58 protein-coding genes, 2 tRNA genes and 1 riboswitch (1 of these 61 only partly in view) are annotated in these 55,691 nt (G+C 46.7%); of the genes, 31 read left to right on the top strand and 29 right to left on the bottom strand.

What is annotated here, in order from left to right:
• Positions 1 to 1,123 carry the 3' portion of an HAD-IIA family hydrolase gene (locus K3G25_RS17850; protein WP_115940474.1) on the top strand. 116 nt of this gene lie to the left of the window's left edge, so only the last 1,123 of its 1,239 coding nucleotides appear in the window; the start codon falls outside the window, past its left edge; its stop codon occupies positions 1,121 to 1,123.
• A gap of 166 nt (positions 1,124 to 1,289) precedes the next feature.
• Entirely contained in the window at positions 1,290 to 2,252 is a 963-nt protein-coding gene (locus tag K3G25_RS17845; protein WP_128496475.1) for an arsenic resistance protein, read from the top strand.
• A 59-nt stretch (positions 2,253 to 2,311) separates the two neighbouring features.
• On the opposite strand, the gene K3G25_RS17840 is transcribed toward K3G25_RS17845, so the two are convergent.
• Positions 2,312 to 3,361 carry an NAD(P)-dependent alcohol dehydrogenase gene (locus tag K3G25_RS17840; RefSeq protein WP_021495045.1) on the bottom strand — a complete coding sequence of 350 codons (1,050 nt, stop codon included), beginning with the start codon at positions 3,359 to 3,361 and terminating at the stop codon, positions 2,312 to 2,314.
• A gap of 159 nt (positions 3,362 to 3,520) precedes the next feature.
• Here K3G25_RS17840 and K3G25_RS17835 point away from each other — a divergent pair, with 159 nt between their 5' ends.
• Complete coding sequence (locus K3G25_RS17835; RefSeq protein ID WP_022552661.1) at positions 3,521 to 3,925, top strand: MerR family transcriptional regulator; 405 nt, start codon at positions 3,521 to 3,523, stop codon at positions 3,923 to 3,925.
• 222 nt (positions 3,926 to 4,147) lie between these two features.
• Positions 4,148 to 5,437, top strand: a complete 1,290-nt coding sequence (locus K3G25_RS17830; protein WP_039062685.1) for a Na+/H+ antiporter NhaC family protein — start codon at positions 4,148 to 4,150, stop codon at positions 5,435 to 5,437.
• Positions 5,438 to 5,467: 30 nt separating this feature from the next.
• Here the strand turns inward: K3G25_RS17830 and K3G25_RS17825 are convergent, their stop codons facing one another.
• Entirely contained in the window at positions 5,468 to 6,850 is a 1,383-nt protein-coding gene (locus K3G25_RS17825) for a MocR-like pyridoxine biosynthesis transcription factor PdxR (RefSeq protein WP_017419188.1), read from the bottom strand.
• 117 nt (positions 6,851 to 6,967) lie between these two features.
• On the opposite strand from K3G25_RS17825, the gene K3G25_RS17820 reads away from it, so the two are divergent.
• Entirely contained in the window at positions 6,968 to 7,588 is a 621-nt protein-coding gene (locus K3G25_RS17820) for an FMN-binding negative transcriptional regulator (RefSeq protein WP_021495040.1), read from the top strand.
• 47 nt (positions 7,589 to 7,635) lie between these two features.
• Here K3G25_RS17820 and K3G25_RS17815 read toward each other — a convergent pair whose 3' ends face one another.
• Both K3G25_RS17815 and K3G25_RS17810 read right to left on the bottom strand, forming a co-directional pair.
• On the bottom strand, positions 7,636 to 7,998 hold the full coding sequence (locus K3G25_RS17815; protein ID WP_022552664.1) for a hypothetical protein: 363 nt from the start codon (positions 7,996 to 7,998) through the stop codon (positions 7,636 to 7,638).
• Positions 7,999 to 8,193: 195 nt separating this feature from the next.
• Positions 8,194 to 9,384: an MFS transporter gene (locus tag K3G25_RS17810; protein WP_021495038.1), complete on the bottom strand. Its 1,191-nt coding sequence runs from the start codon at positions 9,382 to 9,384 to the stop codon at positions 8,194 to 8,196.
• Positions 9,385 to 9,642: 258 nt separating this feature from the next.
• Between K3G25_RS17810 and K3G25_RS17805 the strand changes: the two genes are divergently transcribed.
• Positions 9,643 to 10,221, top strand: coding sequence for a TetR/AcrR family transcriptional regulator (locus K3G25_RS17805; RefSeq protein WP_021495037.1), 579 nt, complete (start codon positions 9,643 to 9,645; stop codon positions 10,219 to 10,221).
• Positions 10,222 to 10,297: 76 nt separating this feature from the next.
• On the opposite strand, the gene K3G25_RS17800 is transcribed toward K3G25_RS17805, so the two are convergent.
• On the bottom strand, positions 10,298 to 11,182 hold the full coding sequence (locus K3G25_RS17800; protein ID WP_053285502.1) for a DMT family transporter: 885 nt from the start codon (positions 11,180 to 11,182) through the stop codon (positions 10,298 to 10,300).
• 126 nt (positions 11,183 to 11,308) lie between these two features.
• Here K3G25_RS17800 and K3G25_RS17795 point away from each other — a divergent pair, with 126 nt between their 5' ends.
• Positions 11,309 to 12,697 (top strand): MocR-like pyridoxine biosynthesis transcription factor PdxR, encoded by a 1,389-nt coding sequence (locus K3G25_RS17795; protein WP_014417025.1) that lies wholly within the window; start codon positions 11,309 to 11,311, stop codon positions 12,695 to 12,697.
• 65 nt (positions 12,698 to 12,762) lie between these two features.
• Here K3G25_RS17795 and K3G25_RS17790 read toward each other — a convergent pair whose 3' ends face one another.
• From K3G25_RS17790 to K3G25_RS17760, 7 genes are all read right to left on the bottom strand, one after another.
• Positions 12,763 to 13,062 carry a spore coat protein gene (locus tag K3G25_RS17790; protein WP_014417026.1) on the bottom strand — a complete coding sequence of 100 codons (300 nt, stop codon included), beginning with the start codon at positions 13,060 to 13,062 and terminating at the stop codon, positions 12,763 to 12,765.
• Between the two features lie 7 nt (positions 13,063 to 13,069).
• On the bottom strand, positions 13,070 to 13,276 hold the full coding sequence (locus tag K3G25_RS17785) for a hypothetical protein (protein WP_014417027.1): 207 nt from the start codon (positions 13,274 to 13,276) through the stop codon (positions 13,070 to 13,072).
• A gap of 18 nt (positions 13,277 to 13,294) precedes the next feature.
• On the bottom strand, positions 13,295 to 14,431 hold the full coding sequence (locus K3G25_RS17780) for a zinc-dependent alcohol dehydrogenase (RefSeq protein WP_014417028.1): 1,137 nt from the start codon (positions 14,429 to 14,431) through the stop codon (positions 13,295 to 13,297).
• Between the two features lie 18 nt (positions 14,432 to 14,449).
• Positions 14,450 to 14,818: a spore coat protein gene (locus K3G25_RS17775; RefSeq protein WP_232489449.1), complete on the bottom strand. Its 369-nt coding sequence runs from the start codon at positions 14,816 to 14,818 to the stop codon at positions 14,450 to 14,452.
• 17 nt (positions 14,819 to 14,835) lie between these two features.
• Positions 14,836 to 15,081, bottom strand: a complete 246-nt coding sequence (locus tag K3G25_RS17770) for a hypothetical protein (RefSeq protein WP_007409324.1) — start codon at positions 15,079 to 15,081, stop codon at positions 14,836 to 14,838.
• A 150-nt stretch (positions 15,082 to 15,231) separates the two neighbouring features.
• Positions 15,232 to 16,446, bottom strand: coding sequence for an MFS transporter (locus K3G25_RS17765; RefSeq protein ID WP_109566733.1), 1,215 nt, complete (start codon positions 16,444 to 16,446; stop codon positions 15,232 to 15,234).
• Positions 16,443 to 17,480, bottom strand: a complete 1,038-nt coding sequence (locus K3G25_RS17760) for an ROK family protein (RefSeq protein WP_014417031.1) — start codon at positions 17,478 to 17,480, stop codon at positions 16,443 to 16,445. Before K3G25_RS17760 ends, K3G25_RS17765 begins: the two co-directional genes overlap by 4 nt.
• A gap of 146 nt (positions 17,481 to 17,626) precedes the next feature.
• On the opposite strand from K3G25_RS17760, the gene K3G25_RS17755 reads away from it, so the two are divergent.
• The 5 genes from K3G25_RS17755 (at position 17,627) to K3G25_RS17740 (ending at position 22,374) form a co-directional block, all read left to right on the top strand.
• Positions 17,627 to 17,881: a maltose acetyltransferase domain-containing protein gene (locus tag K3G25_RS17755; protein ID WP_014417032.1), complete on the top strand. Its 255-nt coding sequence runs from the start codon at positions 17,627 to 17,629 to the stop codon at positions 17,879 to 17,881.
• Between the two features lie 118 nt (positions 17,882 to 17,999).
• The gene (locus K3G25_RS20785) at positions 18,000 to 18,122 is read left to right on the top strand and encodes a maltose O-acetyltransferase (protein ID WP_014417033.1); all 123 of its coding nucleotides are present in this window, start codon (positions 18,000 to 18,002) and stop codon (positions 18,120 to 18,122) included.
• A gap of 154 nt (positions 18,123 to 18,276) precedes the next feature.
• Entirely contained in the window at positions 18,277 to 19,494 is a 1,218-nt protein-coding gene (locus tag K3G25_RS17750) for a sensor histidine kinase (protein ID WP_269770602.1), read from the top strand.
• Positions 19,487 to 20,122 (top strand): two-component system response regulator YdfI, encoded by a 636-nt coding sequence (locus tag K3G25_RS17745; RefSeq protein WP_014417035.1) that lies wholly within the window; start codon positions 19,487 to 19,489, stop codon positions 20,120 to 20,122. Before K3G25_RS17750 ends, K3G25_RS17745 begins: the two co-directional genes overlap by 8 nt.
• A gap of 98 nt (positions 20,123 to 20,220) precedes the next feature.
• The gene (locus tag K3G25_RS17740; RefSeq protein WP_232489448.1) at positions 20,221 to 22,374 is read left to right on the top strand and encodes an MMPL family transporter; all 2,154 of its coding nucleotides are present in this window, start codon (positions 20,221 to 20,223) and stop codon (positions 22,372 to 22,374) included.
• Between the two features lie 33 nt (positions 22,375 to 22,407).
• Here the strand turns inward: K3G25_RS17740 and K3G25_RS17735 are convergent, their stop codons facing one another.
• The 4 genes from K3G25_RS17735 to K3G25_RS17720 all read right to left on the bottom strand — a co-directional run bounded on the left by K3G25_RS17735 (position 22,408) and on the right by K3G25_RS17720 (position 26,621).
• The gene (locus tag K3G25_RS17735) at positions 22,408 to 23,130 is read right to left on the bottom strand and encodes a gamma-glutamyl-gamma-aminobutyrate hydrolase family protein (protein WP_232489447.1); all 723 of its coding nucleotides are present in this window, start codon (positions 23,128 to 23,130) and stop codon (positions 22,408 to 22,410) included.
• Positions 23,131 to 23,268: 138 nt separating this feature from the next.
• A complete protein-coding gene (gene abc-f / locus K3G25_RS17730) occupies positions 23,269 to 24,900 on the bottom strand; it encodes a ribosomal protection-like ABC-F family protein (RefSeq protein ID WP_022552673.1) in 1,632 nt (543 codons plus the stop codon).
• 219 nt (positions 24,901 to 25,119) lie between these two features.
• Positions 25,120 to 25,647 (bottom strand): GNAT family N-acetyltransferase, encoded by a 528-nt coding sequence (locus tag K3G25_RS17725; RefSeq protein ID WP_022552674.1) that lies wholly within the window; start codon positions 25,645 to 25,647, stop codon positions 25,120 to 25,122.
• A gap of 116 nt (positions 25,648 to 25,763) precedes the next feature.
• Complete coding sequence (locus K3G25_RS17720; RefSeq protein WP_003156057.1) at positions 25,764 to 26,621, bottom strand: YitT family protein; 858 nt, start codon at positions 26,619 to 26,621, stop codon at positions 25,764 to 25,766.
• 282 nt (positions 26,622 to 26,903) lie between these two features.
• On the opposite strand from K3G25_RS17720, the gene K3G25_RS17715 reads away from it, so the two are divergent.
• Positions 26,904 to 28,037, top strand: a complete 1,134-nt coding sequence (locus tag K3G25_RS17715; RefSeq protein WP_232489446.1) for a glycerol dehydrogenase — start codon at positions 26,904 to 26,906, stop codon at positions 28,035 to 28,037.
• Positions 28,038 to 28,183: 146 nt separating this feature from the next.
• Positions 28,184 to 29,395 carry a Bcr/CflA family efflux MFS transporter gene (locus K3G25_RS17710; protein WP_094296441.1) on the top strand — a complete coding sequence of 404 codons (1,212 nt, stop codon included), beginning with the start codon at positions 28,184 to 28,186 and terminating at the stop codon, positions 29,393 to 29,395.
• 28 nt (positions 29,396 to 29,423) lie between these two features.
• Here the strand turns inward: K3G25_RS17710 and fabF are convergent, their stop codons facing one another.
• Positions 29,424 to 30,659: a beta-ketoacyl-ACP synthase II gene (gene fabF, locus K3G25_RS17705; RefSeq protein ID WP_021495025.1), complete on the bottom strand. Its 1,236-nt coding sequence runs from the start codon at positions 30,657 to 30,659 to the stop codon at positions 29,424 to 29,426.
• A gap of 108 nt (positions 30,660 to 30,767) precedes the next feature.
• Between fabF and K3G25_RS17700 the strand changes: the two genes are divergently transcribed.
• A complete protein-coding gene (locus tag K3G25_RS17700) occupies positions 30,768 to 31,607 on the top strand; it encodes a helix-turn-helix transcriptional regulator (RefSeq protein WP_014417044.1) in 840 nt (279 codons plus the stop codon).
• A 42-nt stretch (positions 31,608 to 31,649) separates the two neighbouring features.
• Here K3G25_RS17700 and K3G25_RS17695 read toward each other — a convergent pair whose 3' ends face one another.
• Both K3G25_RS17695 and K3G25_RS17690 read right to left on the bottom strand, forming a co-directional pair.
• Positions 31,650 to 32,393: a sulfite exporter TauE/SafE family protein gene (locus K3G25_RS17695; RefSeq protein ID WP_021495024.1), complete on the bottom strand. Its 744-nt coding sequence runs from the start codon at positions 32,391 to 32,393 to the stop codon at positions 31,650 to 31,652.
• 157 nt (positions 32,394 to 32,550) lie between these two features.
• Positions 32,551 to 33,009, bottom strand: a complete 459-nt coding sequence (locus K3G25_RS17690) for a spermine/spermidine acetyltransferase (protein ID WP_021495023.1) — start codon at positions 33,007 to 33,009, stop codon at positions 32,551 to 32,553.
• Positions 33,010 to 33,140: 131 nt separating this feature from the next.
• Here K3G25_RS17690 and K3G25_RS17685 point away from each other — a divergent pair, with 131 nt between their 5' ends.
• The 4 genes from K3G25_RS17685 (at position 33,141) to K3G25_RS17670 (ending at position 36,661) form a co-directional block, all read left to right on the top strand.
• Positions 33,141 to 33,962 carry a MerR family transcriptional regulator gene (locus K3G25_RS17685; RefSeq protein ID WP_232489445.1) on the top strand — a complete coding sequence of 274 codons (822 nt, stop codon included), beginning with the start codon at positions 33,141 to 33,143 and terminating at the stop codon, positions 33,960 to 33,962.
• Between the two features lie 215 nt (positions 33,963 to 34,177).
• Positions 34,178 to 35,050, top strand: coding sequence for a DMT family transporter (locus K3G25_RS17680; protein ID WP_014417048.1), 873 nt, complete (start codon positions 34,178 to 34,180; stop codon positions 35,048 to 35,050).
• 175 nt (positions 35,051 to 35,225) lie between these two features.
• Positions 35,226 to 35,843, top strand: coding sequence for an NUDIX hydrolase (locus K3G25_RS17675; RefSeq protein ID WP_014417049.1), 618 nt, complete (start codon positions 35,226 to 35,228; stop codon positions 35,841 to 35,843).
• A gap of 35 nt (positions 35,844 to 35,878) precedes the next feature.
• The gene (locus tag K3G25_RS17670) at positions 35,879 to 36,661 is read left to right on the top strand and encodes a class I SAM-dependent methyltransferase (protein ID WP_014417050.1); all 783 of its coding nucleotides are present in this window, start codon (positions 35,879 to 35,881) and stop codon (positions 36,659 to 36,661) included.
• Positions 36,662 to 36,708: 47 nt separating this feature from the next.
• Here the strand turns inward: K3G25_RS17670 and K3G25_RS17665 are convergent, their stop codons facing one another.
• Entirely contained in the window at positions 36,709 to 37,767 is a 1,059-nt protein-coding gene (locus K3G25_RS17665) for a tartrate dehydrogenase (RefSeq protein ID WP_021495021.1), read from the bottom strand.
• A 182-nt stretch (positions 37,768 to 37,949) separates the two neighbouring features.
• Between K3G25_RS17665 and K3G25_RS17660 the strand changes: the two genes are divergently transcribed.
• Entirely contained in the window at positions 37,950 to 38,636 is a 687-nt protein-coding gene (locus tag K3G25_RS17660) for a GntR family transcriptional regulator (RefSeq protein ID WP_232489444.1), read from the top strand.
• A gap of 142 nt (positions 38,637 to 38,778) precedes the next feature.
• Positions 38,779 to 39,972 (top strand): macrolide family glycosyltransferase, encoded by a 1,194-nt coding sequence (locus tag K3G25_RS17655; RefSeq protein ID WP_232489443.1) that lies wholly within the window; start codon positions 38,779 to 38,781, stop codon positions 39,970 to 39,972.
• Positions 39,973 to 40,029: 57 nt separating this feature from the next.
• Here K3G25_RS17655 and K3G25_RS17650 read toward each other — a convergent pair whose 3' ends face one another.
• Positions 40,030 to 40,284, bottom strand: a complete 255-nt coding sequence (locus K3G25_RS17650; protein ID WP_232489442.1) for a hypothetical protein — start codon at positions 40,282 to 40,284, stop codon at positions 40,030 to 40,032.
• Between the two features lie 231 nt (positions 40,285 to 40,515).
• Here K3G25_RS17650 and K3G25_RS17645 point away from each other — a divergent pair, with 231 nt between their 5' ends.
• Both K3G25_RS17645 and K3G25_RS17640 read left to right on the top strand, forming a co-directional pair.
• Entirely contained in the window at positions 40,516 to 40,785 is a 270-nt protein-coding gene (locus tag K3G25_RS17645) for a hypothetical protein (RefSeq protein WP_007409303.1), read from the top strand.
• A gap of 136 nt (positions 40,786 to 40,921) precedes the next feature.
• Entirely contained in the window at positions 40,922 to 42,280 is a 1,359-nt protein-coding gene (locus tag K3G25_RS17640) for a serine hydrolase domain-containing protein (RefSeq protein ID WP_232489441.1), read from the top strand.
• 52 nt (positions 42,281 to 42,332) lie between these two features.
• On the opposite strand, the gene K3G25_RS17635 is transcribed toward K3G25_RS17640, so the two are convergent.
• Positions 42,333 to 42,506, bottom strand: coding sequence for a hypothetical protein (locus K3G25_RS17635; RefSeq protein ID WP_007409301.1), 174 nt, complete (start codon positions 42,504 to 42,506; stop codon positions 42,333 to 42,335).
• A gap of 196 nt (positions 42,507 to 42,702) precedes the next feature.
• On the opposite strand from K3G25_RS17635, the gene K3G25_RS17630 reads away from it, so the two are divergent.
• Entirely contained in the window at positions 42,703 to 43,269 is a 567-nt protein-coding gene (locus K3G25_RS17630) for a YdhK family protein (RefSeq protein WP_017419166.1), read from the top strand.
• A gap of 51 nt (positions 43,270 to 43,320) precedes the next feature.
• Here K3G25_RS17630 and K3G25_RS17625 read toward each other — a convergent pair whose 3' ends face one another.
• A complete protein-coding gene (locus K3G25_RS17625; RefSeq protein WP_007409299.1) occupies positions 43,321 to 44,481 on the bottom strand; it encodes an MFS transporter in 1,161 nt (386 codons plus the stop codon).
• A 54-nt stretch (positions 44,482 to 44,535) separates the two neighbouring features.
• A riboswitch (purine riboswitch) is annotated at positions 44,536 to 44,635 on the bottom strand.
• Positions 44,636 to 44,813: 178 nt separating this feature from the next.
• On the opposite strand from K3G25_RS17625, the gene K3G25_RS17620 reads away from it, so the two are divergent.
• The 3 genes from K3G25_RS17620 to K3G25_RS17610 all read left to right on the top strand — a co-directional run bounded on the left by K3G25_RS17620 (position 44,814) and on the right by K3G25_RS17610 (position 47,542).
• Complete coding sequence (locus tag K3G25_RS17620) at positions 44,814 to 45,530, top strand: GntR family transcriptional regulator (RefSeq protein WP_014417057.1); 717 nt, start codon at positions 44,814 to 44,816, stop codon at positions 45,528 to 45,530.
• A gap of 121 nt (positions 45,531 to 45,651) precedes the next feature.
• Positions 45,652 to 46,338, top strand: coding sequence for a FadR/GntR family transcriptional regulator (locus tag K3G25_RS17615; RefSeq protein ID WP_021495017.1), 687 nt, complete (start codon positions 45,652 to 45,654; stop codon positions 46,336 to 46,338).
• Positions 46,328 to 47,542, top strand: coding sequence for a CynX/NimT family MFS transporter (locus K3G25_RS17610; protein ID WP_021495016.1), 1,215 nt, complete (start codon positions 46,328 to 46,330; stop codon positions 47,540 to 47,542). The genes K3G25_RS17615 and K3G25_RS17610 overlap by 11 nt, the downstream gene beginning before the upstream one ends.
• A gap of 59 nt (positions 47,543 to 47,601) precedes the next feature.
• Here K3G25_RS17610 and K3G25_RS17605 read toward each other — a convergent pair whose 3' ends face one another.
• The 6 genes from K3G25_RS17605 to K3G25_RS17580 form a co-directional block, all read right to left on the bottom strand.
• A complete protein-coding gene (locus K3G25_RS17605) occupies positions 47,602 to 47,916 on the bottom strand; it encodes a DMT family transporter (protein ID WP_003156024.1) in 315 nt (104 codons plus the stop codon).
• Complete coding sequence (locus K3G25_RS17600; RefSeq protein WP_021495015.1) at positions 47,916 to 48,245, bottom strand: DMT family transporter; 330 nt, start codon at positions 48,243 to 48,245, stop codon at positions 47,916 to 47,918. The genes K3G25_RS17605 and K3G25_RS17600 overlap by 1 nt, the downstream gene beginning before the upstream one ends.
• Before the next feature lie 72 nt (positions 48,246 to 48,317).
• A complete protein-coding gene (locus K3G25_RS17595; protein ID WP_007409294.1) occupies positions 48,318 to 48,899 on the bottom strand; it encodes a TetR/AcrR family transcriptional regulator in 582 nt (193 codons plus the stop codon).
• 116 nt (positions 48,900 to 49,015) lie between these two features.
• Positions 49,016 to 50,578 carry an APC family permease gene (locus tag K3G25_RS17590; RefSeq protein ID WP_017419163.1) on the bottom strand — a complete coding sequence of 521 codons (1,563 nt, stop codon included), beginning with the start codon at positions 50,576 to 50,578 and terminating at the stop codon, positions 49,016 to 49,018.
• A gap of 237 nt (positions 50,579 to 50,815) precedes the next feature.
• The gene (locus K3G25_RS17585) at positions 50,816 to 51,670 is read right to left on the bottom strand and encodes a manganese catalase family protein (protein ID WP_022552682.1); all 855 of its coding nucleotides are present in this window, start codon (positions 51,668 to 51,670) and stop codon (positions 50,816 to 50,818) included.
• A gap of 111 nt (positions 51,671 to 51,781) precedes the next feature.
• Complete coding sequence (locus tag K3G25_RS17580) at positions 51,782 to 52,246, bottom strand: SRPBCC family protein (protein ID WP_014417060.1); 465 nt, start codon at positions 52,244 to 52,246, stop codon at positions 51,782 to 51,784.
• Between the two features lie 127 nt (positions 52,247 to 52,373).
• On the opposite strand from K3G25_RS17580, the gene K3G25_RS17575 reads away from it, so the two are divergent.
• The 4 genes from K3G25_RS17575 to K3G25_RS17560 all read left to right on the top strand — a co-directional run bounded on the left by K3G25_RS17575 (position 52,374) and on the right by K3G25_RS17560 (position 55,682).
• On the top strand, positions 52,374 to 53,375 hold the full coding sequence (locus K3G25_RS17575; RefSeq protein ID WP_017419161.1) for an NADPH:quinone oxidoreductase family protein: 1,002 nt from the start codon (positions 52,374 to 52,376) through the stop codon (positions 53,373 to 53,375).
• A 428-nt stretch (positions 53,376 to 53,803) separates the two neighbouring features.
• Positions 53,804 to 55,222: a sugar porter family MFS transporter gene (locus tag K3G25_RS17570; protein WP_021495013.1), complete on the top strand. Its 1,419-nt coding sequence runs from the start codon at positions 53,804 to 53,806 to the stop codon at positions 55,220 to 55,222.
• A gap of 301 nt (positions 55,223 to 55,523) precedes the next feature.
• Positions 55,524 to 55,600: transfer RNA gene (locus tag K3G25_RS17565), tRNA-Arg, on the top strand.
• An 8-nt stretch (positions 55,601 to 55,608) separates the two neighbouring features.
• Positions 55,609 to 55,682: transfer RNA gene (locus K3G25_RS17560), tRNA-Gly, on the top strand.
• Positions 55,683 to 55,691: the final 9 nt, after the last annotated feature.

The following is a 55,691-nucleotide window of genomic DNA, read 5'->3' as shown; positions in this document are numbered from 1 at the left end:
GAAAGCCATTCGCTTTTTAACGAATGATCCTTGTGTTACAAGAGAAACGATTGTGAAATGCCTTCATAAACTGGGGATTTCAGCAAGTATTGATGAAGTCGTTACTGCGGGGTGGGCAACAGCTGATTACCTTGTCAGTGAAGGAATAAAGAAGGCATATATATTGGGAAATGACCAACTTAAAAGTGAAATTCAAAAGGCCGGTATTGATCTTACGGAAGATCAGGCGGAGGCTGTTGTCATTGGATGGGATCAAAATATTACATTTCAGGATGTGCATAAGGCAGTAAACCTCATCCGTTGCGGAGCTTCATTTATCGCTGCAAACGGGGATAAAACATTTCCTGCCGCTAACGGACCAGCTCCCGCGACAGGCGCTATAGTCGCGGCTGTTAAAACAGCAGCTGCTAAAGAGCCGATGATAATTGGAAAACCGGCGTCTTCAATATTTGAAAAAGTACTAGAGCCTTTTGAGGATAAAGAGAGATGCGTTATGATCGGGGATACGCCTGAAACAGATATTGTCGGAGCAAACCAAATAGGCATAACTTCCGTATTAGTTTCTGATCAAAATACTTTATTTCCTGCAAAACATGATTTTAGAAATCCGGATGTTGTGATCCGCGATCTGAAAGACTTGTTCGATAATGAAATAAAGGCAGAAGTACGGAAAAAACCGGATTTCCAATGGACAGAACAAGTGAAAGCCGGAGTCGCTGGAATTATAATTAAAGAATCAAGTTCCGTTTTATTAATGAAGCGTGCTGATAATGGTTTATGGGGCATTCCTTCAGGACATGTGGAACCTGGTGAAACAGTTGAACAAGCAATTATAAGAGAAATAGAAGAGGAAACTGGATTAGTGGTGAAAGTCTCTAAAATGATAGGCGTTTATTCTGATCCGAGTTCACAAACCTTTATATACCCTGACGGCAGAGTCAGCCATTTTATTACCAATTGTTTTCAATGTGACATCATCGGCGGCACTTTGAAAAAGTCCACAGAGGAAGCCATGGAAATCAGATATTTTGATATCCATGAATTACCTGAACATCTCTTGCCGATGCACCCGAGATGGCTGGATGATGCTTTGGAAATGAAAGAGGATGCTTTTATTCGATAAGGAACAGTACGCTAAAAATACTTTTTGGGGGTTATTTACAAGAATTAACGGTTCTCAACCCGTAACTCTCGGCCGCGTTCCAAAAACACCAAGTGTCACAGACCCTTGGTGTTTTTTAATTCCGGCAGAAAAGAAGGTATAATGGGCGGAGAAGAGGTGTCAGCCAATGAAAATAACCAGAGAGACATTAGAAAAACAGCAAATTTGGATATATGGTGTGACTCTTGTGATCGGAGGAATAGCAGGGATCGCCGGGAAAGATTCAGGACTTCGCTGGGGATGGACGATATCACCGTTTATCGCTGTTCTCATGTATGCCATGTTTGCCCAAATTCCATTCTTGAAGCTGAGGGAAGCCTTGTCAAACCTCAAGTTTATGGCGGCTTTACTGATCGGTAATTTCTTAGCTGTACCTGTTGTTGTATGGGTGTTAACCGCCATTTTTCCTCAATCTCCTCCTATATTATTAGGGGTTTGTTTGGTATTGCTTACACCTTGTATTGATTACGTCATCGTCTTTACTCAGCTCGGCAAAGGAAATGAGAAATTAATCTTGGCTTCCACGCCGGTTTTGTTCGCCGTTCAGATGGTATTGCTTCCGTTATACCTGCGGCTGTTTATCGGGAAAGAAGTGATAGGGGCTGTTCATGCGGGACCGTTTCTGGAAGCATTCTTATTGTTAATAGCGGTGCCGCTGCTGGCGGCGGTGATGACTCAATTATGGGCTGATAAGAAGCCGGCGGGAGAAAAGGTGTTAGAGTGGACGGCATGGCTGCCTGTTCCTTTTATGGCTCTGGTCTTACTGGCGGTCGTCGCCACACAAATCGGTAAGGTCATCAGTGATGCTGACATCATTCTACGTGTGATCCCGATCTATCTGTTATTCCTGCTCATTATGCCGTTTGTCTCCCGTTTTATCGCATATGCGTTCCGTCTGAATACAGGTGAAGGTAGAGCATTGATCTTCAGCACGGGCACAAGGAATTCTCTCGCAGTCCTTCCGTTAGCGCTGGCTCTGCCGGATGCTTGGGCCTCATTAGCCGCTGCTGTTATCGTCACACAGACGATTGTTGAGCTGATCGGTGAATTGGTTTATATCAAAGCGGTGCCCGGATGGCTGCTGAAATAAAAAAATAATCTGCGCTGAAAAAAACATACCAATAGATATTGGTATGTTTTTTATGAGAATTATAAAGTTGCAATATCAATAACGAAACGGTAGCGGACATCGCTTTGGAGAACCCGTTCGTACGCTTCGTCGACTTGATCGGCCGGTATCACTTCAATTTTAGGAGCAATGCCGTGCTCGGCGGCGAAATCAAGCATCTCCTGAGTCTGCGGAATACCGCCGACGAGTGAACCCGCAATGCTGCGGCGGCCCGTGATTAAGGAGAACACACTGTATGAGTCCGGCTTAGCGGGCGCTCCCACATTTACCAATGTACCGTCAATGCGAAGCAGGGATAAGTAGGCATCTACGTCAAGGTTCGCGGATACTGTATTTAAAATAAGATCAAATCGTCCGGCCAGCTCAGTAAATGTATCCGGATCGCTTGTCGCAAAGTAATGATCGGCTCCAAATTCAAGCGCTTCGTCTTTTTTGTTCATTGAGCGGCTGAGGACGGTGACCTCTGCGCCTAAAGCGTGCGCGAATTGAACGGCTAAATGTCCGAGCCCGCCCATTCCGACAATCGCCACTTTTTTGCCGGGGCCGGCATTCCAGTGTTTCAGCGGAGAATACGTGGTAATGCCCGCGCACAATAGCGGGCTGGCAGCATCCAAATCCAGCTGATCGGGAATCCGGACAACGAATCTGTCAGTGACAACTATTTTCTGGCTGTAGCCGCCGTATGTAGGGTTTCCGTCGTAGTCCAGGTTATTATAAGTCTGAACAACGCCTTTTGTGCAATATTGTTCGTCTCCGTTAAGGCAGTATTCACATTCCCCGCAGGAGTCTACAAAACAGCCTACACCCACACGGTCGCCGACGGCAAATGTGGTGACGTCTTCACCCACGGCTTCCACAACTCCGGCAATTTCGTGCCCGGGAACCATCGGAAAGATTCCGCCGCCCCATTCATCGAATGCGCTGTGGATGTCTGAGTGACAAATCCCGCTGTACTTAATATCAATCAGGATATCGTGCGGCCGTAATGCTCTTCTCTCAATCGTCGTCCGCTCAAATTTAGCTTTTGCATGCGGAGCGCTTAATACACGAGTCGGATGATTATTACACATGGTTATCTTCCTTTCCAAGATAAAGTGATGAATCCTCTGTTCGGTTTTACTTTAAATGTTAAAGCGGACTTTAAGTCAAGGAGTTTGGTTTATTTTTTTATGAAATGATATTCTATAATGGCACGCTTATGAAAGGTATGAAGGACGGGTGGTAAGAATATGAAGATTGCGCAGGCTGCAAAGCAGGTTGAGTTATCAGCCGCAACGCTTAGGTATTATGAAAGTATAGGACTGATTCCTCCGGTAAAACGCGATGAAAGCGGCATCCGCGATTATGACGAAGATGATGTGAATTGGATTCAATTTATAAAATGCATGAGAAGTGCCGGGCTGTCGATTGAGGCGCTGATTGAATATACCGCTTTATTTATTGAAGGAGCCGATCATACGATCGAACCCCGAAAAAACATCCTGATAAATGAAAGGAAAAGGCTGACGGAGAAACAGAGGGAAATTGATGAAACCATAAAACGATTAAACAGGAAGATTGAGGATTACGAAGATATCCTTGAAAATGAAGCGAAACTTAAAAGCAGACTGAAAGCTGAATGTATTTCTGAATGAAGAGAAGGTGTCCCGGACGCCGGGCCGCATGAAATGTACCAAGGAAACGAGCCTTGGTTTTTTTATTTTCTAAAGAGAGGAAACAAAACAGCTTTTTCTATCTTATCAATCATTACTTACCCTTTTTTCAGCTTGACTTTTTCACTGCAGACTTTTAAAGTGTGAAATGTTGCTTAGACTGTGATTAGCGACTTTAATGCTGAAAAGAGGTGGTTTACCCAGATGAACAATAAAAAGAACCCTTGGGCGTTATTGCCTTTAGTCTTATTCGTAGGGCTTTTTGTCGGCTCTGGTCTGGTGACCGGAGATTTTTATAAATTGCCGATTCTGATTGCCGCGATTATTGCGTCAGCTTTTGCGCTGTTATTTAACCGGAAGAAATCGCTCAATCAAAAAATAGAATGGTTCGCTTCCGGTGCGGGACATCCTGATATTATCATTATGGTTATGATTTTTATATTGGCAGGTGCCTTTGCTTCAGCGGCTGAAGCGATGGGAGCGGTGCATTCAACTGTCAACCTTGCTTTGAGCGTTATTCCGCAGCAGTTTTTGCTGCCGGGGCTGTTTATCATTGCTTGTTTTATTTCTATATCGATGGGAACATCAATGGGCACGATTGCGGCGGTTGCGCCGATCAGCGCGGGTCTGAGCGGAGAGCTTGGCATCTCCGGCGCGATTACGATGGCGGCTGTGGTCGGCGGAGCTATGTTCGGAGATAATCTTTCTTTTATTTCCGATACGACCATCGCGTCAGTCCGGACGCAAAAAACACAAATGATGGATAAATTCAAAACGAACTTTCTGATTGTTTTGCCTGCTGCCATTGTGACTGTTATTATCTTATTTTTTATTCCGGCAGGCCACGCCGGCCATACGGGTGCTGAATCTTACAACTGGATTAAGGTGCTCCCTTATGTCGCCGTGTTGGTTTTTGCGTTAATCGGTATTAATGTGATGGCTGTCATATTCGGCGGATTGGTTTTGACGGGAATCATCGGATTAGCGGGCGGCAGCCTGACGCTTGACTCTTATTTTAAGGCGATTACGGATGGAATTGCCGGAATGAGCGATCTGATCATCCTGTCCATGCTGATCGGAGGGATGGTCGGCGTGATGAAACAAAACGGCGGGATCGACTTTTTACTGGAGTTCATCACGAAACGAATCCGTTCGAAAAAAGGCGCCGAAGCCGGCATTGCCGGACTGGTCAGCGTGACGAATCTGGCTGCGGCCAATAATACGATCTCCATTATTGCAGCCGGGCCGATTGCAAAGAATATCGCTGATAAATTCAACATCGACAACAGAAAATCGGCAAGTATTCTGGATATCTTTTCGTGTATGATTCAAGGATTGATTCCTTACGGCGCGCAGCTGTTATCAGCCGGAAAATTCGGGAATATTTCACCAGTCAGCATCCTGCCATACTCTTTCTATCCCGTTTTCATCGGAATCTGCGGCATCGCCGCCATCATATTTGGACTGCCGAAATTCACAAGAAATACGAAATAAAAAAAGGCGCCGTTCGGCGCCTTTTTTCTTTCATGACAGCCAAGCATTTCTCAAAAGCTGTACGCCCTGTGTGATCTGATCCGTATCGAGATGGGCGAAACCCAGCTTTATAGTCGGCGGTTCGGGTTTTTGGGCAACGAAATAAATGGCGGTAGGGTACACCTTCACTCCGTACTGAAAAGCGCGTTCGATTAATGTTTCTTCTGTATAGTTCAGGTGAACTCTCACCAATATATACAATCCCGACTGCTCGCCGATGATCGTCACATGATCGCCGAACTGCTGCTTTACATGTGAAATCAAGTGCTGCATTTTTCGCTTGTAAACAATGCGCATGCGCTTAATATGGCGGGTCCATTCACCGGCCTTCATCAATTCAGCCATGGTCAGCTGGTTAAGCGAAGAAGCGGTGCTTTCGAAATGAATAAACCGTCTTTTATACCGGTGCAAAAGGCGTTGCGGCAAAACCATATAGCTTATGCGGATGCCAGGAAGAAAGGATTTTGAGAAATTCCCTAAATAAATCACCCGGTCTGATTGAATGGAAGCAAGAGCGGGAAACGGCTGCTGTGTATAACGGAATTCACTGTCATAATCATCCTCAAGAATATAACCCTCTCTATGATTCACCCAATTGATCAGAGTTTGGCGCTGCTGAATGGACATGCTTACGCCGTAAGGGCTGTGATGGGAAGGGGTCACATAGATTAATTTTTCTTTCATTGCATGTAATTGAGAAAAATCAGCTCCGTTTTCATAGACAGGCATCGTCTCCAGAGAAAGCCCATGAAATTGAAAAGCCGCTCTGGCACCGTCAAATCCCGGGTCTTCAACGATCATTCCCGAAAAATCCTCTTTCAGAATCCGGCTGAGATATATCAGCATCTGCTGGGTGCTGCTGCCGATGATAATGGAATCCGCATCTGTTTTCACTCCGCGGGATTCCAAGAGATAAGCGGCAATTTGTTCACGCAGGTCTCTCTCGCCGAACGGTTCACCGTACAGAAAGCTTTTCTCTGATGTCAAAACTTGATTGTATAATTTTCTCCATGTTTTCAGAGGAAAATGATTTTGATCGACGGCTCCGGCACGAAAATCAATCAGGATCGGCTGAGTTGATTCGGTTTTCTCAGCGTAAACAACATCATGTTCTTGTTGAAATAAAGAGGGTTCTATTTCATTAGCAAAATATCCTTTGCGTGTTTCTCCGCGAATGTATCCCTCCGCTAAAAGCAAATCATAGGCCATCAGCGTTGTATTACGGCTTACCCGCAGAGAATCTGCCAGCTCCCGAATTGAAGGCAGCCGCTCATCTGCCTGAATATTTCCCTGCTCAATCAATGTTTTAAATTGCTCATAAATTTGTTTGTATTTCGGGGTATCGCTTTCGAAAGCGAAAATCATATTTTTCATCAGATGTTCTCCTCTGACATGTATATTTATTCAAAACTGTACCTTTTTAAATGTCAGTTGATATCTTATTATAGCGGAAAGCGCTTTATCAATCCATGTTCAGAGAGGAGAGTTTTTATGTATATTCCCGCTCCATTTCAGCTGAGTGAAGCTGAAGCGTGCGATGTAATCAAAGAGTATGGTTTCGCAGCATTGTTTTCAACGGCGGAAGGCATGCCGTATGCAACCCACCTGCCATTGATGATGAGTAAGAATAACGAATGCTTATACGGTCATTTTGCATTGCCGAACCCCCAATGGAAAGAGATTGATGGCCAAAACGTGTTAGCCGTTTTTCAAGGGCCTCATTGTTATATCTCGCCTAAATGGTATGAGACGAATCAGGCTGTTCCCACATGGAATTATGTGGCGGTTCATGTTTACGGAGAGGCGGAGCTTTTGGATGAGGAAGAAACCGTGCAGTCGATGAGTGATCTCGTATTGAAATACGAAAGCCCCGACAGCCCGTACAAATTAGAGGATGTCGATGCGAAATTGCTGGCAGGCATGAACAAAGGGGTAAAAGGTTTTAAAATCAAAATCAGCAAAATAGAGGGGAAAGCAAAGCTGAGTCAAAATCATTCAGCCGCAAGACAAGGGCTGGTCGTACAACAGCTCAAACAGATTCCTCATACAAACGAACAGCTCATTTCCGGCTTGATGGAAGAAAACATCAAACGGATCACTGCGAACAACTGACAAGCATACTAAAAACATACCGGCAGCATGCGGTATGTTTTTTCAGGTTACGAAGCTTTTCTCAGGATGAATAACGACTCAAACAGCACATAAATCAACGGCGCCATTAAAATGAAGAAAGAATGAAAAATAGCATACGGTATGAGTAAGTAAACGATAAGTTTCAATAGAATGGAAGACGTTTTATTCAATGTCCAGCGGTTTTTCAAGATATCAGTCATACAAGCTAAAACAAGGCCGACCGTCAAATATCCGGCTGTGATGTAAAGATAAATAAAAAGGTAAAACGGGTAAGAAGACAACGGCGGTGTGTCTTCCTGTGTCATTTTTAAACCCACATAAAAGACCAATAAAAAGCAAACGGACGAAACGAGAGCTAACAAAAGGTGTTTATATAAATACTTCTTCATGTGTTCACCTGCCTATGGCGCAATTATTTCTTAACATATTATGACATGGTTTTACTGTTTCTTCTATGTGAGCGGGGCGTAAAGAATCAATATCATCTTTTTATGAATCCGTTTTTTGTTCGGCTGGATGTAAAAGAAGAATACACCAAAAAAAGCTGTCAGCTTGGTCCTGACGGCTTATTTTTGGTGAAAGGCTTATTTCTCCGTGGTGAAATAAAGCAATGCTATGACCGGAAAAGCGATTCCAATCCATAATGTGATACTCCACCCGCCTGAGGCGTATGCCCATCCTCCGATTGATGATCCTATAGCACCGCCGAGAAAGAAGATTGCCATAAATAATCCGTTTAATCGGCTGCGAAATTCAGGTGCCAACGAAAAAATGGCACGCTGACTGAGTACGAGATTGGCAGATACCCCCATATCCAACAGGATAGCAGCGGCCACCAGAACTGCTATTCCGACGGGGGAGCTGCTCTGAATCATGAGCGGGAGTAATAAAGAAACGATGACAACACCGAGAGCGATTCCGGTGGCAAGCCGGGTCAAGCCGCGATCAGCCAGACGGCCGCCTATCGGTGCAGCCGCTGCACCCGCAATGCCCGCTAATGCATACAGCGCGATTGCCTTTTGAGAAAAATGAAAAGCAGGACCGGACAATAATAAAGGCACAGTCGTCCAGAATAAGCTGAAAGCGCCAAATACAAACGCATGATAAATGGCACGGCGGCGTAAGACCGGAGTCGTGCGCAGCAGCTTCCACATTGAACCGAGTAAGACGGTGTAGCTTGTGTTTGCTGTTGGTTTTCTGGCAGGAAGCACTTTTGATAAGATGATTGCCAGGACAACACTTAACGCGGCGGATAAAGCAAATATGGCATTCCACCCCCATATATCAGCGACCAGGCTGGATATCGGACGGGAAAGCATAATACCGAGCAGCAGGCCGCTCATCACATTGCCGACAACCCGGCCGCGTGCGGCATCTGGTGCAAGGTATGATGCGAACGGAACAAGCACTTGGGCTGCGATTGATCCCAGTCCGATGAAAAACGCAGCAGCTAAAAACAGTGTTCCATGCTTCACAAATGCTGTCAGTGTCAAAGCGGCTGCGCTTAGAAGGAGCGATACAACGACAAGTTTTTTGTTTTCGATAATGTCTCCCAAAGGGACGAGAAACAGTAAGCCGGCAACGTATCCGATTTGGGTCAGCGTGACAATCAGTCCGGCGTTGCTTGGAGAAAGTCCGATTGCCGCACTAATGAATCCTGCCAAGGGCTGTGCATAATAAAGATTAGCGACAATGATACCGCATGCCATTGCGAGAAGAAGGGTTAAACCAGGTGAAATTCCCTGATCTGCTGTCTGTTTGTTTTCTTTAGCCATATGAATGAACTCCTTTTTAAGTGGTTTTTATGATGCTTGATAAATGATTTGCTGATTCATCTCCTTTACGCAGAGGCTTTTGGAGTCTGTGTTTCATCAAGATTTCCCTCAAGTTATTTTGTAAACTAAACGTTTAGTTTTATTATAAGAAAATGATATACTAAACGTTCAGTTTTGTAAATGGGTTTCTGTTTTCTTTTTTTATACAGGTTAAGTATACTGAACGTATCGTTTATAATTCGGGAAGGAATGATTCATGTGCAGAGTAAACGAGGACGGCCGCGCGATGAAGGAACACATAAGGCGATTCTTTCTGCAGCCTATGACCTACTGTTGGAAAATGGCTTTGACGCGGTGACAGTCGATAAAATTGCTGAGCGTGCCAAAGTGAGTAAGGCAACGATTTATAAATGGTGGTCAAACAAGGCTGCCGTTATCATGGACAGCTTTCTTTCGACCGCTACGGACAGACTGCCTGTGCCCGATACAGGATCAACAGTGCAAGATATATTGACCCACGCCACGAATTTAGCAAGGTTTTTGACGAGCCGGGAAGGAACCGTTATTAAGGAATTAATCGGTGCGGGGCAGCTGGATGCAAAATTGGCGGAAGAATATCGCACGCGATTTTTCCAGCCCCGCCGCCTCCAAGCGAAAGGCCTTCTGGAAAAGGGAATTCAAAAAGGTGAATTAAGAGAGAATCTTGATATTGACGTAAGCATCGATCTCATTTACGGACCGATTTTCTATCGCCTGTTGATCACAGGTGATGAGGTGAATGATTCCTATGTGCATGATCTGGTGATGAGTGCGTTTAAGGGAGTTCAGCCTGCCTGAAAAATACTCGGATCATGTGAAAGAGATGCAGACTTCTGCTGCCTATGGGCGGAATATAATGAAAGGCCGAACAAGTTCATTGTTCGGCCTTTTCTGATTGATTTGCGAACTGCCGGGCGGCCGCCACGCAAGCGATAACGCCGACGTTTACCGCCGCAAGTTCCCATCCTGCTTTTTCATGGAGAATCATGGCGGCCAGTAACAGTCCGAAGAAAGGCTGCAGAAGCTGCAGCTGTCCGACCGCGGCGATGCCTCCCTGGGCGAGTCCGCGATACCAGAATACGAAGCCGATCAGCATGCTGAATATTGAGACATATGCAAGACTGAGCAGTGCGGGCGCGCCGATGTTTGACCATGAGTCCGGCATGAAGCAGAAAGACAGGATGAACATAAGGGGAAGCGATAAAACGAGAGCCCAAGAGATCACCTGCCAGTTGCCAAGCCGCCGGGAGAGGCGGGCGCCTTCGGCATAACCGAGACCGCACACGATAATCGAAGCGATCATGTACGTATCACCGAGCGGAGAGGATTCCCCTCCTTGCAGCAGAGCATGTCCGGCTACGAGGATGCTGCCGGCAGCCGAGAAAATCCAAAAGACCGGCCTGGGCCGTTCGCCTCCTCGCAGTACGCCGAAGATCGCCGTCGCAAGCGGAAGAAGCCCGATGTAGACAATGGCATGAGCGGATGTGACATGCTGAAGCGCTAATGCTGTAAGCAGCGGGAAACCGATCACGACGCCGAGCGCTACTGTTATTAATGAAATGATGTCGCTTTTGGCAGGGCGTTTCTCCTGAAAAATGAGGAGCAGAGCGCCTGCCAATATACCGGCTATCGCGGCGCGGCATACGGTGAGAAATACCGGATCAAAGTCCGCTACAGCCAAGCGGGTCGCGGGAAGCGAGCCGCTGAAAATGAGCACGCCGATAAATCCGTTAATCCAGCCGTTTGCGGCCTTATTCATTCCAATCACTCCAATATATATTTCTAAACCCATTTTCAAAGTTTATAATGACTATAAACTGAAATTGGCCTTATACAAATGGCCAGTTTTTATAAAAAGAAGAATGCCAGTTTGGAGGGAATAAAAATGGATATCACGCCATTTTTAAATAGAGATCTGGATATTCCGCTTTATCAGCAGCTTTATCGGCATTTTAAGGAAAATATGCATCAGGGCCGTATTCCTAAAGGACTGAAGCTTCCTTCAAAAAGGCTTTTGTCAAGTCAGCTTTCCGTCAGTCAGACGACTGTGGAGCGTGCCTATGAACAGCTTGCCGCCGAAGGCTATATTGTCAGTAAGCCGAGAAGCGGATGGTTTGCCGATTATGACTCGGACGCCGTCTATGTGAAAAAGCCGGGCGCTTCGCCTGTTCAAACAAAGGCGAAGGAAGACCGCCAATGGATTGATTTTCACTACGGCACTGTGGATGCCGCTCATTTTCCTTTTTCGGCATGGCGCAAAAGCATGGTTGCAAGCTTAGATCAATATGGGCACGAGCTGTATCGGCCCGGGGATGATTTGGGCGAGCTTGAACTGAGAACGCTCATTTCAGAATACTTATATCAGTCGCGCGGCGTGAATTGCCGTCCTGAACAAGTGATAGTCGGCGCCGGGAACCCTGCTCTTTTGCAAATGCTGTGCAAAATATTTGAAGCAAATCTATCCATCGGATATGAAGATCCGGGTTATCCGAGAGCGAGGGAGATTTTTAAAGCCAATCACATGAAGATCATTCCGATACCCGTCGATGATGAAGGAGTCTGTATCCGGAAGCTGAATGAAGAGCGGCCGCGTCTTGTATATGTCACGCCTTCTCATCAATTTACGTTAGGAACGATTATGCCGGTAAACAGAAGGATTCAGCTGCTGAAATGGGCGAAGGAACATCAATCGTTCATTATAGAAGATGATTATGACGGTGAATTCCGATACACCGGCCAGCCGATCCCATCATTGCAAGGGCTTGATCAGCATCACCGTGTTATTTATATGGGAACGTTTTCCCAATCTCTGCTTCCTTCGCTGCGCATCAGCTATATGATTCTTCCTTTGCCGCTTATCGAAAAAGGCAGGGAAATCGCTTCTTTATATAAGCAGACCGTCTCCTGCCACAGTCAGCTGACGCTGGCTCAATTTATCAAAAGCGGAGAGTGGCAGAAACATATTAACAGAATGAGAAAGCTGTACCGGAAAAAAAGAGCGGTATTATTAGAGGCCGTGCGGCGCGAGCTGGGACAATACGTCAGGATTCGCGGAGAAAATTCCGGGCTGCGGATTTTACTTGACGTTCAGCTGCCTTTCAGTGAAAAAGAGCTGATTGAAAAGGCGGAGGAACAAGGCGTCAAAATCTATCCCGTGTCTCTCACCTATCAAAAACAGCTCCCTGAAAAAACAGTTTCTCTCGGTTTCGCTGGGGTTTCTGAAACCAATATACAAGAAGGCATAAAAAAACTGAGAGCCGCCTGGGCGCTGTAAAAGGCAGCTCACAGTTTGAAATACTGAAGCTTGAGTCAGGGGTGCTGTCTCAGCAGCAAAACGATTTATAGGACGGGCAGGCGGAGCGCCGTATCAATATTTTGCAAATTGAGCCGGACTTGTTCATTTGTGTTCCACGGGTGATACCAGCCTTTTTCCATCATATAGCGTGAGATTTGCTCGTGCATGTCAAGGGCTTCTTCTAAGTGCCGGGTGAGGATCGCTTTCACTTCAGGCGTTCCGGCTTCCGTCGCCGCCATCGCATAGTTTCTGACACCGCTTTTTGCCGAATTCAATAAATCCATTGCGACAATTTGGTCTGTCAGTGCATTCATTCCCGTCAAGTATTCAATAATCGGATTCATTCGTGATTCATCTCCTCATTTCATGCTGTGCATCAGATAAAATCGAGGCAAATTCCTGCAATTGCCTTGTTGATGTATCCACATCCTGCTGCATGATTTCTTTCAGCTGCGGATCGGATACGAGCGCTTTCATGGTTTTGGATTTCGTCAGACAAAGTGACTTAAAAGAAGCCATCTCCTGAATTTCGAGTAATTCATGTAAGGCGCTGGCCATTTCTGTAGCCTCCGTTCTTTAAGGTTTGAGTACAACTTTAATACAATCATCTGTTTTCGTGTCAAACATCTCATAGCCGTGCTTCGCTTCACTGAGCGGAATGACATGGCTTACAACATCGCCTGGATCAATTTTGCCGGTTGACACCAATTCAAACATATACGGCATATAGTGGATGACCGGAGCTTGTCCTGATCGGATATTGACGTTCCGCTGCATGATATCGCCAAGGGGAAACCCGTTGTATCTGCCGCCGTACACACCCGTAATCTGGATTGTTCCCCCTTTTCGCACCGCTTGGGACGCGATGACCAATGCGCTCATCGCCCCGCCCTGAAGTTTTAATCCGCTGGCGAGGAACTCGAGATCCGTCATTTTTCCGTCCATGCCGACGGCGTCAATGACAACGTCGGCGCCGCCTTTGGTGATTTCCTTCAGGTAGCTGCCTGTATTTTCGTGGTCTTCGAAGTTCACGATTTCTACTTTATTCGTCCGTTTCGCATGCTGGAGACGGTAGTTGACATAGTCTACGGCTATTACGCGTTTCGCTCCCTTTAACCAGCAGAATTTTTGAGCGAAAAGGCCCACGGGCCCGCAGCCGAGAACGATAACTGTATCGCCTTCTTTTACGCCGGCATTGTCGACGCTCCAAAAGCCGGTTGTCATCGCATCGGAAATAACACTCAGTTTCTCATCCGGTTCTTCGCATGTTTCGGGAACTTTAAAGTGGGTAAAGTTCGCAAATGGAACGCGCAAATATTCGGCCTGGCCTCCCGGATAGCCGCCGGCATTTCCTGAATAGCCGAAATAAGCGCCTATATCGCCGTTCTCATTTGATTGATCACACTGGCTTTCCAGGTGATTCTTACAATAAACGCATTCTCCGCAGGCGATATTAAAAGGAATAATGACGCGGTCGCCTTTTTTGACTTTCGTCACGCCGGGACCGGTTTCTTCCACGATGCCCATCGGTTCATGGCCGATGATGTAGTCTTCCTGCAAATTCGGGATGAGTCCGTGGATTAAATGTAAATCTGATCCGCAAATTGCCGTACTTGTGACTTTTATAATCATGTCATCGTGTTTTTCAATCTTCGGATCAGGCACGTCTTTGACAACGACGTTTTTCACTCCTTGATACGTTACGGCCTTCATGCTGTAATACCTCCAGTGTTAGTGATCATCAGGTGTGCGGTCAAACATCCCTTTTCTGTTTGTTTCAACGGGAAACAGGTTCATGCTTCCGACCATGAGGGTATTTTTTGCAGAGAGCTGATCCAATTTATACTGTTCGCTCAAATCATGCGGGTGAAACCACTTTTTGCTGACCATCAAGTCTGTTATCTCCTGATGCATCGCGATTCCCTGCATGAGCTGTTTGCGCAGCAAAGCTCTTACATCAGGTGAAGCGGTTTCTGTTAAAGCGACGGCGGTATTTCTGACGCCTTCTTTGGCGCGTATGAGAAAATCCATTGCGAATGTCATATCCGCAAGTTCAGGGACATGTAATGAATTGATCGGATCTAAATGGTCATGATTCAATGATGCTTACCTTCCTTTCAATTGATGATCGAAGTCGGCCGGTTTTGAGGAACGGGAGCCTGAAACGTTGCCCGTTCATAAACCGCCTGCAGATCAGCCAGGTCTTGAGAGGCTTGCTGAACGTCTTTTTCCATTAACGTTTTCAGATCCTGATCAAACACAAGCCCTTGCATGAGCTTGGATTTCGCTACACAAAGCGTCTTGAAGTTAATGATTTCATGTAAGTCCAGCGACTCGTGAGCCGCTAATTCACGCTTTTCCATAATCGTCTGAAACCTCCCTTTCTAAAAATACGTAATTAATTTCCCCTGAGAAAAGAGCTCTAGTCTTACAAATTTTGTTTGTAAGAAAAAGCGGAGAAAAAGCCTGACGGTGCATCAAAAAAAAGAGGAAGCACAATCGCTTCCTCTTGTTCACATGGAATGGCTGTTGGTGTCATGAACGTTTTTCTGATGCGCGGGCGGTTTTGCCGCGCGGGAGACGAGCCCGCTGAGCACGATGCCGATCAGTACGATGATCAGTGCTTTAACAAGGCCGAATTCTTCACCGAGCAGTCCGAGAACGGGAGGGCCGACTAAGAAGGCGCAGTAGCCGACGAAGGAGATTGCTCCGACCCGCTTAACTGCTCCTTTTGGGTCATCGCCGGCTGCGGAAAGGCCGACCGGGAAGCCGAGGGAGGCGCCGATTCCCCAAAGAAAGACGCCGATTACGGCTGCTGTGAGGTTTCCGCTGAAAATTACAAGGGAAAGTCCGATGACACTGACGGCGGTGCAGAGACGAAGAACGGGCACGCGTCCGTACCGGTCCAAAAATGCCCCGCCAAAGATGCGGGCGATCAGCATAGCGGTGAGGAAGACCCCGTAAACCGCCGTGCCTTGCGCGTGCGTCACGTGAAAACCATCCGTCATGGTGAGCGGAAGCCAGTCATTGGCCGACCCTTCTGCGAAAGCCATTCCGAGCACGATGAGCCCGATCAGCAGTGTGCGCGGCTCTGTCCAGACGTTTTCCGGCTTTTCGCTTGAGACTTCCTGCCGCCTTGAGACGGCATCTTCTTTCCCGGTGTCCTCCGGCAGAAACCGGAAGAAAGTAAAAATCAGGATAAACTCAATTCCGGCAATGAGCAGCAGGTGAACGAGCACGGGAACCTTGAATAAAATAGCGAGAGAGGAGAGTCCCGCGCCTATCAATGTGCCGGCGCTGAACGATGCGTGCAATGCGGGCATCATGGTTTTCCCGGCGGCGCGTTCAAGGGCGGAACCATCTACATTAAGGGCCACTTCCGCAAGTCCGTAGCCGAGCCCGAAGATGATCAGTCCGGCAAATACGATGCTTTTGAAAGCGGCAAAAACACCTGCGCTGATGACGAATATCCCGATAATGACAATCAGAACACTGATCAGAGCTGCGAATCTGGTTCCCTTCCGCGAGATGATCCGGCTGGCGCTTAACAGACCGATTAATGAGCCGCATGCAAGGCCGAAAATAATCAATCCCATCACTGAAGTCGAGGCTTTCAGCGTTTCTCTGACTTCAGGCGTGCGGGAAATCCAGGATGAGAAAGCAAGTCCGGGCAGCGAAAAAATAATAAAAAGGGAAAGTTTCCATTTTTGAATGCCCTGTTTACTCATGAAATCAGTTCCCTCTCTGCCAAATGAAGCGGAAAACGCAGAGATTTTAATGTGATGGCAATCAATCCTTTTTGATAATAGGGCTGGATGTCATCTATGAGAATCAGCTCGGGCATGTGTTCTTTCGGGACAAAAGCGGAGCATGCTTCATAAACCTGTTCCATATCCAATCCCTTTGATAATTCTCCGATAAACGCAATGGCCTGCGGATTGATGATTGAAATCATGGCGCTTGTCATCTTAACAGCCAGTTCCGGAAAAGAATCAGGTGAATAGAGCTTTTCAAGCTGCTGCTTCCGTGTCGTTTCAAATGGAATATAAGAAATTTCTCCGGCGAATTGCGTATTGCCTTTGACTAAGCGCCCGTCTATAACGAAGCGCGCTCCCGGAGGGTTGTCTTTGACAAATGCGGCCATGGCGATGGTTTTCGGGACGGAATATTGCTGATCGCGATAAAATCCGTACAAAGCGTAATGCATCTCGTTTTCTACATTGACCTTGACAGAATGTCTGGCTTCAAGTCTTTCCTGCATCGGGATATCACACAGCTCTTCAGTGTCACAAATGCCGATGATGCCGTGGCTGACCACACCCTGAACCCCCATGCCGATCGCCTTTATATTGGGAAACCGCCTTATCCATTCGTCAGTAAGCCGTTCGATGACGTCATAATTGATGACATCATAAAAGTGGCTGTCTTTTTCAATATAGTCACCGTGCCAATCTGCCAGCGCGACGTCAATCGAATGGACGCCGCCTTCTGTTTTAACGGATATGCCGAGTACCAAATGACTGTCCGCATTTAACGTAAACTGCCTTGCTTTTCTTCCGCCTGTTGAGGCGCTCGGTTCCAGTTCCATAACTTCGCCGCGTTCTTTTAATTCATGTAAAATGTTTCCGCACGTGGCGGCGCTGAGCCCTGTTTGTTGAGAGAGAAAGGAAATGGTGGCCGCATCCGTTTTCAGCAGCGCTTCAATGATTGTTTCTTCATTCGTTTTTTTTACAATGGATGTATTATTAATGGTATTTGCCATGATTCCGCACCCCTTTATTAATCACTTTTTAAAAGACTTATTAAAAGTAGTTTAAAATATACTTACCGAATCAGTCAAGACGGGTTAACATTGTTTTCAAGCGGAGAATAAACAGAATATCCTTGCTGAAAATGGAGGCTCGACACATGAGTTCTGATAACAAAATCTATTATGAACGCGAAACGGAAGAGCTGAGGAAGAAAAACATCCGGGCGCATAGGCTTGTCCGGGAATTAAACGACGCCGATCCGGAAGCGTTTGAAACAAAAGAAGCGCTCATCAGAGAATTGTTCGGGACGGCAGGGGAAAAACCGGGCATCGAGCATAACTTTCACTGTGATATCGGAACCAATATTCATGTCGGTGATCATTTTTATGCCGGCTGTAATTGCACCATTTAGACATGGCTGACGTGCGAATAGGCGATAACTGTATGATAGGGCCGAATGTCGGGATCTATACAGCCGGGAGGAAGAAATAAAAGCGGTTACGGCATTCCGATTACGATCGGAGGCAGCTGTGTCATTTTTCGTCACCATCGGCGAAAACTCCGTCATTGCGGCCGGTACAGTCGTTACGAAAGACGTCCCGCCAAACCCCGTCATGGCCGGAAACCCGGGGAAGGTCATAAAAAAGATATGAACAAAAACAGCTTGCGAACAATCCCGCAGGCTGTTTTTTCTTTCACCCGTCACGCAGGGACAGAAGGGGAAGGTGAGAAGAAGGCACATATGGTATGATGACAAATAGAATAAAACCTCGTGAGGCCGGTCGGCTAAAAGGAAGTGGACAGAGATTGTTTGGTACAAAACATCAAGAAGACTACGTCTCCCGTGACAGACGCTCATTGCATATGCTTGCGCTTCGGGTGCCCGGTCTGGCGTTTATTTTAATGGTATATGCCGCATCAGTCTCTTTGCAGTACATTTATGAAAGCTGGACGGTTTTTTTGCAGCTGTTATTCACGATATTGATCGTCATTTTTACCGTGCTGCACTGGCATTCCCATCGCTGGGTGAAGAAAAAGACGTTTCTTTATTTCATCATACAGGGATTTATCATATATACATCGGCTAACTTGATGACCGGCGGCTATATCGCGCTGGTGATCGGTCTCTATGCCTTTTTAATTGGGCAGATTATCGGAATGTCGGATAAGGGAAAAACGCTGCTCATACTCTATCTTTTCATTTTAATGTCCATAACAGCCCTGCATCAGGAGCATCCGCATCATCTGCTGCGTTTCATCGTTATCGCCGCTCCCATCATGATCGTGATTATCACGTATGCGGCCACATTTTTCGCGCAAGTTGATGAAAAAATAAAAACACAGATGACGCTTGAAAAATTAGAGCTCGCTCACCGGCAAGTGAAACAGCTGACGCTTCAGAATGAAAGACAGCGGATGGCGAGAGATTTGCACGATACGCTTGCCCAAGGATTGGTCAGCTTGCATATGCAGCTTGAAGCGGTGCAAGTTCATCTTTCGAAAGATAACACTGACAGAGCGAAAGACATCATCAGCCAGTCAATGGAAAGAGTGAAGGGCACATTGGCTGATGCGCGCTCGGCCATTGACAACCTTCGCAGCAAATCAGAAGAGATCGGGTTCTTAAAAGAAAGCATCACTGAACAAATCAACCATTTTACAGAAGCCTCCGGGCTGTCTTGTTTTTTAGATTACAGCGTGCATCATGTGCTTGACGTTCATACGGCGGAGAATTGCCATTACATGATCGGAGAAGGCCTGACAAACGCCGCCAAGCATGCAGAAGCAAAGAATGTCTGGGTGTCCGTTCGGGAAGAAGAGAGACAGATCCGCATAACCGTCAAAGATGACGGGAAAGGCTTTGATGCCGGAACAGAAATGAGAAAAAGCGGTCATTACGGGCTGCTTGGGATACAAGAACGCGTCAATATGATGAACGGCACTTTCCGTATAACAAGCGCCAGATCAGCGGGGACTCAAATTGAGATCATCATACCAATTCAGGGAGAGGCGGAACATGTATAAAGTGTTAATAGCAGATGACCATCTTGTCGTCAGAGAAGGTCTGAAGCTTTTGATAGAAACAAATGACCATTACACCATAACGGGAGAAGCGGAAAACGGGAAAACCGCCGTCCGCCTCGCAGAGGAACTAAAGCCCGATGTCATTCTCATGGATCTGTACATGCCGGAAATGAGCGGGCTGGAAGCCATTAAACAGATAAAAGAGCATTCTGATGTGCCGATCATTATTTTGACGACCTATAATGAAGATCATCTGATGATAGAAGGCATCGAATCAGGCGCGAACGGTTATCTGCTGAAGGACACAAGCTCAGAAACCTTATTTCATACGATGGATGCGGCGGTCAGGGGAGAAGTGCTTCTGCAGCCGGACATCTTGCGGCGTTTCCGGGAAATGAAAATGGAACGGGCAAATGCCAATGAAACACAGCTGACGGAAAAGGAAATCATAGTTCTGCAAGCCGTTGCGCAAGGACATAAAAGCAAAGCGATCGCCTTCGATTTAGGAATCTCAGAGCGGACGGTAAAAGCGAGATTAACATCGATTTATAACAAATTAGGCGCTGATTCGCGGACGGAAGCCGTCACCATTGCCATGCAAAAAGGCATTCTGAAACTGAATATATAATGAAAAACTGCCCAAACGTACATGCCCCTATGTACGTTTTTTTTATGTGAATGTGAACTACAATTAGGCAGAAAGTAATGATTGGAGAGGAGTATTCGATGTCTGGTTTTTTATATAAATTAGGGGGATGGTCTGCCCGCAATCGATTAAAAATGATCAGTGCGTGGCTCGTGATACTGATCGTTTCGATTGTGATCGCCATCTCGTTAAAACCTGCTTTTTCTGAGGATATGTCAATTCCCGACACACCTTCTGAAAAGGCGATGGATATGATTCAAAAAGAATTTTCAAAGGGTCCCGATAAAGGAAGCATACGGGTTATTTTCGGAGCTGAAGACGGGAAGAAATTGACGTCAAAACCGGAAAAACAAGCGATTGAAGAGACATTAAAGAAGATCAAAACAGATCATTCAGTCGCTTCGATTGCAAGTCCTTTTGAGACAGGAACCATTTCTAAAGACGGATCAGTGGCATATGCCGATATTACGTACAAAAAAGCGGCGGATGACATTACGGATGCGTCTGTTTCACATATTAAACACAGTCTGTCCGCCGCAGGAGACAAAGGTCTGCAGACGGAGCTCAGCGGCGATGTGCCGGGGGCCGGTGTTGAAATCGGCGGTGTATCTGAAATTGTCGGCGTTGTGCTGGCATTCGTCGTACTGGCTATTACGTTTGGTTCATTAGTCATAGCGGGGCTTCCGATTGTCACGGCCCTGATTGGGTTAGGCGTAAGCGTCGCGCTGACGTTAATCGGGACACAGTTCTTTACGATAGCCTCGGTCAGTTTCTCATTATCCGGAATGATCGGACTGGCCGTCGGGATTGATTATGCGCTGTTTATCTTTACGAAGCATCGTCAGTTTTTGGGCGAAGGTGTACAAAAAAATGAATCGATCGCTAAAGCCGCGGGAACGGCTGGCAGCGCCGTCGTTTTTGCGGGACTGACCGTGATCGTCGCGCTTTGCGGATTGACCGTTGTCGGCATTCCGTTCATGTCTGCCATGGGATTGACTGCGGCACTCAGTGTGCTGATGGCTGTATCGGCTTCTGTTACGCTGGTGCCTGCGGTGTTGTCAATCGCAGGAAAACGGATGATTCCGAAATCATACAAGAAGAAAGAAAAGAAAAGCGCCGACACGAATGCCTGGGGGCGCTTCGTTACAAAGAAGCCTATTCTGTTAAGCATTTTCAGCATTATTCTTTTAGCCGTCATCAGTCTGCCGGCCATGCATTTAGAGCTGGGGCTGCCTGATGCGGGAATGAAAGCGAAAGACAGCCCGGATCGCCGCGCCTATGATCTTTTGTCTAAAGGATTCGGCGAGGGCTTTAACGGCAAGCTGACAATTGTTGCCGATGCAAAAGGGGTCAAGGGGAACAAAAGTGAAGCATTTCAAGACGCCGTGAACGAAATGAAGGACTTGCACAATGTGGCGAGCGTCACACCGGCCATGCCGAACGAAAAAGGGAACTATGCCATTATTACGGCAGTGCCTGAAACCGGGCCGAATGATAAGGCAACGAAAGAGTTAGTGCAGGATATACGGAAACGATCAGACAAAAACGGCATCCGCCTGCTCGTCACCGGGTCAACCGCGGTGAACATTGATATTTCAGATCGGTTAAACGATGCCATTCCGGAATTCGCCATTCTCATTGTCGGGTTTGCGTTTGTATTGCTGACCGTTGTTTTCCGCTCGCTTCTCGTGCCCCTTGCCGCCGTCGTCGGCTTTTTGCTGACGATGACCGCTACACTCGGGTTATCGGTATTCATATTGCAGGATGGGAATTTCACCGGCTTGCTCAGCATTCCGGAAAAAGGCCCGATTCTCGCCTTCCTGCCTATTTTAGCGATCGGTATTCTTTTCGGACTGGCGATGGATTATCAAGTATTCCTTGTCAGCAGAATGAGAGAAGAATATGTCAAAACAAAAAATCCGGTACAAGCCATCCATGCCGGATTGAAACATAGCGGACCTGTCGTAACAGCGGCGGGACTGATCATGATTTTCGTCTTTGCGGGGTTCATCTTTGCGGGAGAAGCTACGATCAAATCCATGGGCTTGGCAATGACCTTCGGTGTTCTTTTTGATGCGTTCATTGTAAGAATGACCATTATTCCGAGTGTCATGAAGCTGATGGGACATGCGGCCTGGTACTTGCCGAAGTGGTTGGATAAAATCATTCCGAACGTGGATATCGAAGGCCATAAGCTGACACAAGGCAAAACACCGGAGAAACCGGAAGAATAAAATGAAAAAGCAGATCGTTATGATCTGCTTTTTTTATGTGCTGATCGCATTCATGAAAAGAGAAAAAAGCTTTTTCATGTCTTCATGTTTTTTTGTCAGCATTTCAGGATGCCATTGCACGCCGACGACAAATAATTCACCTGTCCGTTCAATCGCTTCAATGGCCCCGTCTTTCGCATAAGCCGCGGCTTTAAACGAAGGCGCCGTTTCTTTTATGATCTGGTGATGGAATGAATTCACCCGCGCTGAATCGCCAAACAAAGAATGGAGACGTGTCCCTTTTTCAAAGGAAACATGATGGGTTTTTAACGGCGGATCTTTTTCTTGATCGTGCTTGATTTCAGCAAATGAAGCGTGTGTCAGATCCTGATATAAAGTTCCCCCGTAAGTGACGTTTAACATATGCATCCCCCGGCAGATGGCCAGAATCGGCTTTTCTAAAGCAACCGCCGTGAGAATCAGCTCCTTCTCGTAGGCGTCCCGATCAGGAAAGATCTTTCTTAAAGCCTGTAAAGGTTCTTCGCCGTAAAACAGCGGGTCTATGTCCTGGCCGCCGGACAGAATGATCCCGTCAACATGAGAGACCTGTTCCTTTACAAGCGCCGTCTCTTGAATCACCGGCAGTATAAACGGCACACCGCCGGCCTCAGAAACAGACTGAATATAATCATTATTGACATATGCCCGATTATAACCCGGGAAAGGACCGGATTGATCAGCCATAATGTTTCCCGTAATTCCGATGCGTTTGGCCATCCAGCGTTCACCTGAACCTTTCTTTCTGAACCTTCTCGTATGAATCTGAACGTAGGTTGTACAAATCAGTTTGAAATTATTCTTCATGATACGTGAACTTTCCAAAATAAAACCCGTGACAATCACGGGTTTTTACATTCATTTCAATTTCTTGATTTCTTCCGTCAGCTCTTTGAATTTTTGATCAAGCTCACGATATTGTTTATCAGCCGGAGTCATGAAGCTGAGTTTTCCGAGGACTTCCTGCCGTTCGGTTTCAAGCTTTAATCGCAGTTCTTCAGCATCGTCCCTGACAGAGGGGGATTCTTTCCATTGTTTTCGGACGCTGCCATTTGAGATATCAAGCCGGATGTCCGTCGTCTTTTCGAGAAAGTAACGATCATGAGATACGATGATAAGCGTTCCGTCGTATCGGGCCAAAGTGTCTTCAAGCTGCTCGCGTGACGGCAGATCAAGGTGGTTTGTCGGCTCATCCAGAATCAGCACATCTTTCTCCTCTAAAATAAACGCCATCAGTTTGCATTTGACCCGCTCTCCCATGCTCATCTTGCCGATGGGTTCCGTCCATTGCGCTGCGGTAAATCCTAAATGCTTCATGAGGGATTGAACATTTCCCCTTGCTTCGAACGTTTCTTTGTAAAAAAGCTGTTCGGGGGTTTTATCAAGCGGGAGGTCGAATACTTCCTGGGTTAAATATCCGACGTTTGCAGACGGAGAAATCCATATGCTGCCGTCCTGTGCTTTTTCCTGACCGAGGATGACCTTCAATAATGTTGTTTTCCCGCTGCCGTTCGGGCCTGTAATCGCGATCTTTTCACCGTGCATCACAGTGAAATTCACGTTTTTGAAAAGCGTTCGGCCGTCATATGACTTTGTGACATCACTTACTTCTAAAAAACGCTTTCCCGCTTTTTTGCGGTGCTCAATGGAAAAACGGACTTCATACTCCGCTTCAACCGGTTCTGCTTTCGCTTTTTCAAGCTCTTTTTCAAGACGCTTCTGCTTTGATTTAATCTGGGCGTCGGTGCGTTTTGCTTTTACACGATGGTATTCTTTAAAGCCTTCTATTTTCGTTGATTGGGCGTGGGCTTTTTTCGACCAGGCGCTCAGCTCGTTCATTTGAGCTTCAATCCGTCTGATCATATTTTGCTGATTCTCATATTCCCGCTGCTGTGTCAGCCTTCTCTGTTTGCGGACCTCCATATAGCTTGAATAATTCCCTTTATGTTCAATGAGTTTCTTTCCTTCGATGGCCCAGATTTTTGTCGCCGCTGCATCTATAAAAGCACGATCATGCGAAACGAAAATAATGGTGCCTTTGTAATTCTTGATCTGATTCAGCAGTATTTCTAAACTGTGCTGATCGAGGTGGTTCGTCGGCTCATCTAATAATAAAAGGCTGCTTGAGGAGGAGAAACCTTTGGCAAGACGGGCTTTCAGTTTTTCTCCGCCGCTCAATTGCGAAAAGGCGCGTGCGGGCACGTTCCACTTTTCTAACAAGGCTGCCTCCGCAGGCTCCGGATGGCCGGAATCATAAGCTTCCGTTTCTTGTTCCACCATATATATGTTCACATCTTGCATCATCTGAATCTGTCCTTGTGACGGCGCTTTTTGATTGCAGATCAATTGCAGCAATAACGATTTGCCGGCGCCGTTTTTACCGATAACGCCGATGATGTCACCTTGCTGAACGCTCGCGCTGATCTGTTCAAAAAGGGGAACGCTGTTGATTTCATAACTGATGCCGCTTATTTTTAACATTTCTTTCATATGTCAATCCCTCGCTTTAAAGGGAGGACAAAAAAATCCTCCCAATTGATTTGGAAGGATTAGCCGTACCTGTGCATGATCAAATAAGCTATTTTCACATAGCTTTCGTATCGTATAGAAAATAGGATTAGTTAATCATTGTCCACCCATCATCCCTTCGTATTTGTTACAAACAGTGTAGCACACACTTATCTGTAAAAGCAAAGGGTATAAGCCTTTTTATTCCAGATTGGAGGCTTCCCACTCTTCTTCTAAAACGGCATAATAATATTCATCCCACCATTCATTATCATGGGGGATGCATTTTTTAAAAAAGCCTTCCCGTCTCATCCCGATCTTTTCCATCACTCGGTGCGAAGCCGTGTTTTCCGGCTGACATGTCGCAATGATCCGGTGTAAGTTCATCTTGTTAAACCCGAATGCCAGCACGGCGCGCGCCGCCTCTGAAGCATATCCTTTGCCCTGGTATTCCGGGTGAAACACCCAGCCGATTTCATACGTATGATCGCCAAAATACTGAAAAAAAGCAATGTGGCCAATGACCGTTTTCTCATCCTTCAATAAAACGGGAAACTTCCGGGCATGTTCACCGCTGTTTTCAGTAACGAATTTCCTGGCATCTTCTTCGGTAAAGACACCCTCTGGTATATATTTCATGACATTCGGATTTGACGTGTACGCATAGACATCCTGCCAATCTTCCGGCTCAAATGTCCGAATGACGAGCCTGTCAGTTTTGATATTCATTTTTTATGTTCCTCCATCAAAAAAGATTTCATTTACTACTTCGATTGAAAGATGTAAAAACCTTTGAGCGGAGAAGAGCCGAATAAAAAAAGCCTGCAGCTATACACTGCAGGCGATTATTTTTCATTTGCGGCGGCGGGCAGGTTTGTAAATCCGAATTGCCCTCCGACAGCTTCTTTTACTTCATGAATAACGATAAATGATTTCGGGTCAATTTTTTGAACATGTTTTTTGATTTTCAGCAATTCGTTCTTTTTAATGACGACATAGATAATGCGCTTGTCTTTGCTGCCGTAATACCCGTATCCGTAAAAAATCGTCGCCGCGTTGCCGTACTCAGAGGTGATGGCTTTGGCGATTTCTTCGTATTGGTCAGACATAATGGTGAGGGCTTTTTTATTATGGAAACCCTCAATGACAATATCGACGATTTTGGCGCACAGATATACGAATATAAACGTATACAGCATGTGATTGATGCCGATCGCTAAAACGGATGCGAAAATGATGACACAATCCATATAAAACATGCTTTTCGAGATGTTAAAGCCCTTTGTGTAATTCAATAAATACGCCAAAAGCGTGGTCCCGCCGGTAGATCCGTCAGCGATAAAGATCAATGCCAGCCCCGCTCCCATCAGCAGAGCGCCGAATACAATCCCGAGCACCATGTCGTGCACGCCGAACGGAATAAAGCTGACGATGCTGAGAAAAACAGAAGTCATCCCCGTACCGAGTATCGTGTATAAAATCGTTTTTTTCGTTAAAAATTTATAAGCCAGCCCGATAAAAATCAAATTTACAACCAGAGTCGTAATACTTGCAGGTATATGGAAAAGATAATATAACACGAGAGCGATTCCCACGGTGCTGCCGTCCCCTAAATGATTCGGGATGACGAAAAATTCCACGGACGCCGCAATAAGAAAGGCTCCGGCCATAATCATCAGTATATCCTTGCAAATGTTCTTCATGTGCAAACCTCCTCTGCAGTCAAAAATATATAAAAAACAAAAACGCCTCAAAAATTATCCAGCAGAACTAAATAATTTTTAAGACGAATCATTCACAATCTCGTTTGTTCATTCAGTAAAGAATGATCAGCTTCAATATCGAAGATTATATAGACACCTTCACATCTTGTCAATGCCGTGAAAATTGATTTTTCTGCAGTGTATATGAGGTTTAAATCAAGTTAAAACGAGGAATTATATCAGAAGAGTTTTCATTTCTGCTCTATCAATAAGAGAAATGTAATGAAAGACAACGAAGAAGGGATGATGACATTGGAACGAATTTTTATCAGTCCGGCCAAATACGTGCAGGGAAAAAACGCCATTGAAACGATCGGCGGACATCTGGAGGGCGTTGGTGAAAAAGCCGTCGTCATTGCGGACAAAACCGTATGGGATATCGCGGGCCACAAGGTGACGGCTGAATTAAAGAAAAGCAATATTTCTTCTGAAGAGGCGGTTTTCAACGGCGAAGCCTCCCAGGAAGAAATGAAAAGAATTGCCGGCATCGCAGAAAAAGCAGGCGCGACTATTGTCATCGGAGTCGGCGGCGGTAAAACGCTTGATACGGCCAAAGCCGTATCAGATGAAATAAACGGCTACACCGTTATCGTGCCGACGGCCGCTTCAACGGATGCTCCGACAAGCGGGCTGTCTGTCGTATATTCTGAACAAGGCGCGTTCGAAAACTATCGTTTCTATCATAAGAATCCTGACTTGGTTCTGGTCGATACGAAAATCGTCGCGGAAGCTCCGCCGCGCTTTTTAGCATCAGGGATTGCCGATGCGATGGCGACGTGGATAGAGGCGCGCAGTGTCATCGCCAATGGCGGTAAAACGATGGCAGGCGGAATTCCTACCATCGCCGGAGAAGCTATCGCGGAAAAATGTGAAGCGGTGTTATTCAAATACGGCCGTCTCGCTTATGAGTCTGTGAAAGCGAAAGCCGTTACGCCCGCATTGGAAGCGGTGGTTGAAGCCAATACACTTCTGAGCGGACTGGGATTTGAAAGCGGCGGCTTAGCTGCGGCACATGCCATTCATAACGGATTTACCGCGCTTGAAGGTGAAATCCATCACTTGACCCACGGTGAAAAAGTGGCATTCGGCACGCTCGTTCAATTGGCGCTGGAAAAACGTTCGCTTGAGGAAATTGAGCGGTATACCGCGTTTTATATCAGCTTGGGGCTGCCTGTCACACTTGAAGACATCAAATTGAAAGACTCATCTAAAGAGGACATTATGAAAGTGGCAGAAGCCGCGACGATTGAAGAAGAAACGATTCATGCCGCTTTTGACGTGACGGCTGACGACGTGGCGGATGCCATTATAGCGGCTGATCAATACGCAAAAGCATTTAAAGAAAAACACGCGTAAAACCTTTTACCGCGTGACCCGGAACCAAGGGCTGTTACAGCCCTTGGTTTTTTTTATGCCCTTTGAAAACTTTTAAAAATAAAGAAAAAATTATGATACAATATACAAATGTTTTGAGAGATTGACAAAGGAAAGGTGGGAACGATATGCTGCATAATCCGACCGGTAAGGAGCGGCTTGCGCTTGCTTTTCTTCTCGGAATGCTTGCGATACTGGGGCCGCTCAATATAGATATGTATCTGCCGAGTTTCCCTGAAATCGCCGAAGATTTAAGCGCCCGCGCTTCGCTTGTCCAGCTCAGTTTAACCGCTTGTCTGATCGGACTGACAATCGGACAGGTTGTTGTCGGCCCGTTAAGTGACGCGAAGGGAAGAAGAAAACCGTTATTACTATGTATTTTTTTATTTGCGTTGTTTTCTCTGTTTTGCGCGCTTGCACCGAACATTGCAACACTAGTGATTGCCCGTTTTCTTCAAGGGTTCACCGCTTCGGCAGGACTCGTTTTATCCCGTGCAATCGTCAGAGATGTGTTTACGGGAAGAGAGCTTTCTAAATTTTTCTCGCTGCTGATGGTCATTACCGCCGTCGCGCCGATGGTGGCGCCGATGACGGGAGGCGCGATTTTACTGCTTCCGTTTGCATCATGGCATACGATTTTTCTCTTTTTAACGTTTATCGGTTTTTTGCTTGTAATCATCATTGCGCTCAAGCTGACAGAAACCCTGCCGCCGGAAAAGCGGATTCCGAGCTCCATCGGAAATTCCGTGCGGACAATGGGAAGCCTGCTGAAGGATCGGTCATTTATCGGCTATGCGCTGACGGTCGGTTTTATTCACGGCGGGAGCTTTGCGTATGTCTCCGGAACGCCTTTCGTGTATCAGGATATTTACGGAGTATCGCCTCAGGTATTCAGTGTTTTATTCGGCATAAACGGTCTGGCGATCATTACCGGAAGCTTTATCATCGGGCGTTTCGGCGGGATCATTCACGAAAAAAGCCTGCTGAGAATCGGCGTGATTACAGCGATGACGGCGACTGCCGTTCTGCTCGTCATGACGATCATTCACGGGCCGCTGGCGGCACTGGTAATTTCCATTTTTATTTATATGATTACGATCGGCATGACGCTGACAAGCACCTTTACATTGGCGATGGAAAAGCAGGGACACCGCGCGGGAAGCGCAAGCGCACTGCTCGGCATGCTTCCGCTTCTTCTCGGTTCCATCGTGTCGCCGCTTGTGGGGATGAATGAAGCGACGGCCGTCCCGATGGGGGCGATCATGTTTACGACATCCGTTATCGGTTCCATCGCTTTTTTCGCCTTAACAACAAAACCGGAGAAAGCAAAAAAGGAGTGAAATGATTCATTCCTTTTTTTGATGCCCGCTATTCATATTTCTTCAGCACGATCGCCGAATTATGCCCGCCAAAGCCGAATGAGTTGGAAAGGCCGATCGTTAACGATTGCTGGCGGGGCCCGTCTGCTACATAGTCCAAATCACATGCCGAATCAGGGTGCTGCAGATTGATCGTCGGCGGAATGATGCCGTGTCTCAGGCTTTCTGTCAGAGCGATGGCTTCAACGCCGCCTGCCGCGCCAAGCATGTGGCCGAGCATTGATTTGTTGGCCGTAACTGGAATGTCATAGGCAAGCTCCCCGAATAATGTCTTGATGGCCAATGTTTCAGAAAGATCTCCGGCTTTTGTGCTTGTCGCATGGGCGCTTACGACATCAATGTCTTCCGCTGAAACGTTCGCCTTTTTCAAAGCGTTTTTCATCGCCAGGTATGCGCCCGTTCCTTCCGGATGGGAGGCTACCATATGATAGGCGTCAGAGCTTGCGCCGTAGCCGAGCACCTCACAAAGGATCGGGGCATTTCTGCCGATTGCGCTATCCAATGATTCCAATACTAAGATGCCCGCGCCTTCACTCATGACAAACCCATCGCGATCCGCGTCAAACGGCCGGCTTGCCGCGGCGGGGTCTTCGTTTCTCGCTGACAGCGCGTGGGCATTGCCGAAGCTGGCTAATGACAAATTCGTAATCGCCGCTTCCGCTCCCCCGGCAAACATGATATCTGCGTCATCATTCCGAATGGCGTTGAATGCTTCCCCGATCGACGTATTGCCGATGGAACACGCGGTGACGGGAGAAAGTGAGGGGCCGAGCGCGCCTAATCTGATGCTGATTTGAGCGGCGGCCGCGTTTGAGATCATCATGGGGACAAGGCTCGGGCTCACTTTTCGCGCTCCCCGTTCATTTAAAGTATGAACGTTATCAATCAAAGTCGTGATGCCGCCGATTCCCGAACCGACGTACACGCCGAGGCGTTCACGGTCAATCTGATCGAGCTGAATCCCGGAGCTTTCAAGCGCCTGTTCCGCTGCCGCTAAAGCAAACTGGCTGAAACGGTCAAGCCGTCTCGCTTCTTTTCTGCCCCATCTTTCTTCTGCGTCAAAATCACGGACGGTGCCGGCTATTTTTGTCTTTGAACCGGAGACATCAAACGAATCGATGAAAGAGATTCCCGATTTTCCTTCCGTCAGGTGTTTCCAAAATGTATGCACATCATTGCCGAGAGGTGAAATCACTCCCATTCCGGTGATCACAACTCTTTTCATGGTCATTCCTCCTTCAGTATGTATTTATTGTAACTCGCAATTATCCTATTACAAGTTGTTGATTATCCTAGTATAATGAATACCAGGGTAAGAGAGGAGAGATTCGGTATGATACCAGAAGGAAGATTACAGGCGCTTTCAGAGTTTTTAAAAACGCAGCGGGCCAAAATTTCTCCGCAGATGGCCGGGCTGCCGATGGGCACACGGAGAAGAACGCCCGGACTCCGAAGAGAAGAGGTCGCGCAATTAGCCGGCGTAAGCACCACGTGGTATACGTGGCTGGAGCAGGGCAGAGATATTAAAGTGTCCGCAGCCGTATTGGACGCCGTTTCCGATGCGCTGCAGCTCAACAAAGATGAGAGAAATTATTTATACGCGCTTGCCATTGAGGAGGGCGTGAAGCAGCCGTTTACCGCGGAGGAAGAAGCGGTTATCAGCCCGTCGCTTTCAAAAATCCTGCAGGAGCTCCGTTATTGTCCCACCATTATCTCGGACAGGCGGTGTCATATCGTAGGATGGAACCAGGCCGCGGCTCACGTGTTTTTAGATTTTGAACAAATTCCTCCTGAAAAACGGAATCTCATAGAGCTATTGTTTTCCAGAAAAGAATTAAGAAGTTTAGCCGTGAACTGGGAGCACTTTGTGAAAGGATTCATCGCCATTTTCAGAACGTATTACGGCCAGTATGTAGCTGATACGTGGTATTCTCAGTTTATAGAAGAAATGGAGAAAACGTATTCGGAATTTCATACGCTGTGGAATGAGAGCGAAGTCAGCTCGGCACCCGAAGTATTAATTGAGTTCCGCCACGCGAAGGCGGGAAAAATGGTCTTTAACCTGACTTCATTTCAGGTTCAGGGCAACAGTGATCTGCGCTGCAGTGTGTATACGCCGGTAGATCATACCGAAACGGAAGCAAAGCTGAAAAAGCTCTTCGAAAACAGGTGAAGAACAGAAAAAAACGGGAGGCGGCCGCCTCCCGTTTTCAGTTTAAAATAAAAGCATGAGACCGGCGATGGCCGGTGTTAAAAAGATGGCTGATTTCAGAATGACTTTCGGCACGAGGTTGGTGAATTTCGCTCCGACATATGCGCCGCACATCGTTCCGATCAGCACTTTGACCAACAGCATATAATCGACAAATCCTTCCGTCACATAACCGAGTCCTCCGCCGACCGCAAGCGGGATAATGACAAGCATGGTGGTGCCGACCGACTGGCGGATGGATAAGCGCAAAAGAATCATTAAGCCGATTTGGATGAAAGGGGCAGAGCCGATCCCGAATGTTCCGGACAAGATTCCTGCGATGACACCGAGTACAACGGCTTTCACCCATATATTCAGATTGCTTTGCCGTCCGGAATCTTCATGTGTTTCTTTTACAATAAATAACCGGACTAAAATAAGCAGAGCAGATAAAAACAGCATGCCCGCCGTCAAGTAATGCAGCAAATCTGCGGGGATAAGGGAAGTAAGCCTTGCCCCGAAAAACGAACCGAATGCCGCAAAAACGCCGACGATGAGGCCGATCTTCATCTGAATATTGCCTTCACGGTAGTGGCTGAAAGCCCCCGACAAACTTGTGAAAGCCATTCCGGCGAGGGAGGTGCCCAAAGCCGTATGAATCGGTACGTGAAACAGTATAGTTAAAAGTGCAATGACAAAACCGGCTCCCCCGGCGCCGATAAACCCGAGAATAATCCCGAGAAGAAACATAACGAGTATAATAAGCACAATCTTCTCCTCCATTTAGATGCCTGATCACCATGTTCCGCTCCGCTGTATCAGGTTCTAATAATCGACCGTAGTCCGTCGACCGTCGTCTAATATCTTTATGTTACCTCAAATTTAAGGTATTGGCAAGAAGCCGAATCGCTTTTATACAGAGGGTTTACAGCTCTTTCACCATCACTTTTTCCCCGTTTGAGTCCAGCTCTCCATTGAATAAGAAGCCGAATTTTTGATAAAGCCGCAATGCGTGGACGTTATCTTCAAACAGGCTTAAATAAATCCGTCTGCAATCATATATTTGAGCGAGATGACGGATTAGGGCATCAAGCAACAGCTTGCCCAATCCCCGTCCCTGATAACGTTCATCAATAAAAAAACGGTCAAGCCACACTCTGCCGTTTTCATTTTCCTCATCATATTCCGGAAACCATCCGTACATGGCAAAGCCGACCAATTCCCCGTTAACATAAAGACCGGCCGGCTGATAATGCCGGCAATCCTCAGCATCTTGTAAGCACTCTTCCGCGGTTTCAATAAATGAAGTCTGGCTTTCACTTACATGAAGCGCCAGTATATCGGCACGGTTTTCTTCCGTGACTGTTCTGATTTCAATCGTCATACTTGTTACTCCTCTTCCGCTTTTTTTGAGACGGTAAAGCTTTCATTGCGTAAGCCATTTGTGAATCAGCTTTCTCTCGGATACAATGATCATCATAAAGGATATGGTTACCGTATAGTCAAGGAGGCATTATGAGCGAAGACGTCAGAAAATACTTCACAACGGGTGAATTTGCAAAACTGTGCCACGTAAAAAAACAAACCCTGTTCCATTATGACGAGATCGGCCTGCTTTCTCCGGAAATCAAAAAAGCGAATGGATACAGATACTATTCCTATCATCAATTCGAACTGTTCCAGGTCATCGGTCTGTTTAAGGAGGTCGGCGTGCCCTTAAAGCAGATCAAACCGCTCTTAACAGACAAAACTCCTGAAGGTATCATCACGCTTTTAAAAGAGAAATCTTCAGAAATCGAAAGCAAAATCAAAAAGCTGGAGCACCTGCAAAGGATGATTCAGACAAAGGTGAAGCTGACCGAACAAGCCTTGGAGACAGACTTTTCCTCCGTCTCATTGCAGCGATTAGATGAAGAGACACTTATGATAGGACGACCCGTACTCCATTTGCCAGAACGGCAATACACTGCCGCCATTTCCGAATTGATCCGCTATATGCGGGTACATGAACTCGATCAGGGGCATCCGGTCGGCGGACTGTTTGCGCGGGAGCAGATTCTGAAAAAAGAATTCTACAACTACACCCATTTTTATATGAAGACAGAAGAAGGCATAGAGAATAGAGTCCTCCATATCAAGCCGAAAGGGCTTTATGCCGTCGGGTACCAAATAGGGGATGAAGCGGAAGCGGCTTACCGCAGCATCATGCAGTTTATTGAAGAGTATGGGCTGGAAATGGGCGATTATGCATATGAAGAATATATGTTTGATGAGGTTGTGGCGGACGGGTTTGACAATCAGATCACAAGAATCCAGCTGCAAGTCCGCAATCGATAAAGCCGGTGCCGCCGTTCGTTTACGTCTTCTAACAAACCTTGTATAATGAGAAAAATCAGATTGCAATTGAGGTGAAACACGATATGTTTCTAGCGCCCTTATTTGAACATGATGTACCGGCAGCACTTCTCCGCCCTTAATGGAGGAAAGTGACTGCGCTTCTCTCCGTTAGGGCATATGACGTGACCTAATATGATAACGGAGGGTGCATCAAATTGAAAAATACATTGTTCGGTTCGATTTATTTGACATTGGCCGCCAGTATCTGGGGAGGTATGTATGTCGTTGTAAAAGTTGTGGTAGCGGTCATTCCGCCGCTTGAACTGGTATGGCTGAGATATGCGGTGGCGCTTCTTTCGCTTTTGATTCTCAGTTTGTTTACACGCCAATCCTGGAAAGTTCATAAACGTGATTTATTACTGATCGCTGCGATCGGATTGATCGGCAACACGATTTCGATCGTCACGCAGGAAATCGGCACGAAATTATCAACCGCGCAGATGGGTGCGATTATTACGGCATCCACTCCCGCATTTATGGTTGTATTTGCCCGGCTGATGTTGAAAGAGCGGTTAACGCTGAAAAAAGGAATATCGACAGGGCTGGCGACGATCGGAGTATTGCTCATTGTGGGGAACGGAGATCTCGATATGTCGAGCCAGCTCGGCGGTCTCTCGCTTCTGGCTGCGGCGCTGACATGGGCTTTGATGTCCGTGCTGATGAAACGGGTTCCCGGCCATTACTCACCGCTTGTCGTCACAACGTATTCCATTTGCGTCGCATTTGTCATCCTGACCCCGTTTACAGCGGGCCCGCTTCAGGAGATTCCTTTGTCTCAGCTTGCCCGGCCTGAGATATGGGGCGGACTTTTATATTTGGGTGTGATCTCAACCGCCTGCGCGTTCATGCTTTGGAATCGCGGATTGCAATTGCTGAATGCGGCAAGCGGCGGTCTGTTTTTCTTCTTTCAGCCGCTTTCCGGGACATTGCTCGGCTGGCTGCTGCTGGGAGAGACGATCGGAGGAACCTTCTGGATCGGGGCGGCCCTTATTGTTTCAGGCGTCGTTCTCGTCATGAAAGAAAAATAGAAAATGAAAAAAAGCCATTCAGCAAATGAATGGCTTTTTTCTGTTTTCCCGGCAGGATTCGCCCCTCCATAAACAGAAAACAAGGAGCAGAAACGGATCATGGGCACCGGTACTCTCAAGGTGCAATACCCGGACCCTCAGGGTTTCGTCAATTAACATAACGGGCGGTGAAAAAATGGAGCCAAAATGGCTTGAATGGGCAAAACAGCTTCAATCCGCGGCGCAAGCGGGGCTGGCTTATTCCAAAGACATATATGATATTGAGAGATTTGAAGAAATAAGAAAAATAAGCGTGGATATCATGGCGCATCATACCGGCATCGACAAAAGAATCATTAAAGACGTATTCGCCGGTGACACGGGCTATCCCACTCCGAAAGTTGATATCAGAGCGGCAGTTTTTAAAGATCAGAGCATATTAATGGTAAGAGAGAAAAGCGACGGCAGATGGGCGCTGCCGGGCGGATGGGCTGATATCGGGATTTCTCCGGGCGAGACCGCTGTCAAAGAAGTAAAAGAGGAGTCGGGAATCGACGTAAAGCCCGTTAAACTGTTAGCTGTAATGGATAAGAAATGCCATTCCCATCCGCCGTCCGCCGTCCACGTTTACAAAGTGTTTATCAAATGCGAGATCATCGGCGGCCGGCTCAGGGAGGGAACGGAAACAAGCGCGGCCGGCTTTTTTGCGGAAACGGAACTGCCGCCGCTATCTGAAGCCCGCAATACGGAAAGTCAGATTGAAAGGATGTTTGCATATCTCAAACATCCGGACGAACCCGTTTATTTTGATTAAGGCAGCAATCAGAAAGAAAAGGGGGCCCGATTATAATGGAGGATTCAATTAAACAGCAGGCGCAGCGGCAATTTGCCAAAAACGCCGCGAAATATGTGACTAGTCCAGGACACGCCGCAGGAGAGGATTTGGCGTATCTCGTTTCAGCTTCCGGTGCCGAAAAGCATATGAACGTGCTGGATATCGCGACGGGAGGCGGACATACGGCTAACGCTCTCGCTCCTCTCGTACGCTCTGTTATCGCATATGACCTCACGGAAGAAATGTTAGCAGCCGCTGAAGCATTTATAACCGGAAACGGATGGACGAACGTGTCATTCGAAAATGGCGATGCTGAAAAGATGCCGTTTTCCGATGCTGCTTTCGATATCGTCACATGCAGAATCGCGGCGCATCATTTTCCCGATGTCAGAGCCTTTGTTCATGAAGCGTTTCGGGTTGTCAAACCGGGCGGCAGACTGCTTCTCATTGACAATACCGCACCTGAAAAGGATGAATATGACCATTTTTATAATGACATTGAAAAGAAACGGGATCAGAGCCACTTTCGGGCGTGGAAAAAAACAGAATGGCTCCGTTTTCTGGAGACAGCCGGCTTCCGGATTGAATCCGCTGTCTGCTTTTTGAAACCATTTCAATTTACCGTCTGGTGTGAACGGGCAGGCCTGACTGAAGAGAAAGCCGCATTACTGGAAAAACAGATGCTGGATGCTCCTCGTGATATACAGCGGTTTTTTTCTGTAGAAAAGGATCAATCAGGCCGTATTGCGGGCTTCACAGGTGAATCGGCCTGTTTCTGCGCGGTCCGTCCCGTCTGAGACGAAAAAAACCGCTGTGCAGTTTTCCTGCCCGCGGTTTTTTCGTATTATCTGTTCTTGATTTGAGAAATAATAGCGGAAGTGACATCTTCCGTTGAATGTTTTCCGCCGACATCAGGAGTCAGAATGCCGCTGTTTGTGACCGTTTCAATAGATTGTAAGAGGAGATGGCCCAGTTCCTCTTCTCCGAATGAATCGAGCATTAATTTCGCCGTCCATATTTGGCCTATAGGATTGGCAATTCCTTTTCCGACAATATCCGGGGCGGAGCCGTGAACAGGCTCAAACATGGAAGGGTATTTGCCGTTTACATTGATGTTGGCTGCGGGAGCGATTCCGATGCTTCCCATAATCGCCGCGCCGATATCTGTCAGCACATCTCCGAACAAATTCGAAGCGACAATGACATCAAAGCGTTCCGGCTGCGTGACAAAGAAGGCCGCCAGTGCATCGATGTGCTGGGAATCCGTCTCAATCCCGGCGTACTCCCGGCTGACCTCTTTAAAGATGTCATCCCAGAACGGCATCGAGTGAATAATACCGTTTGATTTCGTCGCGCTTGTGACGTGTTTCCGCCGACTTGCCGCCAGTTCGAAAGCATACCGCATCACTCTTTCCGTACCCCGGCGGGAAAAGACCGCGTTTTGTATGGCGATTTCGTCCTCACCCTGATAGATTCTGCCGCCGACAGAGCTGTACTCGCCCTCACTGTTTTCGCGGACGACTATCAGATCAAAATCCTTCGGGTTAACGAGGGGGGAAGTGATTCCCGGCAGGAGCTTTGCCGGCCGCACATTAATCACCTGTTCAAATTCCCGGCGTATCTTAATGAGCAGCCCCCACAGCGAAACATGATCGGGGACGAGTTTTTGATTCCCCACCGCTCCCAAAAACAAAGCATCAAAGTGCTGTAACGTTTCTAATCCATCATCCGGCATCATAGTCCCGTGCTCCAAATAATACTCGCAGCTCCACGGAAAAGAAGTGAAATCAAAGGCAATGCCTCCATGTAATTCGGCGATCGCGTTCAACACCCGCTCCGCTTGCGGAACTGTTTCTTTCCCCACACCGTCCCCCGGTATGCTGGCAATCTTGTAAGTTTTCATGTTTCCGTCACCTCTGAATGAATTGTTTTCGGTTTACGGCAGACCGTCGACCGTCGTTCATCATAATTCCATATTACGCCACATCCGATATGCTGACAAGCTCGGGAATGTTGCTTCCATAGATAAACTGTTATATGATCTTGGTAACAATAAGGCCTAAATTGTATGAAGAGGTAGGAAAGATGGATAATTTTAAATTAGATAAGCCAATCCCGTATTATCTGCAATTTTATTCCCAATTGAAAAAAATGATATTTGACGGGATTTTTAAACCGGGTGAACGGCTGAATGAGACTCAGCTGGCCAAGGATTTCGGAGTCAGCCGGTCGCCGGTCAGAGAAGCCATGCGGCTCCTTGAAAAGGACGGGCTTTTGACGGCAGACGATCGAAACGGCTTTGTCATTTATTCTTTGTCCGTTAAGGATGTTGAAGAGATTTATAAAATCAGAATGTCACTTGAATCAATGGCGGTCGAACTCGTTATTGATGAAGCGGCTGAGAGTGAAATTGACCTCATTGAAAAACAGCTGCGGGAGACGGAAGAAGCCATCAATAAAGGCGTCAAAGAGACTGAGATTATTTCCTTAAACGAGTCGTTTCATCGGCTCCTTGTGGATTTCAGCCGCAACAGCCGGCTGGCCATGCTGCTTGAGCATGTCAATGTGCTGATTCATTTTTGCAGAGTTCTTAATTTTAAAGGCGATGACCGTGCGGAAGTGATCTTACATGAGCACCGGAAAGTCTTTGAAGAAATAAAAAAGGGCGACAAAACAAAAGCCGTGCAATATATGACGGAGCATCTCAAGCATGATGAAGAACATCTGAAAGGCGTGCTCAAAGCGGGAGAAACAGACGAATCATCACGATAGACAAGGTGAAAAGCCTTGTCTTTTTTTTGGCCGATGTCATCGAACCGTCATAAAGACCTGACGGATGTTCCTTGCATGATTTTTTCCGCGTCATTTATGATGGATATGGAAGAGACGCAAAAAAGGCAAAGGAGTTTGAAAAATGGCGAAACATATTCTGATGATCAATTTTCCCGCAGAAGGACACGTAAACCCGACTTTGGGTATGACAAAGGCCTTCAGCGAACGGGGCGATCACGTTCATTATATCTCAACGGAAAAATACAAAAGCAGACTGGAAGGAGTAGGGGCGAAAGTTCATCTTCACAGCGATCTGCTCAGAATAACACCCATTGATCCCGGCAGTCCGTCCGGCATACTTGCATTTTTAAAGGTTCATATCAAAACGTCACTGGAGATTTTACATATTGTGCAGCGGCTGGCAGAGGACATTCAATTCGACGCCGTCTATTATGATAAATTCGGTGCGGGAGAGCTGGTGCGGGATTATCTCAACATTCCCGGCATCTCTTCTTCAGCATCCTTCCTATTCAATGAAGACCTTCTGAAAATACTGCCGCTCCACCCGGAATCGGGCGTGCCGTTTCAGCCGGACAGGGAATGTGAAGAGCTGTTGGCCGAGATGAAAGACAAATACGGTGTCGCCCCTGACAGCATGGTTCAATTTATGAACAACACAGGTGAATTGAACGTCGTCTATACAAGCAGGTATTTTCAGCCCGAAAGTGAGACATTCGGAGATGAGTATTTATTTATCGGTCCAAGTTTTCCGAAGAGAAAAGGGCGCGTCGACTTCCCGATTGACTCATTAAAGAATGAAAAAGTCATTTATATCTCAATGGGAACGGTGCTCGGGGACACGGAAGCATTTTTCAATCTGTGCATAGACGCGTTCTCAGATTTTGAAGGAAAAGTAGTCATTGCCGCCGGGGAAAAAGCCGATCTGTCGAAAATCAAACAGGCGCCGGAAAACTTTATCATCGCCCCGTACGTGCCGCAGCTTGAAGTGCTGGAGCAGGCCGACGTGTTTGTCACGCATGGCGGAATGAACAGTGTAAATGAAGGCATTCATTATCAAGTGCCGCTGGTGGTCATCCCGCACGATAAAGACCAGCCGATGGTTGCGCGCCGCCTGACTGAATTGGATGCAGGCTATACCGTGCAAAAAGATGAAGTAAGCGCTGAAAAGGTAAGGCTTGCCGCGGAAGAAGTGCTGCATAACGGAAAATACAAACAAGGCATTCAAGCCATTAATGAAAGCTTTAAAGAATGTACGGACATGAAGGATGTTCTGGCCCGGATCGACCGGTTTATTGAACAAAAACATGCTCAATAATACATGGAAAAAGCCTGTTTCCTCTGCCAAAGGGAAACAGGCTTTTTATAATGGCTTTTAGATGATGTGATGTTCTTCATTTGCAAGTTTCACAAGAGTCAGAAGAGATTCTGCCTCACGTGCGTCGAGTGTTTTTGCCAGACGGTCTTTTTCAAAGATCTGCTGGCCGAAGACATTCACTGACGCCTGGTCAACCGCCGTGTGCCAGTCCTTTTGTGAATGATTCTCAGAAAAAGAGAAAACGAACACGGCAAAGACCGCTATAAGCATCGCTATGACCCAAAATTTTTGCCGATTTCCTGCTGCTGACATAGGCCGCCTCCTAAACATTTTACTGGTATTAGATCATATATGAGCTGTTTTTAACAGAGTAAAGAAGTCATTATTTCATGTAGTCCAAATGAAACGGAGCACAGCCGAAAGCCCGCCGGTCAGGCCGATGAGCCAATTCATATTTTGTTCATATTTTATTAAAAGTTTGTCCAAGCCTGTCCTTTACAGTAGATATAACCACAAAATGCTGCTGAAAGGAGCCTTTAAAAAATGCATATTCATATGATCAACAAAAACCAGTTTGAGAGTGACTTGGAGGCGGCCGGCTTCAGCCGTCAGGCAGATGATATTATCGGCAAAATGAAAGAGTACGTAACGGAATACGCGGCTTCATCCGAACGGTTCCTGATTGAAATTCAAACCGTCATGAACGAATACAAAGCCGTCGTCTGTGCGATGTTTTCGACCATGGAAATTGCCGGTGCAAATAAAGACGAGAAGCATGTTGAATTTGAAGCCTGCACAGTATTGTGTGAATAAAAGACATTCATCAAACCTCCGCGGCTGCCTGAACGGCAGTATACTGACTGGTGTTTCGAGAAGGAAAAATATTGAAACTTCTAAAGCGGCCGTTCGTATAAAAGAGTAAATCAGCTTGTATATGGAGGTTCGTGAAATGAACGATAAGAAAAAACAAGCGTTTGAACAGCTTTTCAGCACTTTAGACGAAAGAGATGAAATAAACGGCGCTGTATTGGCAGCGGAAAACGGCCGCATCTTATACCAGGGTTCATTCGGCGCTGCAGAACTGAATACAAAGAGGATGCTGAATGACCAATCGGTCTTTGAATTGGCCTCAGTATCGAAGCCGTTTACAGCTTTGGGCGTTATCATTTTAGAGCAGCAAGGGAAGCTGCGTTATGACGATATGATAGAGCGGTGGCTTCCTGATTTTCCTTATCCGGGCATTACCATTCGGCATTTACTCCATCATACGTCAGGATTGCCGGACTATATGGAGTTGTTCTTAACACATTGGGACCGGGACAGAATTGCCGTTAATCAAGATGTGATCAATATGCTTAAGCGGCATAAACCGGATGCTTATTTCCCGCCGGGCAAGGAGTGGCTTTACAGTAATACGGGGTATGTGGTGTTAGCGGTTATTATAGAAATTGTATCAGGCATGAGTTTTGCTGAATTTATGAAACAAGCCGTATTTCATCCGCTTCGTATGCACGATACGCGGATTTATAACAGAAGGCTGAGTAAAGAAAACATCCCGAACTATGCATATGGCTATGTGTATGATGTTCATTCCGGAGAATATGTGCTGCCGGATGAACTTGAGGAAACCGATTATGTCGTCTTTCTTGACGGGATTCAAGGTGACGGAACCGTTAACTCCGCTATTAGAGATTTATATCTGTTTGATCAGGCTCTTTATACGGAAGAAATCATCAGCAAAGAGTCTAAAGATCAAGCGTTTACACCGGGCTATTGGAATGAAGAAGAGCAATTCGGATACGGATTTGGCTGGATGATTCAAAACAGCCGGCAAAAAGGGAAGGTTATCAGTCACGACGGAGGCTGGCCGGGCTATTCAACTCTGATGATCCGGTATATTGACCAGAATAAAACACTGATTTATCTCAGCAATATGGAACAATCGTATCAATTTGAACAAGCTGTAATTGCCGCGGCTGTAAACATCTTATTTGATCAGCCATACGTGATTCCGAAACGTCCGGCAGATCAGAAAAAAGCAGATATCGATCCTGCGATTTACAGCAGATTTACCGGCAATTACTCATTTCAGGATGACACACATGCATCGGCGGCGGTAAAAGAAAACCGATTGTATCTTACAATAGACGGGCAGACACCATTCGAATTATTCCCAATGTCGGAAACCCGTTATTTTGTCAGGGCGCTGCCGCTTGAAATTGAATTTGCAGGTGATAAAGCACAAACAGCCCCGCATTTTGTTTTATATCAGGACGGCACAGAAGAAACGGCTGTGCGGATAGACTGAGTGACATGCAAAACAAAACCGCCGTCCTGAGAAGACGGCGGTAATAGAAAAGTCAAACCCCTTTGATGACGCGAAATTTTCTTTTCGGCTCTGACATAAATATAGAAGAAAAAATCATAGCTCCGAGCATTGTGATGTATTCCATATAAAGCGAAACCTCTGCCAAAACCAACCCCGCAATCATTAAAACAGCGCCCAATACCACCGCAAAAACCTTCGTTTTCATGATGAGTTCCCCCTATTATCTGATAATTGAATTATACTGCATCTCCATTAATGTGTACATTTTGTGAACAATTTCACCTGATGAAAGGCAATAAAGAGAGATTTGAAGAATTAGGAGAAATGACAGGCCATCTTTTTGTTTTACCGAGGAAACGAAAGGGAAAGTGAAAAATCAAAAAGGCAAAGGAGTTCTTGAAATGAAAGCGAGACTATTTTTATTCAGCATGTTTCTCCTGATCCCCGTTCTGGCGCTTGCCGGATGCAACAGCCAATCTTCAGGAGGAAGCGAAAAAGCGAAAGACAAAGAAACGCACTCTCACGAAGACATGAATCACTCAGGTTCATCCGAGGTGCCGAAAGGTTTAAAGAAGGCCGAAAATCCGACTTATAAGGTCGGCAGTGACGTCATGATTTTAGCTTCTCATATGAAAGGCATGAAAAATGCGCAAGGAACCGTAAAAGGTGCTTATGATACAACGGTTTACAGTGTATCTTACACTCCGGAAACGGGAGGAAAGCGCGTCGAAGATCATAAATGGGTCATTCAGGAAGAGCTGAAGGGCGCCGGTGATAAAACGTTAAAACCGGGTGACAAGGCCGTGATCGAGGCATCCCATATGAAAGGCATGAAGGGCGCCGAAGCCGTTATTGATTCAGCCGAAAAGACAACCGTTTATATGGTCGACTATACACCGACTGACGGCGGCCAAAAAGTAACCAATCATAAATGGGTGACAGAAGACGAGCTTGCTGCCGCAAAATAAAAAGACCGCCAAAGCCGAAGGAACTCCTTTGGCTTTTTTGCGGTCTCACATTTATGCGGATTTTCTTTTCAAAGCAGGTCTCGTTAAAGAGAATACAGCTAACGCGACAGCGATAATGACAATCAAACCTCCGCACCAGGCTGTTGCTGTGACTGAACCGGTTTGTCCGATCACGCCGCCGCCGATGGCTGACCCGAGCGCGATGCCGATCTGCAAAGCGGACGTGTTGAAGCTTTGCTGAATATCGGAAGACTCAGGCGCAATTTTGATTAAATAGCTTTGCTGCGCCGGCGCAAGGCTCCAGCTGAGCAATCCCCAGATCACCATCGCAGGCAGGAAAATGATTAAAGAAACCGTTGTCAGCGGAAGAATAAACAGGATCAGAGCGAAAGAAACGGTCACAAGCATGATGCTTTTAAATGCTCCTAAACGGTCATACAGCCAGCCTCCGAACGGGCCGCCGCATACCGCTGACAGACCGAACAAAAAGTAGCATACACTGACCCAAACGGAACTCAAATGAAGCGTTCTTTCCAAAAAAGGCGCAAAGTAGGCATAGAGTGTGTAATGCCCCGCCAATGTAAACAAGGTGACAAGATGTGCGCTGGCAATTTTGGCGGTCCCGATCGTCTTGATCTGCTCACGAAACGGAATCATTTTTTCAGCAGGTATTTTTTCGAAAAAGACGCTGATAATCAGCATGGAAACGAGAGATAATACGCCGATTCCCAAGAACAGAACGCGCCATCCGAAGGCATTGCTGATGATAATACCGACAGGCACGCCTAAAGCGATTGCGGAGCTGAACCCCATGAAAATGATGCCGATCGCCCGCGCTCTGTATTCAGGTGCCACGATTTTAGGAGCAATCGTTAAAGAAAGGACCACAATCAGCCCTGTGCTCATGGAAGCGAGCACCCGTGACACCATAAGTACGGCGAAATTGGGACTGAAATAAGCGACCAGATTACTTAGGAAGAAAATAAACAGTGCGATTAAATAAAGCCGCTTTCGTTCAGCCTTTGCCGTCACTGCCAAAAGCAGCGGGCCGGATACCGCGTAACCGAGCGCAAACACGCTGATCAGCTGCCCCGCGCTGACGATGGATATATCTAAGTCGGAAGCGATTTGCGGAAGAATACCGCCCACAATTAATTCAACCAATCCGACTGCGATGGTAGATGCTGCAAGCAGAAATACTTTGAAATTCATGTACAGATACTCCTTTTTTTATTTTTTAGAAAATAAAAAATCCTGATTACAAAAAGTGTACGGGACAATTTTTGTAATCAGGATTTTACGGTTCCTGGTAGACACCCTCAAACCATATCATTGAGGTTATACAATGTATGCAATATTCGGTTGTGTCCGTTTCTGCAAAAAATTCTACCATAATAGTGAGGGATATTCCATAGAAAATTCGAGGAAATCCTTTCAAATTTCAATATCGGCGGCTGTAACGTCATTGATGAAGCAGGGAAAAAAATTTATGATAACCGTAAGGAGTCTATACAGATCAAACATTATACAGCCGGAGGAAACCGATGAATAAGTACGAAAAAATCGCCAACGAAATGAGAAAGAGGATTAAAAGCAGTGTATATGACATAGATCAGCCGATCCCGGATGAAAAGACGCTCGCTGCGGAGTTCGGGTGCAGCCGGATGACGATGAAGCGGGCGCTTGATACACTTGCGGCTGAAGGGATGCTTTTCAGAAAAAGAGGGCACGGCACGTTTATCATTCAATCAGCCATGCAGGATGAGCACGTTCACGTAGTCAGCAACGAAATTCTCGGCTTGAGCAATTTGTTAAAAGGCAAAGATATCAAGAGCAAGGTCATCCGGTTTGAAGTGCAGTTTCCGTCTCAAGATGTCGCCGCACATTTGGCCATCGATGAAAAGACTCCCGTCTATTATGTAGTGAGGCTCAGAATCGTTGAAGGCGAACCGTACGTTCTTGAAAAAACGTACATGCCGGCGAGCCTTATACCCGGCATTAATGACGAGGTGCTCAACCATTCCATCTACGATCATATTACGCGGGAACTCCAGCTCAAAATCGCAGGCTCACACAGAAAAATCAGAGCGTGCAAGTCGGATGATATGGATCAGCAATATCTCGGCTGCCGGCCGGATGACCCGATACTTGAAGTCGAGCATGTAGGCTTTTTGGACAACGGCACTCCCTTTGAATATTCATTTTCCCGCCACCGTCATGACAAGTTTGTCGTGACCTCAGTCAATATAAAACGTTCATAAAGCGCCGAAGAGTGAGAGAAAAACTCACTCTTTTTTTTGTTGCCGCTGATTTACATCTTCGCTTCTTTTATGTTATATTACCCAATGATAGAATCATCCTACAAATTTCAGAGGTGTTTTGATGGAGATATCCAAAACAAGCAGACTGTCGCTCGTAGAACAAGTGGTGGCGCAAATTGAATCGTTAATTCAATCGGATAAATGGCCGGTCGGGACGCGCATTCCCCCTGAGCTGGATTTAATGAAGCAATTTGATGTGAGCCGAAACACATTGCGTGAGGCCATTCGGGCGCTCGTACATGCCGGCCTGCTTCAGACAAGGCAGGGAAGCGGTACGTATGTCAGCTCATCCAGTGTTCTCGGCGCGGCATTTTACCGCCATATTAAAAAATCAAATTTGCTTGAAACATTAGAAGTCAGATACGCACTCGAAAGAGAAGCTGCACGATTGGCGGCGGAAAGGCGTAATGACGAAGACCTGAAAGCACTGAAGGCATGCTTGGATGAATGTGAAGCGGCCTTGCAAAATGAAGATCGAAAACGGTATGCCGAAGCCGACATTAAGCTGCACAAAACCATTGTACAGGCGGCCCATAACAACATGCTTTCTGATCTATACGAGCATATGACGGAGGCGCTTTGTACGTCAGTCCATAACCTGTTGGAAATCACCCCTGCTATCCGGATCCACACCCAGCTTGCCGCCGCGATTATCGGACAGAAACCGGATCAGGCCATGGAGGCCGTCAACCAATACATCAGAGTATTTAAAGATACAATACACATGGAGGATGAACATGAAAATTAAAGACGAACATCAAATTCTGCAAGCAAGTCAGCGTAAAAAACTGATATTGCTGGTCATCGGAGTCATATTGATAGGGGCCAACCTCAGAGCGCCTCTGACATCGGTCGGGCCGCTCGTTTCCTCAATTCGGGACAGCCTCGGCATGACCAATGCGGCTGCCGGCACCATTACGACAGTGCCGCTTTTGGCCTTTGCATGTCTGTCACCGTTTGTACCTTTATTGTCCCGGCGCTTCGGGACCGAGATTGTCTTACTGTCATCATTAATTGTCCTGACAGCCGGAACTCTGCTGCGCTCCATCGCCGGAATCGGCACTCTCTTTTTCGGAACGATCCTGTTGGGATTGTCGATCGCCGTATGCAACGTCCTGCTGCCGAGTCTCATTAAACATAAGTTTCCCGGAAATTTAGGCATCATGACCGGCGTCTACTCGGTTTCTATGAATCTGTGCGGCGCGATTGCATCCGGCATCAGCGTGCCGATCGCCTCTTCAGCGGGGTTAGGCTGGAAAGGCGCGCTCGGCTGCTGGGCTATCCTTTCTTTCATTGCGTTCGTCATGTGGATTCCGCAAATGCGAGGACGCGAACTGCCCGTCCGCACGACTGGGACAAACGGAGAGAAGAAAAGCAGTCTGCTGCGGTCTCCGCTGGCTTGGAAGGTGACGATGTTCATGGGGCTGCAATCCCTTATTTTTTACACCGTCATCGCTTGGCTGCCGGAAATTCTTCAGCAGAATGGACTCAGCTCAAGTAAGGCGGGATGGATGCTTTCATTAATGCAATTCTCAGTCCTGCCGATTACTTTTATCGTGCCGATCGCTGCCGCTAAAATGAAAAATCAGCGCGCACTCGCCGGACTGACGGCTTTATTTTTCCTTATCGGCATTGCCGGCGTTCTTTTCGGAAGCCCGGCTCTCACTCCGCTATGGGTCATTTTGATCGGAATTGCGGGAGGCTGTGCGTTCAGCTTGGCGATGATGTTCTTCAGCCTGCGGACCCAGCATGTTCATGAAGCCGCGGCGCTTTCCGGCATGGCCCAGTCATTCGGATACCTGCTTGCCGCGTTCGGCCCGCTCGTATTCGGTTTGCTGCATGACATCACGCGCGGCTGGACGGTTCCGTTATTCATGCTGATCGCAGTCTCCGTTCTGATTTTCATTTTCGGAGTCGGAGCGGGAAAAGCGGAACAGATCAAAACAGCATAAAAAAACAAAGGGCCCGCTTCGGGTCCTTTGTTTTTTATTTAAAAAGCTGTCTCAGGCCGTCACGCTGTCAGTTTTAAGCCGATGACACCGATGAGGATAAGCCCCAGAGACACCAATTGTGACAGATTGAATTTTTCTTTAAACCAAAGTATGCCCACGGCCGAAACGCCGATGCTTCCCATGCCGGTCCAAGCCGCATACGCGACACCTGTGGGAAGAACCTGCATCGCTCCGGAAAGGCAAAAGAATGAAAGCATAAAGCCTGTTACCATGACAATCAGCGGCCACTTTTTTTTAAAACCGTCAATATGTTTCATGGCAACGGCCGCTACAACTTCCTCCGCTCCGGCAATAAATAACAGCAGCCATGCCATTAATGTTCACCCCTTGTTTCAGTTTCTTTCGTAAATACCTTCATTCCTAAAATGCCGGACAACAGCAAAGCTAAAAAGATTATTTGCCCGATTGAAAACGATTCGCCTAAAATGACGCCCGTTACATATGTGCCGACGGTGCCTATTCCGACAAAAACGGTATATGCGGCAGCCATCGGAATTTTTTTATAAGAGCGGATCAGCATCAGAAAGCTGACGGCAATCAGAAGGAAAATGCCAATCCAATCAAAGAGCGAATCCGCATGCTTCAGGGCGGACGCCCAAACGACTTCTAACAGTCCGGCTATCAATACAAGCAGCCAATACATGATACAGTCACCTCAGTTATGAATGAATGTCAGTCATTTTTACGGCGGTCAAAAATGATCGGTCTCCGCCAATCATTTCTGCAAGCTTCTTTTGAGAAAGCTGAATATTTCTTTTTTATATACTTCGAGATCGACATCCTGTTCACAGCCGATATAAAACCGTTCAGCCGCGTTCTCGACAACGTTGATAATCGTTCTGGCCGTCCATCTTACATGAATGCCGCTGTGGACCTCACCCTGTTCAATGGCCGTATTAATCACGCCTTCCAGCCAGGAATAATAAGGCTGATAAATGGCTTCCCATTTCTCCATCGAATGATCGATAGCAAGACCGGAATAACAGAGAACGATAATATCTTTATGAAGCCGGGTGATGTGAAATGTCTCATCTACCAAAATGTCCAGCAACGTCCAAAAATCTTCAGAACCGTCCGTTTTCCCTTTTATTCTGTCCAGCGTAGTGTCGAGCAGGTTTTCTGCAATCGCGGATATCAGTGCGTTTTTAGAAGAAAAATATAAGTAAAACGTACCTTGGGCCGTGCCGGCTTTTTTGACGATTTCTGAAATGGATGCTTTGTCTAATCCTTTTTCAGAAATGACTTCAATCGCGGCTTGCAGGATCTTTTCGTATTTTCCCGAGCTTTGTTTTGCCAATAGAGGGGTTCCTCCTTTTATGAATGACTGTCATTCATTTTATCGCATGTTCGCTTTTTTGTCATCCTTTAAAATAAAAATACCGGAAAGAAGACCAAACTTCTTTCCGGCATTCGTCATTTATCACTGTCGATCATAGCCTTCGGCAGTCCCGTATATTTTGCCCAGTAATAAATACCGAGCGAACCGATGGCGATCAGAATCAGGTCAAGCGGATTGCTGATAATGCCCAATCCGTGGCCGAACGAGCCGAGATAGGAGAAAATCAGCATCATGACATAAAAGCCGACGATCCACCATGCTGATTTCAGCTGCTGCCGTATGCTGACATCATCTTTGGGAGCATATTTACTGAAACAGAGATAGATCAGAAACATGACAATTTGAGAACCGAGAAGCCAGGATACGGTGCGCCATCCGGACCAATATACAATATAAGAGGTAAAAATAAACGACAGCGGTCCGATGATGCTCATCCCTTTTAAATAAAACGGTCTGTTAATATTCTTCGCGTTGACTCTCAGCGCCGCAGAAGAAATCGGCGCAATCGCATAAGACAGAATCAATGCGACGGAGCAAACGTTGACAAGAGCGTTCCAAGAAGGGAACGGAAGCGTCCAAAAAACAGCCAGACCGAACGAAAGCCAAAGGGAGGCACGCGGTGTCCCGGTTTCTTTATTGACTTTAGAAAAAATGCTGAATAATGTTCCGTTTCTGGCCCAGGCATAGACGAGACGTGAAGTCGTATTCATAAAGATATTTCCGTTACCGCCCGGTGATAAAATCGCATCTAAAATGACCAATGTCGCCAGCCACCCCAAACCGAGCAAAACGGCGATATCTTTGAACGGAAGGGAGAATTCAGTCCCGATAGCCGGCCATCCGTGCTTCAGGGTATCCGCCGGGATCGCCCCGATAAAAGTGAGCTGCAGCACGGTGTAAATAATAGTAGACACGATAATACAGACAATCAATGCGATCGGAATGTTCCGCTTCGGATTCTGCACTTCACTCGCGACAGCCACAATCGGATGCAGCCCAAGGTATGCAAACATGACGCCGCCTGTGGAAATCGCGGCCTGAATTCCGGTGAAGCCAAAAGGCGCGAATCCGTGAACGGTCATATTGCCCGGGTGAAAATGAAAAATCAGTACCACAATTACCGTAATCGGTACGACATATTTAAAAATCGAAATAATGAAGTTTGCTTTCGCAAAGGTTTTGACACTCCAGTAATTGAGGAGGAAGAACAGGCAGAGCAGCGCAAATTGCAATATCCACCCGGCAATTGTCGGAGAATCGGAGCCTTTTACGGTCAAACCGGGAAACCAATACGCCACGTATTGGCGGACTGCCGTGACTTCTATAGAAATAAGACTCGTGTATGCCACAATGGTGACAAAGGAAATTAAATATCCGACCAGGTGTCCGTGTGAATATACGGGGTACCGGATAATTCCCCCGGTCCGCGGCAGCGCGGCGCCCAGTTCCGCATAAACCAAGCCGATCAATAAGATGATTCCCCCGCCGATCAGCCAGGAAAAAATGCCTGATGGGCCCGCTTTAGAGGCGACGTTACTGACGGCAAACAGCCATGCCGAACCGAATATGGCTCCCATGCCGATTAAAATAAGATCAAAAAGTGACATAGTTTTCTGGAAGTTTCCTTGCTTAGACATTCGCTGCCTCCTTAGAAAAGACATTGTTCTCTTTACATAATTCCCATTATCATTCAAACATACCCAGCCGGCCGGCTGGAAAATTAGGACAACTTTCGAAACGAAGTATGTACAGCAATGTGCTCACATTATAATAACGGCCGTATGGCAAGATCTCCCGGCTTATATTCCCCGTTTTAAACACATTCAAACCTCATATTCAGAAAAACAAAAAACGCCCGAAACAGGCGTTTTTTGTTACAAGTTCATATCTTTCAGTCCGGGGCTGTGCTCATTCGGAAGCTCGGGAAGTTCCGGCACGGGGAAACCTTTAGGAGGCTCGGACACACTTAATTCGCCGCCGTTTCGGCTCGGCGTCGTTCCCTGCAGAATTTCTCCGATCCGTGTCGGATCCAGTCTGAAATTAAATTGGGTATTATGATAACCCATCTCAACGAATTTTCGGCATTCCGGGTATTTTTCAATATCATAATTCGGCACGGGAAATAATTTGCCCCATTCGACACCCAGTGTTTCCAACGCTTTTGTAAATGCATTTTGATGGGCGTTGTCACGGACGATCAGAAATCCGAGTGTTTCTCTGAACGTCTGATTTGAACTCATTTCATAAATGCGTGTCTTTTGCAGCACGCCGGTTGATTCCAGCACGACATTGTCCAATAAATCGGAAATCAGATTCCCGTGGTTGTATACCCAAGACCCGTTCCATGGATTGCCGCCGGCGTCTACAGGAAGAGAACTTTGCGCCCCGATGATAAAATGGTGCGGATTGGCGTGTTTCACCGCTTCATCAAGCGGCGCCTGATCTGCTGCCTGATTTCCGGCGCCCTCACCGCCGCTTTCATCTAGCAGCGCATTGATCGTACTTTGGACGAGTTCAACGTGTGCGATCTCTTCTAAAAATACACCGCGAAGCAGATCGCGGAACTGTTTTTCTTTTCCTCTGAAATTAGAGCTTTGGAAAAAGTATTGCATCATCGTCCGCATTTCTCCGTAGTGCCCGCCTAAAATTTCCTGAAGCACCTTGGCCGCGGCCGGGTCCGGCTTGTCCGGTTTAATGATATTGATCAGCTCTTCTTTGTAATAATACATAAACAGCGCCCCCTGAAAGAAGTTTTTGGTTCTTCTGTTAGTGTCTTTGCAAAGTCAGTTTTTATGTATCGGCATCAAAAAAAGGACGGAAAGCGTGTCCGTCCTTTTGTGTTAAGCCTCAACCGCCCCGCGAAGTTTCGTGTTGACAAGCCCGTTCCATCCTTGATCCATCGTACTGTGAATCTCGGAGCTTTTCCGATTGACTTTATTGATGACGGCTTCCGGCTCTTTCCATCCGCCGTGAATGAGAGTGAATTCCGTATCTCCGCTTTCCGTTTCCTTTAAGACAAAAGAAACGATCCAGCCTTCCGTATCCCACGAAAAAGAAAGGCGGTACGGCGCTTCAATATCCAGCAGCTTGCAAGGAGACGGACCGAACGGAGATTCCAGCTGAAACTCACTGTCTTCTTGAGGTGTGAAATCATTCGGCATAAACCAGAGAGACAGGCCGTCCGCAGTGGAGACCGTATCCCAGACAACTTGTATCGGCGCCTTGAAAACGGCGGTATGAATAATGTCCGGTAATGGCTGATTGCCGCTGTTGTTGTTGTTATCTTTGTTTTGTTTATCAGACATGATGCGTAACCACTCTTTCGCTGTTTTTACTTTTGATCATACTACACGGGGCAGGACATTTGAAATCAAATCAAACTTATTCTATGCTTTTCCAAAGCCATTCAATTCATTTTAAGGAGACGTAGTGATGACAGATCAATTTAAAGCGTTAGTAGTCGATCAACGTGAAGACCGGTTTTCAGTCAGCGTACGGGAGCTGGCGGTTCAGGACCTTCCCGAGGGTGAAGTGCTGATTAAGGTTTACTACTCAGGGGTGAATTATAAAGACAGCTTGGCTGCCATTCCTGACGGCAAGATTGTAACGTCGTATCCTTTCGTGCCGGGAATTGATTTAGCGGGAATCGTCGTTTCCTCAGATGACGCCCGTTTCAAAGAGGGGGACAAAGTCATTGCGACAAGCTACGGCATAGGTGTTTCCCGCTTTGGCGGTTATAGCGGGATGGCCCGCATTCCGGCAGATTGGATCGTGCCGCTGCCTGAAGGTCTGACACTTAAAGAAGCCATGACGATCGGAACCGCCGGCTTCACTGCCGCATTGTCCGTCCAGCGTCTTGAAGAAAACCATGCCGCTCCTGAAAAAGGGAAGGTGCTGGTGACGGGAGCGACAGGCGGCGTCGGAAGCTTTGCCGTCTCCATTCTTTCAACCTTAGGTTACGAGGTCGAGGCCAGTACGGGAAAAGAGGAAGAAAGCGGCTATTTGAAGAGCCTCGGAGCGAAGACGGTCATTCACCGTGATGAAGTGTATAACGGCACGTTAAAACCGATGCAAAAACAAAAATGGGCAGCGGCCGTCGATCCGGTCGGAGGTGAGCCGCTTGCTTCAGTTCTCAGCCAGATTCAGTACGGCGGATCAGTTGCTGTGAGCGGACTGACAGCGGGAACGAAACTCCCTGCTACAGTCTTCCCGTTTATATTGCGCGGCGTCAGTCTCTTGGGAATCGATTCCGTATTCTGTCCGATGGAGACAAGAAAGAAAACATGGCAGCGTTTAGCTGATGACTTCAAGCCTGCAGATCTGGAGGCCTTTATTCAAAAGGAAATTACACTTGAAGAGCTGCCGGATACGCTTCCTGCCCTTTTAAAAGGAGAAGCGAGAGGGAGAACGATCGTTACGATAAACGAAGAATAAAACAAAAACCCCCAACTGCTGATTGGGGGTTTTCAATATATAATCAATTATTTATTGAAAAGAGATTAACTATTGAGTATATCGTGAAAATAAGTTGATTAAAAATATAAATTGATTACATATAGGTAATATAAAGGTAAGTTATAAAATTTTCTGAAATATTTATTGACTGAAAGCGCTTTTAAAATTATGATAATAACATAAGTACCAATAATATCATTATAACTTCACTACAAAGTAACTATAAAATAACAATTTGACGAGAGGGGAGAGCGAATAATCACTATAAATGATAACGCTTTCAGATCATTTTCTTCTTATATAACTGTTTTGGACGGTCAGAACTTGTATGCAGACGTTATAGGTGTAAATATTGATAACTGAATATTCCGATATTATCTCTGTGTAAAAACTAGGAGGATTTGAAGATGAATAAAAATAGCAGCCAGCATTCATTTTTAAGAACCATCATTTTGGTATCGACATTCGGGGGACTTCTTTTCGGCTACGATACAGGTGTAATTAATGGGGCGCTGCCGTTTATGGCGGAAGCTGACCAGCTTAATCTTACGGCTTTGACTGAAGGGATGGTGGCGAGCTCCCTGCTCTTGGGGGCTGCGATCGGAGCAGTTTTCGGAGGGAGATTGTCGGACTATAACGGCAGACGTAAAAATATCCTTATCCTTGCCGTTTTGTTCTTTGCAGCGACGCTTGGATGTACACTGGCGCCTAACGTATCGGTTATGATCATCTCCCGTTTTCTGCTGGGGCTTGCCGTTGGGGGAGCATCCGTAACCGTTCCGGCATATTTGGCTGAAATGTCGCCGGCGGAAAGCCGAGGGAGAATGGTTACCCAAAATGAATTGATGATTGTAACGGGCCAGCTGCTTGCCTTCACGTGTAATGCTATCATCGGCAATGTGCTTGGTGATACCTCTCACGCCTGGCGTTATATGCTCGTTATCGCGGCCCTTCCGGCGGTATTCTTGTTTTTCGGTATGCTGAAAGTTCCTGAAAGTCCGCGCTGGCTGGTTTCTAAAGGAAGAAAAGAAGATGCTCTGCGCGTTCTCCGGCGAATAAGGAATGAAGAGAAAGCGAAGTCTGAGCTCGCTGAGATTGATTCTGCCTTTCATAAGGAAGCTGAGATGGAGCAGGCCACCTTTAAGGATCTTGCCGTTCCGTGGGTGCGCCGCATTGTGTTTATCGGGATCGGAATTGCGGTAGTGCAGCAGCTCACCGGCGTGAATTCAATTATGTATTATGGAACTCAAATTTTAAAAGATGCCGGTTTCGAGACAAAAGCCGCATTAATCGGCAATATTGCCAACGGTGTGATTTCGGTGCTCGCGACTTTTGTGGGAATATGGCTTCTCGGCAAAGTCGGCCGCCGCCCGATGCTGATGACGGGGCTGATCGGAACGACTGCGGTGCTGCTTTTGATCGGAGTTCTGTCTGTCGTGCTGAAAGGATCGCCTGCTCTTCCTTATGTGGTTCTTTCATTAACAGTCACTTTCCTTGCGTTTCAGCAGGGGGCTGTCTCTCCGGTGACCTGGCTGATGCTGTCGGAGATATTCCCGCTTCGATTGCGGGGACTTGGTATGGGGGTCACTGTCTTCTGCCTCTGGATCGTGAACTTCCTTGTGGGTTTAACTTTTCCGGTCCTGCTCGCAAACATAGGATTGTCTGCAACCTTCTTCATTTTTGTCCTGTTTGGGGTAGTGTCCGTTATTTTTGTGAAAAGGTTCCTTCCGGAAACGAAAGGTCTGTCGCTCGAACAGCTTGAACAAAACTTCCGTGCTTATGAAAAAACAGATCGTAATAGCGCAGAAGCTGAGGTGAGCGGGTAATCTGAATAGACGCGGGGTTCCTAGGAATCCTGCTTTTTTATTTATTATATAGAAGGGAATAATAAGTGAGAAAAAAGTTTCGTAAAAGTGTTGACCTCATTTAAAGTGCATGGTATATTATTAAACGTCGCTGATGAACAAAGCGATAACGACAAATGAGAAAATGATCTTTTGAAAAAAGACTTTACAAATTCTCAAAATCGTGTATAATAAATGAAGTCGAGAAAAAGACTTCGAAAGAAATAAAAAAACACTTGACATCATAACTGATTGGTAGTATGATAGTTAAGTCGCCTGATAAGCGCCCGTAGCTCAATTGGATAGAGCGTTTGACTACGGATCAAAAGGTTAGGGGTTCGACTCCTCTCGGGCGCGCCAATACAAACGCGGGTGTAGTTTAGTGGTAAAACCTCAGCCTTCCAAGCTGATGTCGTGAGTTCGATTCTCATCACCCGCTCCATTATAATGA

The sequence above is a fragment of the Bacillus sp. FCW2 genome, assembly GCF_021228595.1.
GTDB lineage: Bacteria > Bacillota > Bacilli > Bacillales > Bacillaceae > Bacillus > Bacillus velezensis.
This window is presented reverse-complemented; position numbering and strand designations above follow the sequence as displayed.

What these genes read in the sequence shown, in the direction of transcription:
- K3G25_RS17800 (WP_053285502.1), bottom strand. Translation starts at nt 11,182, where the DNA reads ATGAATAAGGCCGCAAACGGCTGGATTAACGGATTTATCGGCGTGCTC.
- K3G25_RS17735 (WP_232489447.1), bottom strand. Translation starts at nt 23,130, where the DNA reads ATGGCCAAACGCATCGGAATTACGGGAAACATTATGGCTGATCAATCC.
- K3G25_RS17830 (WP_039062685.1), top strand. Translation starts at nt 4,148, where the DNA reads ATGAACAATAAAAAGAACCCTTGGGCGTTATTGCCTTTAGTCTTATTC.
- K3G25_RS17580 (WP_014417060.1), bottom strand. Translation starts at nt 52,246, where the DNA reads ATGTCTGATAAACAAAACAAAGATAACAACAACAACAGCGGCAATCAG.
- K3G25_RS17710 (WP_094296441.1), top strand. Translation starts at nt 28,184, where the DNA reads ATGCTGCATAATCCGACCGGTAAGGAGCGGCTTGCGCTTGCTTTTCTT.
- K3G25_RS17605 (WP_003156024.1), bottom strand. Translation starts at nt 47,916, where the DNA reads ATGGCATGGCTGCTGTTATTTATTGCCGGAGCGGAGGAAGTTGTAGCG.
- K3G25_RS17755 (WP_014417032.1), top strand. Translation starts at nt 17,627, where the DNA reads ATGAGTTCTGATAACAAAATCTATTATGAACGCGAAACGGAAGAGCTG.
- K3G25_RS17715 (WP_232489446.1), top strand. Translation starts at nt 26,904, where the DNA reads ATGAAAGACAACGAAGAAGGGATGATGACATTGGAACGAATTTTTATC.
- fabF (WP_021495025.1), bottom strand. Translation starts at nt 30,659, where the DNA reads ATGAAAAGAGTTGTGATCACCGGAATGGGAGTGATTTCACCTCTCGGC.
- K3G25_RS17810 (WP_021495038.1), bottom strand. Translation starts at nt 9,384, where the DNA reads ATGGCTAAAGAAAACAAACAGACAGCAGATCAGGGAATTTCACCTGGT.
- K3G25_RS17820 (WP_021495040.1), top strand. Translation starts at nt 6,968, where the DNA reads ATGTATATTCCCGCTCCATTTCAGCTGAGTGAAGCTGAAGCGTGCGAT.
- K3G25_RS17645 (WP_007409303.1), top strand. Translation starts at nt 40,516, where the DNA reads ATGCATATTCATATGATCAACAAAAACCAGTTTGAGAGTGACTTGGAG.
- K3G25_RS17845 (WP_128496475.1), top strand. Translation starts at nt 1,290, where the DNA reads ATGAAAATAACCAGAGAGACATTAGAAAAACAGCAAATTTGGATATAT.
- K3G25_RS17765 (WP_109566733.1), bottom strand. Translation starts at nt 16,446, where the DNA reads ATGAGTAAACAGGGCATTCAAAAATGGAAACTTTCCCTTTTTATTATT.
- K3G25_RS17575 (WP_017419161.1), top strand. Translation starts at nt 52,374, where the DNA reads ATGACAGATCAATTTAAAGCGTTAGTAGTCGATCAACGTGAAGACCGG.
- K3G25_RS17600 (WP_021495015.1), bottom strand. Translation starts at nt 48,245, where the DNA reads ATGTATTGGCTGCTTGTATTGATAGCCGGACTGTTAGAAGTCGTTTGG.
- K3G25_RS17740 (WP_232489448.1), top strand. Translation starts at nt 20,221, where the DNA reads ATGTCTGGTTTTTTATATAAATTAGGGGGATGGTCTGCCCGCAATCGA.
- K3G25_RS17720 (WP_003156057.1), bottom strand. Translation starts at nt 26,621, where the DNA reads ATGAAGAACATTTGCAAGGATATACTGATGATTATGGCCGGAGCCTTT.
- K3G25_RS17685 (WP_232489445.1), top strand. Translation starts at nt 33,141, where the DNA reads ATGAGCGAAGACGTCAGAAAATACTTCACAACGGGTGAATTTGCAAAA.
- K3G25_RS17650 (WP_232489442.1), bottom strand. Translation starts at nt 40,284, where the DNA reads ATGTCAGCAGCAGGAAATCGGCAAAAATTTTGGGTCATAGCGATGCTT.
- K3G25_RS17660 (WP_232489444.1), top strand. Translation starts at nt 37,950, where the DNA reads ATGGATAATTTTAAATTAGATAAGCCAATCCCGTATTATCTGCAATTT.
- K3G25_RS17745 (WP_014417035.1), top strand. Translation starts at nt 19,487, where the DNA reads ATGTATAAAGTGTTAATAGCAGATGACCATCTTGTCGTCAGAGAAGGT.
- K3G25_RS17625 (WP_007409299.1), bottom strand. Translation starts at nt 44,481, where the DNA reads ATGAATTTCAAAGTATTTCTGCTTGCAGCATCTACCATCGCAGTCGGA.
- K3G25_RS17795 (WP_014417025.1), top strand. Translation starts at nt 11,309, where the DNA reads ATGGATATCACGCCATTTTTAAATAGAGATCTGGATATTCCGCTTTAT.
- K3G25_RS17585 (WP_022552682.1), bottom strand. Translation starts at nt 51,670, where the DNA reads ATGTATTATTACAAAGAAGAGCTGATCAATATCATTAAACCGGACAAG.
- K3G25_RS17780 (WP_014417028.1), bottom strand. Translation starts at nt 14,431, where the DNA reads ATGAAGGCCGTAACGTATCAAGGAGTGAAAAACGTCGTTGTCAAAGAC.
- K3G25_RS17835 (WP_022552661.1), top strand. Translation starts at nt 3,521, where the DNA reads ATGAAGATTGCGCAGGCTGCAAAGCAGGTTGAGTTATCAGCCGCAACG.
- K3G25_RS17790 (WP_014417026.1), bottom strand. Translation starts at nt 13,062, where the DNA reads ATGAATCCGATTATTGAATACTTGACGGGAATGAATGCACTGACAGAC.
- K3G25_RS17770 (WP_007409324.1), bottom strand. Translation starts at nt 15,081, where the DNA reads ATGGAAAAGCGTGAATTAGCGGCTCACGAGTCGCTGGACTTACATGAA.
- K3G25_RS17690 (WP_021495023.1), bottom strand. Translation starts at nt 33,009, where the DNA reads ATGACGATTGAAATCAGAACAGTCACGGAAGAAAACCGTGCCGATATA.
- K3G25_RS17620 (WP_014417057.1), top strand. Translation starts at nt 44,814, where the DNA reads ATGAATAAGTACGAAAAAATCGCCAACGAAATGAGAAAGAGGATTAAA.
- K3G25_RS17670 (WP_014417050.1), top strand. Translation starts at nt 35,879, where the DNA reads ATGGAGGATTCAATTAAACAGCAGGCGCAGCGGCAATTTGCCAAAAAC.
- K3G25_RS17675 (WP_014417049.1), top strand. Translation starts at nt 35,226, where the DNA reads ATGGAGCCAAAATGGCTTGAATGGGCAAAACAGCTTCAATCCGCGGCG.
- K3G25_RS17725 (WP_022552674.1), bottom strand. Translation starts at nt 25,647, where the DNA reads ATGAATATCAAAACTGACAGGCTCGTCATTCGGACATTTGAGCCGGAA.
- K3G25_RS17700 (WP_014417044.1), top strand. Translation starts at nt 30,768, where the DNA reads ATGATACCAGAAGGAAGATTACAGGCGCTTTCAGAGTTTTTAAAAACG.
- K3G25_RS17635 (WP_007409301.1), bottom strand. Translation starts at nt 42,506, where the DNA reads ATGAAAACGAAGGTTTTTGCGGTGGTATTGGGCGCTGTTTTAATGATT.
- K3G25_RS17640 (WP_232489441.1), top strand. Translation starts at nt 40,922, where the DNA reads ATGAACGATAAGAAAAAACAAGCGTTTGAACAGCTTTTCAGCACTTTA.
- K3G25_RS17665 (WP_021495021.1), bottom strand. Translation starts at nt 37,767, where the DNA reads ATGAAAACTTACAAGATTGCCAGCATACCGGGGGACGGTGTGGGGAAA.
- K3G25_RS17825 (WP_017419188.1), bottom strand. Translation starts at nt 6,850, where the DNA reads ATGAAAAATATGATTTTCGCTTTCGAAAGCGATACCCCGAAATACAAA.
- K3G25_RS17840 (WP_021495045.1), bottom strand. Translation starts at nt 3,361, where the DNA reads ATGTGTAATAATCATCCGACTCGTGTATTAAGCGCTCCGCATGCAAAA.
- abc-f (WP_022552673.1), bottom strand. Translation starts at nt 24,900, where the DNA reads ATGAAAGAAATGTTAAAAATAAGCGGCATCAGTTATGAAATCAACAGC.
- K3G25_RS17630 (WP_017419166.1), top strand. Translation starts at nt 42,703, where the DNA reads ATGAAAGCGAGACTATTTTTATTCAGCATGTTTCTCCTGATCCCCGTT.
- K3G25_RS17610 (WP_021495016.1), top strand. Translation starts at nt 46,328, where the DNA reads ATGAAAATTAAAGACGAACATCAAATTCTGCAAGCAAGTCAGCGTAAA.
- K3G25_RS17590 (WP_017419163.1), bottom strand. Translation starts at nt 50,578, where the DNA reads ATGTCTAAGCAAGGAAACTTCCAGAAAACTATGTCACTTTTTGATCTT.
- K3G25_RS17815 (WP_022552664.1), bottom strand. Translation starts at nt 7,998, where the DNA reads ATGAAGAAGTATTTATATAAACACCTTTTGTTAGCTCTCGTTTCGTCC.
- K3G25_RS17760 (WP_014417031.1), bottom strand. Translation starts at nt 17,480, where the DNA reads ATGGCAAATACCATTAATAATACATCCATTGTAAAAAAAACGAATGAA.
- K3G25_RS17655 (WP_232489443.1), top strand. Translation starts at nt 38,779, where the DNA reads ATGGCGAAACATATTCTGATGATCAATTTTCCCGCAGAAGGACACGTA.
- K3G25_RS17570 (WP_021495013.1), top strand. Translation starts at nt 53,804, where the DNA reads ATGAATAAAAATAGCAGCCAGCATTCATTTTTAAGAACCATCATTTTG.
- K3G25_RS17785 (WP_014417027.1), bottom strand. Translation starts at nt 13,276, where the DNA reads ATGGCCAGCGCCTTACATGAATTACTCGAAATTCAGGAGATGGCTTCT.
- K3G25_RS17615 (WP_021495017.1), top strand. Translation starts at nt 45,652, where the DNA reads ATGGAGATATCCAAAACAAGCAGACTGTCGCTCGTAGAACAAGTGGTG.